The following is a 56,832-nucleotide window of genomic DNA, read 5'->3' on the forward strand; positions in this document are numbered from 1 at the left end:
GGACCCGCCGGTCCTCCGCCGTCGTGTCCGTGGCGCTGTGGCTCGCGCTCGCGCCGTTCGCGAGCTGGGCCGCGCTGCGGCTCACCGGCTGGGAGCCCGCGTTCCGGTGGTCCCAGCTCGTGTCCTTCACGCCGTACGCCGCCGCGGGGTCGGTCGTGCCGCCGCTCGTCGCGCTGGCGCTGCGCCGCCGTGCGGCGGCCGTCGCGGCGCTCGCGGTCGCCGCCGCGCTGGCCTCCGCCGTACTGCCCAGGGCGCTGCCGGACGGCGGGCCGCCGGTCACCGGCACGGAGCTGCGGGTGATGGCGGCCAACCTGTACTACAGCTCGACGCCGTCCGACGCGCTGATGGCCGAGGTGCGCCGGCGGCGGCCGGACGTGCTCGTGCTGTCCGAGCTCCAGTCCGGGACCGTGGCCGAGCTGGACCGGGCCGGGATCGCCGGGCTGCTGCCGTACCGGGCGGGGCTGGCCGGGGCGCGGTCGAAGGGGACCGCGATCTACTCGCGCCTGCCGATCGAGGAGGAGGGGCCGCCGCTGCCCGGCCCCGGCCCGCTCTCCGTGCCCGCCGTGGTGACGCTGCCCGGCGGGCAGCGGCTCGACGTGGTCGGGGTGCACACCTGCGCGCCGACCGGCGGCTGGCGGGCCCGGTGCTGGGCGGGGAGCGTGCGCGGGCTGCCCGCGGCGAACGGACGGCTGCGCGTGCTGGCCGGGGACTTCAACGCGACGCTCGACCACCGCGTGCTGCGCGACCTGGTCGCCACCGGCTACCGCGACGCGGCCGACGCGGCCGGACACGGGCTGGCCATGACGTGGCCCTACCGCGACCACCCCCGATGGTTCCCGAAGGCGGCGATCGACCACGTGCTCGCCGACTCCCGGATCGGGGTCCGCGGGTTCGCCACCGTGGACCTGCCGCGCAGCGACCACCGGGCCGTGGTCGCCGACCTGACGATCCCCCGGGAGGGCGCGTGACCCGCTGGCTGGTGACCGGCGCGACCGGGATGCTCGGCTCCGACCTGGTCGGCGTGCTCTCCCTGGCCGGGGAACGGGTCGTCGCGCTCGGCAGGCGCGACCTCGACCTGCTCGACCCCGCCGCCGTCGCCTCGGTCGTACGGGCCGTCCGGCCCGACGTGGTGGTCAACTGCGCCGCGTGGACGGCGGTGGACGACGCGGAGGTCAGGGAGGCCGAGGCCACGGCGGTCAACGGGCACGCCGTGGAGGTCCTCGCCGCGGTCTGCGGGCGGCGGCTGGTGCAGATCTCCACCGACTACGTCTTCGACGGCGCCGCGCCCGGACCGTACCCGGAGGACGCCCCGACCCGCCCGATCAACGCGTACGGCAGGAGCAAGCTCGCAGGGGAGCGGGCCGCGCTGAAGGGCGGTGGCCGGGTGGTCCGCACGGCCTGGCTCTACGGGGCGAACGGCCCGAACTTCGTCCAGACCATGGTCCGGCTGGCAGGCGAGCGGGACACCGTCTCCGTGGTGGCCGACCAGTTCGGCCAGCCGACCTGGTCGGGGGATCTGGCGGCGCAGATCGTCCGGATGGTGCGGGCGGGCGCGCCTCCGGGGGTCTATCACGGCACGAGCGGCGGCCGGACGAGCTGGCACGGGTTCGGGAGGGAGGTCTTCGCGCTGCTCGGCGCGGACCCGGAGCGGGTGCGGCCGATCCCGTCGGCGGAGCTCCCCCGGCCGGCCGCGCGCCCGGCGAACAGCGTGCTGGGGCACGCGGCGTGGGCCGGGTGCGGGCTGGCCCCGATCCGGGACTGGCGCGAGGCGCTGCACACGGCCTGGCCCTACCTGAGGGGTGTGGTGTCGTGTCACGTCTTCTGATGAGAGCCCGATATGCCGCGGATGTCGGCGATCAGGGGCCGGATGGAACGGTCGTGGTCGCATGACGGCGCCGCTGCCCGAGCGGGCCCGGAGGAGCACGGTCCTGGGGACGACGCTGGACGCGCTGAGCATGCGCGAGACGGTCGCCCGCTGCGTCGAGGCCGTCGAGGCCGGCGGGCGGCTGACCATCGGCGTGGTGAACGCGGCGAAAGTCGTCAACATGCGGTCGGACCCCGAGCTGCGCCGGTCGGTGCTCGACTGCGACCTGGTCCTCGCCGACGGCCAGGCGGTGGTGTGGGCCGCGTACGCCCTGGGCCACCGGCTCCCGGAGCGGGTGGCGGGCATCGACCTGTTCGCCGAACTGCTGGCCGAGGGGGAGCGGCGCGGGTACGGCGTCTACCTGCTCGGCGCGACGCCGCCGGTGCTCGGCCTGGTGGTGGCGGTGATCCGGCGCAGGTTCCCCGGCCTGCGGATCGCCGGGGTCCGCGACGGCTACTTCCCGGTGGAGGAGTCCGCCGAGGTCGCCGCGGAGATCGCGCGGTCCGGGGCCGACATGCTGTTCCTGGGGATCAGCTCACCCAAGAAGGAGATCTTCATCCGGGACTGGGGCGCGGCGACCGGGGCGAAGCTCGTCCACGGCGTCGGCGGCTCCTTCGACGTGCTGGCGGGGCGGACCCGCCGCGCCCCGCGCCTGTGGCAGCGGCTCGGGATCGAGTGGCTGTACCGGATGCTGCAGGAGCCGCTGCGGCTCGGTCCCCGGTACGTCAGGACCAACGCGAGGTTCGTCTACCTGGTCGTCGCCGAACTGCTGCGGCGCCGCCGGGCCTGACCCGAAGTTTCTGGAGGAGTCGACGTGACGCCGCACCGCAGAATCGCCCTGCTGGGCTCGCCGGGCCCGGTGGAGGACCTGCTGGAAGACATGCTGGAACTGGCGGTGCGCGGGCTGCCGCCCGCGTACGCCGACGGCGAGTTCGCCTTCACCCGCCGAGGACGGCGGGCGACGGACGGCTCATGGAGCGCCGCGCCCGAGGGCCGCAGCGTCCGCTACTCGGCGATCGTCGCGCTCGGCGTGGCGACACTTCCGGAGGAGCGGCAGCGCGCCGCGCTGGCCGGGGACACCGCGCTCGACCTGACCGGCCGCCTGGTCGCACGGCTGCCCGGGGTGACCGGCCTGGGCGACGCCGCGCTGATCTGCTGGGCGGCGGCGGAGACCGGCCACCCCGGCCTGGAGGCGGCGCTGCACCGTCTGGCCGAGCTGGACGACGGCTGCGCCGGGGAGCCCCAGATCTACACGGTCGAGGCCGCCTGGGCGCTCGCCGCGCTGGTCGCCGCGCGTGCCGTAGGGGGATCCGGCCCCGGCGCGGACGGGCGGCTGGAGCGCGCGCGGGCCCGGCTGCTGGCCGGGCTGTCCGCCGACCGGCTGTACCGGCACGTCCTCGGCAAGCGGTCCGGTCCCCTCGTCCCGTGGTACCGCGCGCACGTCGGCTGCTTCGCCGACCAGGTCTATCCGCTGCAGGCGCTGGCCCGGCTGCACGCGGCGACCGGGGACGGCGAGGCGCTGGCCGCCGCCGACCGGGTCGCGGCGGGGATCTGTGCCGCCCAGGGCGCGCAGGGGCAGTGGTGGTGGCACTACGACGCGAGGACCGGCGGCGTGGTCGAGGGCTATCCGGTGTACAGCGTCCACCAGCTCGCGATGGCGCCGATGGCCCTGCTGGACCTCGCCGACGCCGGAGGCGCCGCGCACCTCGACGAGATCGCCCTCGGCCTGGCCTGGATGGCCGGGCGGCCCGAGACGCCCGAGTCCCTGATCGACCCCCATCTCGCCCTCACCTGGCGCAAGGCCGCCAGGAACGACCCGAAGAAGCTGGTACGCGGGCTCCGGGCGACGAGCACCAGGGCCGTGCCGGGCGGCCGGCTCGCGGTCCTGGACCGGCTGTACCCGCCGGTCGTCGTCGACCGGGAGTGCCGGCCGTACGAGCTGGGGTGGCTCCTGTACGCCTGGCTGTTCGAGCCGCACGCGCGCGGGCGGTCCTGACCGCCCCGCACGTCACGGGCCGGTCCGGCTGCTCTCGTCCCGCAGCCAGGTGTCGAAGTCGCCGGCGCGCAGGGGGGCGCGGGCCCCGAACCTGGCCAGCACGGCGACCGCGACGAACAGCGCGACGGCGGGGAGCAGCCGGGGCTCGCGGGCCGCGACGGCGACCAGGTCGCGCGGGGCCGTCCGGGCCGAGGGCGCGCCCGCGCCCGCCACCCGTTCCAGCTCGCCGACGCCGGTCGCCGCGCGGATCCGGCGGCGGAGCAGGTCGGCGAACGTTCGGGGCGGATGGATGACGGCCCACACGCCCGAGAGGATCGCCCGCTCGGCGTCGCGGAAGGCGAGCGAGGCGGCGAGGTCGTCGGCCATGACGAGGGGCAGCGCGCGGATCCGGTCGTTGCCCTCCCGGTTCACCCCGATGGCCCCACGCGCGAACAGGCCGTTCCTGACCTGGGGCAAGCGGCTCCAGACCTCGTAGTAGGCGCGTACGGTCCACGGACGGCCGGCCAGTGCCAGCCGCCGCTCGGGGGCGGCGGCGAGCGGCGCGCCGGGGCCGGTGAGACGGGTGGCGAGGGCGCGGGCGGCCGCGGTGTCCAGGGTCACGTCGGCGTCCACGTAGAGCCGGGGGAAGCCGCGCGCCGCCGCGTCGCCCAGCCGGAGCGCCTCCCGTTTCGAGGCGACCGGTGTGGTGAGCACGCGGACATGCGGATCCCCGCCCGCGTGCCGCTCCGCGACGTCCGCCGTGTCGTCGGTGCATCCGTTCGCCACCACGACCACGTCGAACTCCCCGTGCCGGGCGTCGCGGAGCAGCGCGTCGAGCAGGCGGCCGATGACCCGCGCCTCGTTGTGCGCGGGGATCACGACGCTGATCACGCGAGTTCGGGGGAGTGCTCGGGGGCGTACCGGGGGAGCAGCCCGGCCCGCAGCGCCTCCGCCAGGGTCGGCGCCGCCGCGTCCTTCTCCGAGAGGACGGGCTCGACCCCGCCCGGCCAGGCTATGCCGACCTCGGGGTCGAGCGGGTGCACGCCGTGCTCCCGCCCCGGCGTGTACGGCTGGGAGCAGAGGTAGACGACGACCGCGCCCTCGGTGAGGGCGAGGAACGCGTGGCCGAGCCCCTCGGCGAGGTAGACCGCCCGCCGGGAGACGTCGTCGAGCACGACCCCCTCCCACCGTCCGAAGGTGGGCGACCCCACCCGGATATCGACGACGACGTCGTACACGCTCCCGGAGACGCAGGTGACGTATTTCGCCTGCCCGGGCGGGAAATCCGCGAAATGGATACCCCGCAGCGCGCCTTTTCTCGATACCGAGCAGTTCGCCTGCGCGAGGGGCATCGTGCGCCCGGTCGCCTTCCGTAACGGGTCGCCCTGGAACCATTCCAGGAAATCGCCGCGATGGTCATGATGGATCTGCGGCGTATGGAGCCATGCGCCGTCGATGCCGAGCCGGTCCATGACTGAAAGCATGGCATAGGAGTTGTAACGCTTGTAGGGATTCTCCCGAATATCAGACTGGTTGCTTTGATGCTTTGTGGGGAAATTCCGGAGCGCCATCCGCCGGTCCCACGTCGTTCGCGTACGTGAAACTGCCGCGAGAGATGCCAGTGAAGGGTCCGGGAGCCTTTTGATGACAACGTGCCGGTTGTGCGGCTCGTCCAACCTGGCGGGGGTCCTCGATCTTGGAGCCACGCCGCCCTGCGAGCGTTTCCTCACCGAGGAGATGCTCGGCGAGCCGGAGATCACCTATCCGTTGCACCTCCGGATCTGCGCCGACTGCCGCCTGGCCCAGATCCCGCCGCTGATCACTCCCGAGGAGACCTTCACCGAGTACGCCTACTTCTCGTCGTACTCGACCTCGTGGGTGCGGCACGCCCGCGCGTACGTGGACGACGCGGTGGAGCGGCTGCGGCCCTCGTTCGTGGTGGAGGTCGCCAGCAACGACGGCTACCTGCTGCGGCACGTCGTCGAGCGCGGGATCCGCTGCCTCGGCATCGAGCCGTCGGCCAACGTGGGCCGGGCCGCCAAGGAGGCGGGCGTGCCCACCCGCACCGCGTTCCTCGGTCCGGAGACCGGCGCCGCCGTACGGGCCGAGCACGGGCCGGCCGACCTGGTGGTGGCCAACAACGTCTACGCGCACGTCCCGGACGTCGTCGGGTTCACCGAGGGGCTGCGCGCACTGGTCGCCGACGACGGTTGGGTGTCGATCGAGGTCCAGCACCTGCTCACCCTGGTCGAGCTGAACCAGTACGACACGATCTACCACGAGCACTTCCAGTACTACACGGTCGCCTCGGCGCGGCGGGCTCTGGCCACCGGCGGGCTCGCCCTGGTGGATGTCGAGCTGCTGCCGACCCACGGCGGTTCGATCCGGCTGTGGGCCAGGCCGGAGGACGCGGCCGGGGAGCCGAGCGACCGGGTCGTCGAGGTGCTCGACCGGGAGAAAGCCGCCGGTCTGCACGATATGTCGGGATACGTGGAGTTCGCCGACCGGGTCGCGACGCTCCGGCGCGACCTGCTCCGGTTCCTCGTCGACGCCGCGGCCGAGGGGAGGACCGTCGTCGGCTACGGCGCGCCCGGCAAGGGGAACACCCTGCTCAACCACTGCGGGATCCGCCCGGACCTGCTCCGGTACACCGTGGACCGGAACCCGTACAAGCACGGCAGGTACACCCCGGGCGTGCGGATCCCGATCCTGCCGCCCGAGCGGATCGCGCTCGACCGGCCCGACTACGTCCTCGTCCTCCCGTGGAACCTGCGCGAGGAGATCACCGGCCAGCTCGCGTACGTACGCGAGTGGGGCGGCCGGCTGGTGTTCCCCATCCCGGCCCTGGAGGTCGTGTGAAGGTCGTCCTCTTCTGCGGGGGGAGGGGGACGCGGATGCGCAGCGCCCTGCCCGGCGGCGACCTGCCCAAGCCGATGCAGGTCGTCGGCCCCCGCCCCCTGCTCTGGCACGTCATGCGGTACTACGCGCACTTCGGGCACAAGGAGTTCATCCTCTGCCTCGGATACGGCGCGCAGCACATCAAGGACTTCTTCCTGAGCTACCGGGAGACGGATTCCAACGACTTCGTGCTGCGCGGCGGCCGGGTGGGCCTGCTCTCCACCGACATCTCCGACTGGACGATCTCGCTGGTGGACACCGGGCTCGACTCGCCGATCGGGGAGCGGCTGCGCCGGATCCGGCCCTACCTCGACGGCGACGACATCTTCCTGGCGAACTACGCCGACGTGCTCACCGACGCGCCGCTGCCGGAGATCGTCCAGCGGTTCGAGGCGGCGGACGCGGGCGCCTCGATGGTGGTCGTGCCGCCGTCCAACACGTTCCACTGCGTCGACGTCGGCGGCGACGGCAGGGTCGGCGGGATCACCCTGGTCAGCGAGATGCCGCTGTGGGTCAACGGCGGCTTCTTCGTTCTCCGGCAGGAGATCTTCGATCACATCCCGGAGAACGGCGACCTCGTCGCGGACGGCTGCGCCGAGCTGGCCAAACGCGGCCGGCTGCTCGCCTACCCGCACCGGGGGTACTGGCGGCCGAGCGACACCGTCAACCAGCGGCTCGAACTGGACCGGGCCTGGGCGCGCGGCGACCGCCCCTGGGCCCTGTGGGAGCACGCGTGATCGCGCTGCGGCCCGGGCCGCTCACCCGGATCGCCGCGCTCGCCGCGCACTGCGACGACATCGCGATCGGCGCGGGAGGGACCCTTCTCACGATCTGCGCCGCGCGTCCCGGCCTGCGGGTGGACGCGCTCGTGCTGTCCGGCGGGGGCACCGAACGCGAGGAGGAGGAGCGGGCCGCGCTGGCCGCCTTCTGCCCGGGGGCGGACCTGCGGCTCACCGTCGGGAAGCTCCCGGACGGCCGGCTGCCCGCCCACTGGGAGGAGGCCAAGGCGGCCGTGGAGGAGCTGCGGGCCTGCGGCGATCCCGACCTGCTGCTCGCCCCGAACCGGGCCGACGCCCACCAGGACCACCGGGGTCTGGCCGAGCTGGTGCCCACCGCGTTCCGGAACCACCTCGCGCTCGGCTACGAGATCGCCAAATGGGACGCCGACCTCGGCCGGCCCTCGATCTACCAGCCGCTCGCCGACGAGATGGCCGAAGAGAAGGTCGCGCTGCTGCTGCGGCACTACCCCTCCCAGCGGCACCGCCCGTGGTACGACCGCGAGGCGTTCCTCGGTCTCGCCCGGCTCCGCGGGATCGAGTGCCACGCCCGCTACGCCGAAGCCTTCCACGTGACCAAGCTGACACTCGACCTGGAGAACTGATGCGCGTACTGCTGACCGGGCACCAGGGCTATCTCGGCACGGCGATGGCGCCGGTCCTCGCCGCCGCCGGGCACGAGGTCACCGGCCTGGACTCCGGGCTGTTCGCCGACTGCGTGCTCGGGCCGCCGCCGGCCGATCCGGAGGCGTACACGGTGGACCTGCGCGACGTCGAGCCGCGCCATCTCGCCGGGTTCGACGCGGTGGTCCACCTGGCCGCGCTGTCCAACGACCCGCTGGGCTCGCTCGCGCCGGAGCTGACCTACGAGATCAACCACCACGCGTCGGTACGGCTGGCCCGGCTGGCCAGGGACGCGGGCGTGCACCGGTTCCTGTACGCCTCCACGTGCTCTGTCTACGGGGCCTCCGGCGGTGACGACCTGCTGGACGAGGACGCCCCGCTCCGGCCCGTGACGCCGTACGCGGAGTCGAAGGTCCGGGTGGAAGACGACCTCGTCGCGTTGGCGGACGGCGACTTCAGCCCGGTGTTCCTCAGGAACGCCACCGCGTTCGGCTTCTCGCCCCGCCCGCGCGCCGACATCGTGCTGAACAACCTGGTCGGCCACGCGTACCTGAGCGGAGAGGTGCGGGTGCTGTCCGACGGCACGCCGTGGCGGCCGCTGGTCCACGCCCTGGACATCGCCGAGGCCTTCCGCGCCGCGCTCACCGCGCCCAGGGACGCGGTGCACACCAGGGCGTTCAACGTCGGCACCGAGCGGAACAACCTGACGGTCGCGGAGATCGCCGCCGAGGTCGTCGAGGCGGTGCCCGGCGCCGAGCTGGTCATCACCGGCGAGACCGGCGCCGATCCGCGGTCCTACCGGGTGGACTTCTCCCGGGTGCGGGCCGCCCTGCCCGGCTACGAGGCGCGCCGGACGGTCAAGGACGGGGCGGTGGAGCTGATCGACGCCTACCGGGGGTTCGGCCTGACCCGGGAGGCGTTCGACCGCCGTTTCACCCGGCTCGCCAGGCTCTCCGAACGCCGGGCGGCGGGCACCGTCGACGCGTCGCTGCGCCCGTGACCGACGGCGCCCGGATGCACGCGCTGGTGCGCCGTCTCTATCCGCTGTGCCGCAGCATCACCGGCGACGGCGTCCGGCGCACGCTGGAGATCGTGTCTGAGTCGATCCCGCTGGAGATCAGCGAGGTGCCGACCGGGACCGAGGTGCTCGACTGGACGGTCCCCAAGGAGTGGAACATCCGCGACGCCTACATCAAGGACCCGGCGGGGAACCGGGTGGTGGACTTCGCCCGGCTCAACCTGCACGTCGTCGGCTACAGCGTGCCGGTGTCGGCCACCATGACGCTGGACGAGCTGCGCCCGCACCTCCACACCCTGCCCGCGCAGCCCGACCTGGTGCCGTACCGGACCGGTTACTACGCCGAGACGTGGGGCTTCTGCCTGAGCGAGAACACGCTGGCCGCGCTCGGGCCGGGGCCGTACGAGGTGCGGGTGGACTCCACGCTCGCGGACGGGCACCTGACGTACGGCGAGCACGTGATCCCGGGGAGCGGCGCGGACGAGGTGCTGATCTCGTGCCACGTCTGCCACCCGTCCCTGGCGAACGACAACCTGGCCGGGATCGCGGTGGCGGCCCGGCTGGCCCGCCGGCTGGCCGGTAAGGAACTGCGGTACACCTACCGCTTCGTCTTCGCGCCGGGCACGATCGGCGCGATCACCTGGCTGGCACGCAACCGGGACCGTGTCTCCCGGATCAGGCACGGCGTCGTCCTGGCCTGCGCCGGGGACCGGGGCGCGCTCACCTACAAGCGGAGCAGGCGCGGGGACGCCGAGATCGACCGCGTGTTCGCGCACGTCCTGCGCGGGCGCGAGCACACGATCCGGGACTTCACGCCCTACGGCTACGACGAGCGGCAGTACTGCTCGCCCGGCTTCGACCTGCCGGTGGGCTCGCTGACCCGGACGCCGTACGCCGGATATCCGGAGTACCACACCTCGGCCGACGATCCGGACTTCGTGTCGGCCGAGGCCATGGAGGACACCCTGGACGCGCTCGAACGGGCGGTCGAGGTGCTGGAGCGGAACCGCCGTTACCGGAACCTGAGCCCGTACGGCGAGCCCCAGCTCGGACGGCGCGGCCTGTACGGCTCCCTCGGCGGGCGGAGCGACGCGGAGAGCCGGCAGATGGCGATGTTGTGGGTACTGAACCTCTCCGACGGCGACCACGACCTCCTCGACATCGCCGAGCGGTCCGGACTTCCGTTCGCCGCGGTGGCGGACGCGGCGGACGCCCTGCGCGGCGCGGGACTGGTGAAGGAGTAAGCGGCGATGACGCGGCTCAAGGTGGGCGACGTTGTGGAGGTTCGCAGCGAGGAGGAGATCCTCGCGACTCTGGACGAGAAGGGCGAGCTGGACAGCCTGCCCTTCATGCCGGAGATGCGGCGGTTCTGCGGGCGCAGGCTCGTCGTGCACAAGGTGGCGCACAAGCTCTGCGACACGATCAGCGGCACAGGCATGCGGCGGATGGAGGACACGGTCCACCTCGCCGAGGCACGGTGCGACGGCGCGGCGCACGGCGGCTGCCAGACGGCGTGCTCGCTGTACTGGAAGGAGGCGTGGCTGCGGCGGGCCGAGCCGGGCGAGCCGGAGCCGCCGGTCCCCGACCGGCCGCGGCGCTCGCTGCCCCTGCTGGAGGTCAACACCAGGCGGGAGCCGGGACCCGGAGGCGAGGAGCGGTTCCGCTGCCAGGCGACCGAGCTGCTGCGCGCCGCCCCCGAGCGGCTGCCGTTCAAGAACCTGGAGCAGTACGTCACGGACGTGCGGACCGGCAACGCGGGCGTCCTCTCCACCGCGCGCACGCTCTTCTTCGGGCTGTTCAACCGCGTACAGGCGGCGTCCCGCCGGCTGCCCCGGCGGTTGCGGTTCAGAGGCGGGCTGAGCTGGGGTTTCGTCGGTCCCGGCCCGAACAGCGGCGCGACGCCGACCGCCGCCTCCGACCTCAAGCCGGGAGAGCTGGTCCGGGTCAGGAGCAAGGAGGAGATCGTCGCCACCCTGAACGGCGAACGGTTCAACCGCGGCCTGGGGTTCGAGGAGGAGATGGCGCGCTACTGCGGGAAGGTGGCCCGCGTCCAGGCGCGGGTCGAACGGTGCATCGACGAGAAGACCGGCCGGATGCTCGAAATGCGGAACCCGTGCATCGTGCTGGAGCGGGTCGTGTGCGCGGGCGTCTACAAGGCGAACTGCCCGCGTGAGTTCCTCCCGTTCTGGCGGGAGATCTGGCTGGAGCGGGTCGGCGAGCCGGAACGCGGCCGGGACGGCGGGCTGGAACGCGGCCGGGACGGCGGGCTGGAATGAGGCTCCGGGAGGGCGGCACATGCGGGAGCACGGGGGCGCGGAGCCGGTGACGGCCGAGCCGTCCGGCGAGTCGCCGGACGGGAGCGCCGGGCACGTCGCGGAGATCGGCCGCAAGGCCGGCCGCGGCCTGGGCTGGAGCCTGCTGGGGACGCTGGCGACGCGGGCCGGATCCTTCGTGATGGGCCTGGCGCTCGCCCGCCTGCTGTCCCCGGCCGACTTCGGCGTCTACGCGGTGGCGCTGGCCGCCACGCAGCTCGTCATGGTGGTCAAGGACATCGGCGTCATGGCGGCGGTCGTGCAGTGGCGGGGCAGGCTGGAGGAGGTCGCGCCCACCGCCACGACCCTCGCCATGATCTCCGCCGTCACCCTGTACGGCGTCTTCTGGGTGGGCGCGCCGTACTTCTCCCGGCTGGCCGGCAGCGAGGAGGCGGTCCCGGTTGTCCGGCTGCTCACCGCGGTCATCCTGATCGAGGCGGTGACCGCGGTCCGCACCGCGGCGCTGCTGCGCGGGTTCCAGGTCGCCAAGACGTCCAGGGCGGTCCTGGCCGGCTTCGCGGTCAACGCCCCGGTGGCGATCGCGCTGGCCGCACACGGCGCCGGACCCTCCAGCTTCGCCTGGGGCCAGGTCGCCGGAGCCGTGGTCACCGGCGTCTCCATGCTCGGGTACGCCCGCCTGCCCTGGCGGATGGCGTTCGACCGGCGGACGGCGGCGCGGCTGCTGCGGTTCGGCGTCCCCTCGGCCGCGGGCATGGCCCTGGAGGCCGCGCTGCTCAACGTCGGCTACGTCATCGTCGGCGCGAACATGGGGCCGACGTGGACCGGCCTGTACCTGATGGCCTTCAACGTGTCGAGCTGGGTGCCCGGCCTGGTCGGCACCGCCGTCCGGTCGGTGTCGATCTCCGGGTTCTCGCGGCTGGCCGAGCGCGACCCGGACGCGCTGTCCGTGGGCGTGCAGCGTTCGGTGCCGATCCTGGTCGCCGCCGTGCTGCCGCTCGCCGTGCTGATGGGGGTGCTCGCCCGTCCGCTGATCCGGTTCCTGTACGGCGACGCCTGGATACCGTCCGCGGAGGTGCTGCGCTTTCTCGCGGTGCTGATGGTGGCGCGGATGCTCACCTCCTTCGCCCTGGACATCCTCAACGGGCAGGGCGCCACCCGCTCGACCGTCTGGATGAACCTCGGGCACGCCGCCGCGCTGGTGCCCGCGGTGATCGTCGGTACCCGGCTCGACGGCATCCGCGGCGCGGCGGTCGGCCAGGCGGCGGCCGCGCTCGTCGTCGCGCTGCCGCTCGCGGCGCTCGCCGTGCGGCGGGCGGGCGTACGGCTCGCTCCGATGCTCGCGGCTCTCGCCCGGCCGCTGGGCGGCGCGGCGCTCGCCCTCGGCGTCACCCTGGCCGTCGCGGCCCTCGCCGGGGAGAGCCCCCTCCCGCAGCTCGTGCTCGGGGGCGGCGCGGGCGTGCTCGTCTACGCCCTGGCCGTCGTCCCGATGGAGCGGCTCAAGACCGTGAGCAGGACGGTCCTGCGCGTCGCCGATCGCCGAGGAGGCTCATGATGCCCGGCCCCGACACCCTGGTGTCCGTCGGTCTTCCCGTACGCAACGGGGCCGGCCAACTGGAGGCCGCCGTACGGTCCGTGCTGGCCCAGGACCACGAGCGGCTGGAGCTCGTCATCTCCGACAACGCGTCCACCGACGGCACCGAGGAGCTGTGCCGGGCGCTCGCCCGGGAGGACGACCGGATCGTCTACCACCGGCAGCCGCGCGACGTCGGTGTGATCGGCAACTTCACCACGGCCCTGCGGCTGGCCAGGGGCGAGTTCTTCCGCTGGATAGGGGACGACGACCGGCTGGAGCCGCGGTACGTCTCCGGCGCGCTCGGGCCGTTCGCGGCGGACGACCGGCTGATCCTGGTCACCACCGGGATGTCGTACACCGACGTGGACGGCTCGGTCCTCCGGCCGAGCTACCGGGGCACCGGCATGCTCTCGGACGACCCGGTCGACCGGCTGACCGAGCTGTGGGAGACGGTGACCACCCAGCACCACGGGCTCGACCCGCTGTACGGCATGATGCGCCGCGCCGCGGTCGCCCGCATCCGCAGGCCCGTGATGATCCGCGAGGACGAGGTGTACGCCACGATGCTGTGCCTGGCCGCGCCCTGGGGGCACGTGCCCGAGGTACTGGCGCACCGCAACCTGCGCGGCCGCCGCCTGTCGCACATCGCCCGCGCGCTCGGCGTCCCCGCCTGGACCGCGCACTTCGCGACGACGCTGCAGTTCCGCGCGATGAACCGGTGCCTGCGGGACGTGGACCTCACCCCCGAGCAGCTCCGGCGGGCCCGCGCCCTGCTGCTGCGGATCTACGGCCGCCGTCAGCGGCAGGTGCTCGCGCACCGGAGCAGGAAGCTCGTCAGGCTCGCGGCCGGCCTGATCCGCTGACGCGCGCCGGTCACCGCCCCGAGCGGGTACGGCGGCGCGTCGCGGCCGCCACGGCGGCCCGCATCCCCCGCACGCTCCGGTGCCGCTGGAACGGCAGCTCGAAGACGGACGCGAACAGCCAGGCCGCGAGCACGGAGAGCGGCGCGGCCACGGCCGACATGGCGAGGAACAGCGGCACGCCGGACGGCAGGCGCGGGGCGAGCAGCAGCTCGGCCAGGGCCACCACGATCGGCGCGTGGATCAGGTAGAGGCTGTAGGAGAACGAGCCGAGCCGTCGCAGCGGCCGCGTGTCGAGCAGGCGGACCAGCGGCGCCGGGCGTCCGCGCGCGACGGCGGCCAGCAGGAGGCCGACGGCGGGCCCGACCGCCAGATCGACCCAGAAATAGTGCTCGACCGTCCACGCGGCTCCGGCCAGGGCGATCAGCAGCAGCACGGGCACGGCCGCCGCCGGAGCCGCCCAGGGCAGCGCCCGCGTCCACGGCGCGGGCACACCGCCGACCGCCCCCGCCGGTTCCACCCGTTCCGCCGGTTTCGCCGCCCCCGCCGCGACCGCGCCGATCGCGAACAGCACGGCGAACTGCGGGGTGAGCCGCATGAACAGGTCCACGGCGGGCACGTGCGGCGCGGCCAGCCCGATCGCGGCGACGAGGCAGGTGACCGCGCCGAGCAGGACGGCTGCTCCGGCCCGCCGCCGTACCAGCAGCATCAGCGGGAACGCCAGGTAGAGCTGGGCCTCCACCGCGATGGACCAGAAGGCGCCGTTGGGACTCGGCGCGCCGAAGAGGTCCTGCACCAGCAGCCCGTAGACGACCACCGACTTGGCCGTCGGCGGGCCCTGCCCCGGCTGGGGGACCAGCGTCCACGCCACGACGAGGCTGAACGCCAGGGCGGCCCAGTACGGCGGCAGGATGCGCCAGGCCCGGCGCCGGGCGAACCGGCGCAGGCCGTCCAGCCGCCACCCCGCCCGGGCCGGCGAGACGGCCAGGGAGAAGCCGGACAGCACGATGAACACCACCACGGCCAGGTGCCCGTAGGCGAGCCAGCCGGACCAGGCCGGGGCGGCGGCGGACGGGAAGCCGGGGAAGGACAGCAGCCAGCAGTGGTGCAGGACCACGAACAGGGCGGCCAGGCCGCGGATGCCGTCCAGCCCGGCGATCCGCGCGGGCGGCGCGGCCGCGGCGCCCGGAGGCGTCGCGGGAACGGTGGTGCGTCCTTCGGCGGACTCCATGCGCAGCGCCCCCGTGGCCCTCTCCGGATGTGGACGGCCGGTACGGACCCGGCCGGAGGGTTTATCGCTCCGGCGCGGCCCGGCGCAACACCGCGGGCGCCGGTCCGGATTACGGTCGTTTCCGGCGCGATTTCGGTCCTCCGACCTGCTGTAACAGGCGGGAAGCCGGCGACGATAACCCCCGGGCGACGGCCGGGCGATGACACGGTTCGCGGCCATCGGAGGCGAGGGGCGATCGGGGGGCGGATGGAGTTCTGGAAGGCCGTCGCCGCACTCGCCAGGAACCGGTTCGTCGGGCCGCCCCTGCTGGCGCTGGCGCTGGTGGCCGGCGTGGTCGCCTTCCTCGCCGTCCCCGGCGGATACCGTACGGACACGTCGCTCGTGCTCGCCACGCCGACCAACGGCGGCGTGCTCTCCAGGGACCCCAACCGGCCCACCGGGCAGGCCAACCCGCTGCTGCAGTTCAGCGACGCGCTGCGGACCGCGGCGAGCATCGTCATCCAGTCGCTGAACACCGAGGAGTCCAGGGCCCGGGTCGGCGCGCCCAAGGACGGCCCGGTGGACCTCGTGATCGACGACGGGCGCAGCAACCCGCGCGTTCTGGACATCTCCGGGCCGTACGTCTACATCGCGGTGGAGGCGCCCTCGGAGAAGACGGCGTCCGAGGTGCTCACGGCCACGCGACAGCGGGTCGTCGACGAGGTGGTCGACTGGCAGAAGGAGCTCGGCGCGCCGCCCGCGACCTTCCTGACCGTCGCCACCATCGTGCCGCCCTCCATGCCGGAGCCGGTCACCCGCGCGAGGTGGCAGGCGGCGGCCGGCGCCGGACTGCTGGTCCTGGCCGGCGGGCTCTGCGTCGCGTACGGCCTGGCCCGCCGGAAGGCACGCCGCGTCCGGCAGGAGACCCCGGCCGAGGCCGCCACCCCTGAGACGGCCGAGGAGTTCGAGAGGGCCGAGAACGCCATTCCCGAGACCGCGGAGAAGGTCGCGACGACCTCGGGCGACGACGGGGACTGAGCGCATGGACTTCTGGGGCACGGTGGGCGTCCTGTTCCGGCGGTGGTACGTCGCCCTTCCCGCCTTCCTGCTGGTGCTCGCCGGGGCGGCCGGCGTGTACGCCCGGTTCCCGAAGACCTACACCTCCACCTCGGCGTTCGTGCTCATGATCCCGCCGTCGGGTGGGAGCCTTCCGACCGACCCCGAATTCCCCAACCCGTTGACGAACCCGCTGGTCAACTTCGACGCCGGACTCGGCCTGTCCGCCTCGCTGCTCATCCAGGCGCTCAGCACGGCCGAGGTGGCCGCGAAGGTCGGCGTGACCCCCGGAGGCCGGACCACCTACACGATCAGCAACGGCACGACCAACCAGGAGCTGATGATCAGTCTTCCGTACATCGTCGTCACCGCGGAGGCGCCCACTCCTGAGGAGGCCCACCGGGTCGTCGTCCGGATCAACGAGCTGGCCAAGGAGGAACTGGTCCGGCAGCAGCGGGCGCTCCAGGCGCCGCCCGCCACCTACCTCACCACGCTGCAGGCGGTGCCGCCGACCGCGCCGGTGGAGAAGACGGGCAGCAGACTGCGCGCCCTCGTCGTGGCGCTGGCGATGGGCTGCTTCCTCAGCCTGGCCGCCACCTTCGCGGTGGAGAACTGGGCGTTCCGCCGTCGCGCGCACCGGGACGAGGACGGGGAGCCGCCGAGCCGCGCCGACGCGCCGACCGCGCCGGCCGCCTCCGCAGGGCTCGAACCCGCCGCGCCCCTGAGGCAGGCACCCGCCGTGCCCCCGGCCCACGGCCCCGTCGCGTCTCTGGGACAGGCACCCGCCGTGCCCCCGGCCCACGGGCCCGTCGCGTCTCTGGGACAGGCACCCTCCGCGCCTCCGGCCCACGGGCCCGTCGCGTCGCCTGGGCACGGCTAGCCGTGGCGCGCACCCCCTCCCGGCCCGGCCCCTTGCCCGCCTCGCGGCCCGCCTTCCGATCTGCCGGACGCGCCGTGGCGGTCGGCGGCCCCGGAGCGCGTTCGGCCGACGGCGCCACGCTGCTCGCCCTGTTCGTGCTGGCCCAGTTCGTCATCCCGGCCCGGCTGGTGCTGCGCGGGCTGCCCATGTCGCTGACGGTCGCCGACATCGTGGCGCTGCTCCTCCTGCTCCTCTGGCTGCTCGCCCAGTTCACCACCACGCTCGGCGTCGCCAAGGGCCGCAACCCGGTCCGCACCGGGATCTTCACGTACGGCATGGTCATGCTGACCTGCTACGGCTTCGCCGTTCTCGCGTACCTGCCGTCGGACGAGCTGAACCTCGCGGACCACTCGCTGGTGTTGCTGGTCGGCGCGGTCGGCCTGATGCTGGCGACCTGCGACGGAGTGCGCGCCCCGGACCGGCTCGACCTCGTGCTGAAGACCGTCGTGGTCGCCGGCGCCATCGTCTCCGTCGTCGCGTCGCTGCAGTACCTGCTGAATATCGACCTGACCACCCACATGGTGATCCCGGGGCTGCGGCACACGTCGGTGACGGACACCACGGCCGTGATGTCCCGGGCGGACCTGCGGCGGGTGGCCGGAACCCTCGGGCACCCCATCGAGCTCGGGGTGGTCTGCGCGATGATCATCCCGTTCGGGGCGCACTTCGCCTTCCAGGCGCGCAGCCGGGGAGAGCCGGCGCTCCGCTGGTGGCTGTGCACCGTGCTGATCGCGGCCGGGCTGATGTTCTCGGTGTCCAGGTCGGCCGTGCTCGGCCTGGCGGCCATCGGGTGCGTGCTGTTCGTGGGCTGGCCGGTCCGGCGCTGGCTGGTCACCCTGGCGGCGCTCGTCGCCTTCCTCGGCGCCGTGAAGGTCGCCGCGCCGGGGCTGCTCGGCACGTTCTTCAGTCTGTTCGCCAACGCGGCCTCGGACGACAGCATCCTCTACCGGACGCACGACTATCCGTTCGCGATGCTGGAGGCGGCCAAGCACCCGATCTTCGGCAGAGGCGCCGGCACCTGGTACGCGTACAAGCACCAGGTGTTCGACAACCAGTACCTCCTGTCGCTGGTGGAGACGGGCGTGGTCGGCGCGGTGGCGTTCGTCGCGGTCATCCTGTGCGGGCTGGTCGTCGCGCTGCGGGCGCGCGCGCTCAGCGCGGACGAGAACGTCCGCAACCTCGCCCTCACGATCGCCGCGTGCCTGCTCGTGCCGCTCGTCGGGGCGGCCACCTTCGACCTGCTGTCCTACCCGGGGGTCACCGCCCTGATGTTCCTGCTGATCGGGGCGGCGGGCGCGATGCTGCGGATGGCGCGGGACGGCGTCACCGGCGGCGGAGGCGTCGGCGACGCCGGTGGCGGGGTCAGCCGGGCGTGACCGTTCCGCCGTCCTCCCAGGTGTTGCCCCGCCAGACGTTGCCCCTGCCGTGCGCGTCCCAGTACGCCACCGGACCGGCGGAGCCGCCGTTCCGCCACACCCTCCGGCTGAACACGTTGTCGACGATCTTCACGTTGGAGGAGGCGCCCTTGCCGCCCGCCCCCGCGTACAGGGTCCAGCCTCCTCCGGCGAGAAGGTTGTCCTGGACGGTGACGTTACGCACGACGCCGAAGTCCTGGAACAGCGAGACGGCGCCGGTCTGGTCGAGGGTGTTGACGATGGTGTTGTGCCGGATGATCAGTTCGGTGCCCTCGACGGCGGGCCCGTTACTCATGATCATGTCGGTGTGGTCGCCGGAATAGTACTTGGGATCGTGGAGGTAGGAGTCCTCGACCAGTCCCTGGTCCGTGGAGACGCCCTTCGAGATCGTGTGGATCTCCACCCGGCGCACAGTGATCATCACGCCCTGGTTGAGTATGCCGAACTGCGTGCGCCGCCTGCCGTTACCGAAGACCTCCGAGTCCTCGACGGTCAGTCCGGTGTGCCCCTTCCGCTGGAGGATGCCCCAGTAGTCGGAGACGCCGCGGACGCGGGTGTTCCGGATCGTCACGTTGTCGGCCTCGACGGTGATGGAGCCGGTGACCTCCAGCCCGTCGACGACCATGCCGTCCCTGGTCACCGTGAACGACGTGGACGGCCGCAGCCGTACGCCGGGGGGAACGCCGGTGTCGTCCGGGCCGGGCCAGGCGCGCGCCGGTGCGGGCGGAGTGGGCGTCCGCACGGTAGGGGTGGGCCGGTGTCCCGGCCGTCCGGACGCGTGGACGCCGGTCGGCGTGGCGGCGGACGGGTCGCCCGGCGGGTTCGCGCGGCAGCCGGACACCAGGGGAAGCAGGGCCGAGACGGCGGCGATCCATGCCGTCGCCCCGCCGCGTACGGGACGCGCCGGGACGCGGGAACGCGGGGAGGAGGGCGCGACCGTGGTGGCCCCTGTGGTGGGCTCTGTGGCGGGCTCTGTGGCGGGCTCTGCGGCGGGCTCCAGGAGGTACGGCTCCATCGCCCCATCGTGCGCGTGGGAGGGCGCTCCGGGGGCCGGTATCGGGAGATCCGTCACCGGTCGCGGCCGCGCCGGCTGACCAGGTCCACCAGGGCGGGCGGCGTCCACCGCTTCGCCGCCTGCCGCAGCGTGCTCTTCCACTCCTCGCCGGGCCGCTGCTTGAACACCGTGGTGTGGTCCTCGCCGGTCTCCTCGCCGGGCCGGCCGTTCGTGTAGTAGTAGAGCGCCATCGACCGCCGGGCCCGGTCCTCGGGGCAGGTGAGCGGGTCCGGATGCCCGTGGTTCGCGTCGTCGGTGGTCGCGAACACCACGAAGCGGTTGAAAACCGGCAGGATCTTGTGCTCGCAGCGGGTCATCTCCCGGTTCCAGAGCTGGAGGTGCCCGCCGTAGTCCTCCTCCCAGTCCTTGTTGAGGTAGAGCAGGCCGTTGAGCCGGCGGTCGAGGCCGAGCCTGCGGTGCCGGTTGAAGTCGGCGTGCACCTTCAGGAAGCCGCCCGGCCTGATCTGGTGCAGCCCGCCGCCCTCATAGTGCGGGTCGGAGACGAGCCGCCCGATCCCGGTCAGCCGTTCCAGGAAGTCGACGAAGACCTGGCCGTTGAACTCGGCGAGCAGGTGGCGGGTGGCCGGGCCCATCCGCTCGGTGTCGGCCAGCGCGAGCTTGATCTCGCGGGAGCTGTCGAACTGCTGCCAGCTCCGGTCCCGGGGCTCGGGGAACTCGTCCAGGACCGGCTCCAGGACGTCCGGCGGCAGGAAGTCGTCGATCACCACGTGCCGGAAGGGCGTCGCGGCCTGGAACCGCGGGCGCAGCCGATCGGCCATCGGGAGCAGATCATCCCGGCGAAAGGTGAACGTCTGGGTATCCGGCATCGCTCGTCCCTCGCTGTGTCTACTTTGCCTCGCTGCGCTCGGCGGCTCGGGGCGCCCGAAGTCGGCTCGTGCCCTCGTCACGTCCTCACTCCTTCGTCGCTCCGGGCGTTCCTCGGTTACTTCACCGCCGCGCCCCTCGCAGGCCCGCTCGCTCCTCAGTCCAGACACCGCCGCGCCCGTGTCTATTTGCGCTCGCTCCGCTCGCGCGGGCTCGGGGCGCCCTCAGTCGATGTCTTCCCTCGTCGCTCGGAGTCGCTCGTCCCTCGCTCCCCACTCGCTCCTCAGTCCAGACACCGCCGCGCCCCTCGCGGGTGGGCGGCGGGCCTGGGGTTCACTTTGAATATCGTCCGGGGAAATGCCGGACGTTACGGTTTGCCCGCATGGAGCGGCAGTTCGGTCTCGCTCTCCGCGCGGCCCACATATCGGCCGTAATCTGGATGCTCGAATCGGTGCAGGGCATAAATGTTGTCATTCCACGGAGCGGGTACGGCGCGCTTGTGGCGGAGCCCGTGAATCGGGGCCAGCGTCATCACCGGGTTCGCCTCGTTGAACTCGCGAACCGCCGCCAGCTCGCCGACGCGGTCGTTGTGCAGGATCTGGTCGTCGTCGCCCACCGTGTCGTCCAGGTAGCAGAAGACCCGCGGCAGGAAGAACCGGTGGTCGCCCCGGAACACCCTGAGCGACGCGGCCGCCGACGAGTAGAAGTCCACGTCGATCGAGACGAACCCGATGGGCGCCGGCCGCTCGCGCTCCGCGAACCCGTCGGCGGTGTCCTCGATGTCCCCCATCACCAGCTTCGCGTCGGGAAGCCGGGCCCGCAGCGCGTCGAGGTCCATCGAGAAGTCCCCCTCGCGCCAGATGTACGGCAGATCGCGGTAGTCGACGGGCGTGGGCAGGCCCGCGCCCCGGTCGCAGCCGTACACGTCGATCCGCACACCGGTGGCGGCGGTGGCCCCGCGCGCCAGGCGGCTCAGCTCGACCAGGCCGTTGCCGCCCGCCACGCCGAACTCGATGACGCTGATCCGGTCCACGCCGAGCCTGCGGGCCAGCTCCGCCGCCTGCTGCACGCCGTACGCGTAGTGGGGGCGGGGGTGGAGGTCGAGGGCGCAGCGCAGTTCCCAGGAGCCGAACGGCAGCCGCCGCATCATGGCGAGCGCCGCCAGGCCGGGGTGGACGAGCAGCCGCAGAACGCGGACCAGTAATCGTTCGAATCCGTTCCGCAAGGAGGACGTCATGGGTTCGCCTTTCGGGAGAGCGCCGTAGGATCCGGGACGGCCCTATTCGGCTTCTACGGCGGTGATGGATTTGACCAGACCGGCGAGACGTTCGAAATAGAGCCGGGAGTGCGGAAAGTGCCGTCGTATTTCGGGCACGCTGAGCAGTTCGATCTCCAGCGCGATGTCCGGCGCCGAGTTCCGGTCCGGGGTCGGCGCGTGGATGAGCGGCCATTCAGGCCGGATTTCGGCGCGTACGACGACGGGCCGGGAACGGGAAACCGGGAAAGAGCGGTGTGGCTTTACCGGGAAGTACCGGTAGGGCGTCTGGATCCGGCGCCGCTCGGCCGGCGCAGGACGACGTCGCCGGGTCACCGGCGGCTCGCGTACCACTCGACGGTGCGGCGCAGGCCCTCGTCGAGCGGGGTCGTCGCCCGCCAGCCGATGATCTCGGCGGCCTCGGCGACGTCCGCGATCCGCTCGACGTCCATCACCCGGTCCGGGCGGGCGCCGAAGCGCGGCGGTGTCTCGCGTCCCACGATGGCGAACAGCCGCTCCACCACGTCGCGGACCGCCACCCCGGTGCCCGAGCCGATGTCGAAGACCCGGCCGACCGCCCGCTCGGAGCGCGCCGCGAGCACGAACGCCTCGGCGACGTCGTCGACGTACACCCAGTCCATCCGGCGCCTGCCGGCCGTCAGCGCGGGCTCCTCGCCGGCCAGCAGGCCGACCGTGACGTACGGGACGACCTTGGTGGTGTCCGGCTGGCCAGGGCCGAAGACCATGGCGACCCGCAGCACGGTCACGGAGAGCCCCCAGAGCTGGTGGAACAGCCGGGCGTACCCGGTCGCGGCCCACTTCGCCACGGCGTACGGGGACGAGGTGAGCGTCTCGCCCAGCTCCGGCCGCGCCTCCTCGACCGAACCGGCCACGACCACCCGGACGCCCGGCACCCCGGTGGCCGCGGTGAGCACGTTGACCGCGCTGGGCACGGTGTTGTGCAGGGTCGGAAGGAGGGCCGCCATGTCCCGCGAGCCGGTGACCTCGCTGGCCAGATGGAATACGACGGCGGGCCGCACATCGTGGATCACCCGGCGGATCTCGTCCGGATCCCGCAGGTCGGCGGTGTGCCAGACGATCCCGCTGTCCCCGGCCTCGTCGTTCGCGGGCGGGCGGCGGCTGGTGGCGTGGACCTCGGCGCCGAGCGAGTCGAGGCGCAGCGCGAGCCGCGACCCCAGGAACCCGGTCGCGCCGGTCACCAGGACCCGCGTCCCCTCCCAGTCATGCCGCTCGGGCCCGGTCACCGGCTCTGTCCCCGGCGCGCTCGCTGCATGGTCAGTGGCCCGGTTCCTGGCATGGTCACCGGTCGGTCACCCCTCTCCTGTCGGTGGCGGGCTGTTCCGGGCTATCGGTGGCGGGCGCACAGCGCCGCCCAGGACCCGGCGGCCAGGTCCCGCTCGCTGATCGCGGCGACCGGCAGCGGCCAGGGCACCGCGAGGTCGGGGTCGTCGTACCGCACGGAGACGTCCTCGGACGGGTCGTGCTCCCGGTCGATGCGATAGCACACGTCCGCCTCGGACAGCGCCTGGTAGCCGTGCAGCAGCCCCGGAGGCACGTACAGATGGGCGAAGGTCTCGTCGTCGAGCCGGACCGAGAGCCGCTCGCCGAAGGTGGGGGAGTGCGGCCTGGCGTCCACCAGGATGTCCAGGATCGCCCCGCGGGCGCAGCGGACCAGCTTGGCCTCGCCCCGCCCCGACCGGCCGTGCAGTCCGCGGATCGTGCCCCGCCGCGACCGCGACTGGCTGTCCTGGACGAAGGACGCGGGGTCGATTCCGTGCCGGGCGGCGACGGCCGTGTCGAACGTCCGAGTGAAGAGACCACGGTCGTCGTGGTGAGGGGTGGGCACGAAAAGCAGCACCCCCTCGATCGCCAGCCGCTCGACCCGCATCCGCCGCCTCCCGGTCCGCTCCTCGGATAGTCGCGCGAAGATCGCCCGTTGTTACGCGGTCGCGCCGGTCCGCGTCGGGTCGCCCGCGTCACTCCGGCAGGGCGCGCAGCCGCCGCGAGGGCCGGACCAGGGCGACCACCGCGGCCCTGGAGGTACGGCGGCCCGCCGCCGCGCGCAGCGCCTCACCGGCCAGGACCGCCAGGTAGAAGGCGGCCGAGGCGAGCCGCCCCCGCCTCCGGCGGAACAGCCGGACCCGGTTCGTGGTGAGCAGCGCCGCCAGCATCGTGTTGGTCTTGGCCTCGCCGCCGACATGCTCGATCACGGCGTCCGGCTCGTACCACAGCGTCCAGGACCGGTCGGCGGCGCGCAGCGCGAAGTCGGTCTCCTCGCTGTAGAGCAGGAACGACTCCTCCCACGGCCCGATGTCCCGGACGGCGGGCACCGCGACGAGCATCGCCGCGCCGGTGGCCCACATGGCCGGGCCCGGCCGCTCGTACCGGCGCGGGTCGTAGATCACCTCACCGAGGAGGCCGGCCCGGCGCCCGCCCACCAGGGCCTCCGCCACCGCCCCCCGCACCGTCGGGGCGCGGCGCAGCGACGCGTGCGTGTGCCCCTCCGGGCTCACCAGCCGCGGTACGGCGATGCCCCGGCCGGGCGGGCGGAGCGCGGCGGCGAGGGCGGCGAGCGCGCCGTCCCGCAGCCTGCAGTCCGGGTTGAGCACCAGGACGGCGTCGAGCTCCTCCAGGTCCAGCGAGGCGATCCCGGCGTTGATCGCCGCCGCGTACCCGGCGTTGCGGCCGAGCTGTACGGGGACGGCTCCCGCGCGCACGGCCAGCGCGACGGAGTCGTCCTTCGAGGCGTTGTCGGCCACCACGACCCGGCTGAGCCGTATGCCCCGGGCGCCCGCCGTGAGCGAGGAGAGGCAGTCGGGCAGCACGCGGGCACTGTTGTACGTCACGATCACGATCGCGATGCGGGGGGTGTCGGGCATCCCGGTGCTCCCGGCGCTCGGCTTCGTTCCGTCACGCGCATCGTAGGAGCGTCGCCGTGCCCCTGCCTATCACGTGGCCGATAGCGGACAGAGAACGACAAACGGGCCCCCGTTTCCGGAGGCCCGTTCGAACGCGGTCGGCGTCAGTTGATGCGCCAGGTGTCGCCGCCCAGGAGCAGGTCGGCGAGCTGCCCCTTGCCCTTGTCGGCGACGGACTGTTCGAGCTGCTCGTTCATCAGCGTGTCGTACGCCGGACGGTCCACAGAGCGGAAGATCCCGATCGGCACATGCTGGAACGCCGGCTCGTCCAGCCGCGACAGCGCGAACGCCAGGGAGGGGTCGGGCCGGTGCGCGTCGTGGACGAGGATCTCGCTCTCGGCCACCTCGGACCGGTTGACGACCTCGACGCCGCCGTACGGCGCGAGCCGTACGGCCTTGGCGTTGTCGCCGGTGCCGAAGACGATCGGCTGCCCGTGCTCCAGCCTGATGGTGATCTCGTCGCGGGTCTCCGGCGCCTTCAGGGAGTCGAAGGCGCCGTCGTTGAAGATGTTGCAGTTCTGGTAGATCTCGACCAGTGACGTGCCGCGGTGCGCGGCGGCCTCACGCAGCACGCTCTGCAGGTGCTTGCGGTCGGAGTCGATGGTCCGGGCGACGAATCCGGCCTCGGCCCCGATCGCCAGCGAGATCGGGTTGAACGGCTTGTCCAGCGACCCCATCGGCGTCGACTTGGTGATCTTCCCGACCTCGGAGGTGGGGGAGTACTGCCCCTTGGTCAGGCCGTAGATCCTGTTGTTGAACAGCAGGATGTTCAGGTTGACGTTGCGGCGCAGCGCGTGGATCAGGTGGTTGCCGCCGATCGAGAGCGCGTCGCCGTCACCGGTGATCACCCACACCGACAGGTCGGGGCGGGACGCCGCCAGGCCGGTCGCGATCGCCGGAGCCCGTCCGTGGATCGAGTGGAACCCGTACGTGTTCATGTAGTACGGGAACCGGGACGAGCAGCCGATGCCGGAGACGAAGACGATGTTCTCCCGGCGCAGGCCCAGCTCGGGCAGGAAGCTCTGGACGGCCGCGAGGATGGCGTAGTCACCGCAGCCGGGGCACCAGCGGACCTCCTGGTCGGACTTGAAGTCCTTGAGGGTCTGCTTGCCGTCGGCCTTGGGCACCAGCGCCAGGCCCTTGCCGTTGAGGCTCTCAGTCACTGTTGATCACGTCCTGGATGACACCGGCCAGTTCCTCGGCCTTGAACGGAAGCCCGCGCACGCGGTTGTAGCTGATCACATCGATGAGGAAGCGCGCGCGCAGAAGCAGCGCGAGCTGGCCGAGGTTGATCTCCGGGAGCAGCACCTTGTCGTAGGCGCGCAGCACGTCGCCGGTGTTGGCCGGCAACGGGTTGAGGTGCCGCAGGTGGGCCTGCGCGACCTTGCCGCCCTCCCGGCGCACCCGCCGCACCGCCGCCGCGATCGGCCCGTACGTCGATCCCCAGCCGAGGACCAGGACCCGGGCGTCGCCGTCGGGGTCGTCCACCTCCAGCGGCGGGACGTCGATGCCGTCGATCTTGGCCTGGCGGAGCCGGACCATGTGGTCGTGGTTGTTCGGGTCGTAGGAGATGTTGCCGCTGCCGTCGGCCTTCTCGATGCCGCCGATGCGGTGCTCCAGCCCGGGGGTGCCGGGGACGGCCCACGGGCGGGCCAGCGTCTCCGGGTCACGCTTGAACGGCAGGTAGGTCGTGCCGTCCTCGCCGTTGGGCTCGGTGGTGAACTCGATCGAGATGTCCGGCAGCTCGGAGACCTCCGGCACCCGCCACGGCTCGGAGCCGTTGGCCAGGTAACCGTCGGACAGCAGCATGACCGGCGTGCGGTACTTCAGCGCGATCCGCGCCGCCTCGATGGCCGCGTCGAAGCAGTCCGACGGCGTCGAGGGGGCCACGACCGGGACCGGCGACTCGCCGTTGCGGCCGAACATCGCCATCAGCAGGTCGGTCTGCTCGGTCTTGGTCGGCATGCCGGTCGAGGGGCCGGCGCGCTGCACGTCCACCACGATCAGCGGCAGCTCGGTCGCCACGGCGAGGCCGACCGTCTCGGCCTTCAGCGCGACGCCGGGGCCGGACGTGGTCGTCACGCCGAGCGCGCCGCCGAACGCGGCGCCGAGGGCGGCGCCCACCCCGGCGATCTCGTCCTCGGCCTGGAACGTTCTGATCCCGAACCGCTTGTGCTTGGACAGCTCGTGCAGGATGTCGGAGGCCGGGGTGATCGGGTAGGAGCCGAGGAACAGCGGCAGCCCCGACTGCACCGACGCCGCGATCAGACCGTACGCGAGCGCCTGGTTGCCGGAGATGTTCCGGTAGACGCCGGGGGCCAGCGTGGCCGGCTTGATCTCGTAGGAGACGGAGAACGACTCGGTGGTCTCGCCGTAGTTCCATCCGGCCTGGAAGGCGGCGACGTTGGCCTTGGCGATGTCGGGCTTCTTGGCGAACTTCGCCTCAAGGAACTTGATCGTCGCCTCGGTCGGCCGGTGGTACAGCCAGGAGAGCAGGCCGAGCGCGAACATGTTCTTGGCGCGCTCGGCGTCCTTCTTGGAGATCTCGAAGCCTTCGAGCGCCTTGACGGTCAGCGACGTGAGCGGCAGCGAGTGGACCCGCCACTCCGCGAGCGAGTCGTCCTCCAGCGGGTTGGCGGCGTAGCCCACCTTCTGCAGGTTGCGCTTGGTGAACTCGTCGGTGTTCGCGATGATGTCCGCGCCGCGCGGCAGGTCGCCGAGGTTCGCCTTGAGCGCCGCCGGGTTCATCGCCACGAGCACGTTCGGGGCGTCGCCGGGGGTGAGGATGTCGTGGTCGGCGAAGTGGAGCTGGAAGCTCGACACGCCGGGCAGGGTCCCTGCGGGGGCGCGGATCTCCGCCGGGAAGTTGGGGAGCGTCGAGAGGTCGTTGCCGAACTTCGCCGTCTCCGCGGTGAATCGGTCACCGGTCAGCTGCATGCCGTCACCGGAGTCGCCGGCGAACCGGATGATCACGCGATCGAGTTGCTGAACCTGCTTGGTCACAGCTGCTCAGTCCTCCTCGCCGCGCCAGGGCGTCTTAGCTCGTGGCACGTTGTTCTCTCCATGCTAGATCCATCATCTCCAGCGACGGGCCGCCGGCTTCACCCGGCTGGCGAATCGCTTCCCTGTCGTGGTGCGTGTCTCGAAGCGGTCAGGGGTCGGTCGTCGCCCCACCTCCACCGAGGGAAGCGAGAGGACGCTCTCTGCGGGGAGCAAAGAAGTCACCGGGCGCACGCGTCGATTGTCGCGCGAACCGCTCATCCCCAAGGTGTGACCTGCGTCGCATCCGGCGGCGGGAGGGGCCCGCCCACGGGGGCGCCCGCCGATGCGCGTATCGCTCGGAAAATCCATGGCCGTCGGATCGACGGCGCTGTCACGAACGTGGGCGACGCTTCGTTCGACACAACCCCGCAGCGACCCGGCACAGATCCACGTGCAAGCGGGCGAAGAGGATGTTGCGGGTCACGAGGTCCAACTATATGTCCCCGTGCCTTTCACGGTACCTGCGGACTCGGCGACCCGCCGGAAGGCGCGGCCTGCGGGCTCGGCGACCCGCCGGTGGACACGGCGCCCGCCGGCACGAGCGGGGAGGAATAGGTACGGCCCGCCACCATCCGGGTGGTGCCGTACAGCTCGGGCACGGTCACGAAGACGAAGCCGCGTTTGCCGAGCTCGTCGAGCACCTGGGGGAGCGCGTCCGCGGTCACCCGGTCGATGTCGCGCATCACGATGACGGAGCCGCGCCGGGTGTCGGCGACGACGCGCTTGGCGACCTCCTTCGGGTCCGCGCCGGCCACGTCGCCCGGGTCCACGTCGCCGCGCACGATCGACAGGCCGAACTCGCGCGCGGCGTCGGCCACCCTGGCGTCCGCCGCGCCGTACGGCGCCATGAGCAGCGACGGGGTCTGGCCGCTCGCCACGCCGATCGCGTGCTGGGCGCGCCGGATCTGGTCGTACATCATGCTGCCGGACAGCAGGGTGAGGTCGCGGTGGGTCCACGTCTGGCTGGCGACGAGGTCGCCCTGCTCGCACATCCGGCGCAGCACGCCGGGCGTCGCCGCCGCGTTCGTGCCGACCATGAAGAACGTCGCCCGCGCGCCGTGCGCGGACAGCGTCTCCAGCAGCCGCTCGGTGTACGGCCCCGGCCCGCCCTGGAACGTCAGGGCCACACAGCGGGCCACGGCGCAGTTCACCGAGCCGTTCATGGAACTGACGGCGACGGGGTTGTCGTCCATGGTCTTGGACAGGGGGCGGGTGGCCGTGGCGGCGACCGCCGCGCGGGCCAGGCGTCCGAACGGCGTCAGCAGCTCGTCGGCCTCCTTGCGCGGGATCGCCACGGCGACGCGGCCGACCGATCCCGGGCTGGACTCCTGGCCGTCGAACTCCACGACGAGATCGCCCCTGGCGTTGAAGTTGAGGGAGTCGTAGAGCTGGGGGTCCACCACGACGCTCTGGGCGTGGACCGGCGAGTCGGCGGGCAGGTGCCTGCGCACGATCGCCGAGAGCTGCTTGATGTTGACCACCAGGCCGGTGGAGTCCACCACCTTCTGGCCTTTCCGGTCGTACCAGAGGGTGCGGTAGGAATCGACCCAGGTGCGGCCGGTGAACCGGCTCTCCCGCAGCCGGACGGCGACGGCGTCCCGGGTGGCGGCGGTGAGATCCCAGTCCACGTTGTACTCCGGGACGGGCTGCCCCTCCCGGATCTGCGTCTTCTCGGAGAACCGCCGCGCCTTGGCGGCCAGCTCGTCCTTGAGCCGCCGCGTGAGCGCGGGCGCGTCCGGGAGGGTGGGATAGCTGGCGTGGACGTGCGGCTTGGCCGTGCCGCTGGAGATCGTGGCGACGGAGAGCCCCGCGACCCTGGCCGGGTCGGCGAAGACGAGGACCGTCGGCTCCGACTCGACGTCGACGTTCCTGTCCTTCTGACCGTTGAACAGCGGGAGGCCGCAGCTCGCCAGGACGACGACCAGGAGCGTGACGACGCCGGCCAAACCAAGTGGGGGCATGCCTGGAGCGTATGAGCGGATATGTCGGCTTTACCGGCTCTTTGTGTGATCACCGCGCATCTTTTGGCTGCGAACGGTGACAAGAGGGTGACGCGGTTATGATCGTGGCAGAAGCTGTACGGGCTCGGAGGCGAGCATGAACGGATATTTCAGCTCCTATCTCACCGTCGCCGTCCTCCTCGCGATCGGCCTGGCCGTCGTGTCCGGAGCGCTGCTCCTCAACCGGCTGCTGCGCCCCCACCGGCCCACCCCCGAGAAGCTGCTGACGTACGAGTGCGGCGTCGATCCGGTCGGCGAGGGCTGGGCACAGTCCCAGATCCGCTACTACGTCTTCACGTACCTGTACGTGGTCTTCGCGGTGGACGCGGTCTTCCTCTTCCCGTGGGCGACGATCTTCGCCGCTCCGGGGTTCGGGGTCGCCACGCTGGTCGAGATGTTCGTCTTCCTGGCCTTCATCGCCCTCGGCATCCTGTACGCCTGGCGCAAGCGCGTGCTCACCTGGACGTGATCGCCGCGCTGTGGCACGCTCCTCGCTCCATGGCCCCCTCAGCGATCGTGCAGGAATGCCCGCAGTGTGCGGCGTCCATCACCGGCGACAGCCGGTTCGTCATGTGGTGTCCGGAGTGCGAGTGGAACCTGCGCCGCCCGGACCACGACACGCCGTCCACCCGCCCCGGCCCGCTGTCGCGGCTCAGGGACCGCCTCGACGCGCGGTTCGCCGCCGGCCTCCACCGGCAGGTGCTCGATTCCGGGGTGGGCACGCCGTTCCGCGACCGCGGCAGGATCGCGGCGTACGCGCTCGCCTCGGCCGTCCACCTGTTCGCCCTGTCCATGCTGGTGGGCGGGGTGTGGCTGCTGGCCGCGACGTGGCCGAGCCCCTTCGGCGCCGTGTTCGGGATCGCGGGCGTCGGCTTCGCCTACCTGGCCCGCCCGCGGTTCGGACGCCTCGACCGTGACGCGCCGGCCCTCACCCGGCAGGAGGCCCCGGCCCTGTACGACCTGCTGGACCGCGTCGCGCGCGAGGCCGGGGCGCCGCCCGTGGACGTCGTCCTCGTGGACGGCAAGGTCAACGCCTCGTTCGGGACCGTCGGACTGCGCGGCACACGCGTGCTGACGATCGGGCTGCCGCTGTGGCAGATCCTGGAGCCGCGGGAACGCATCGCGCTGCTGGCCCACGAGTTGGGCCACTCCAGCAACGGCGACGTCCGCCGGATGCGGTACGTCGACAGCGCGATCGCCACGCTGTACGAGATCCACGGGGCCGCCGCCCGCGTGCACGTCCACGGCGGCCTGCGCGCCCTCGCCATCTCGATCGTGGTCAACATCCTCACGGGGCTGGTCCGGCTGCTCGTCGTCGGACTGATCATGGTCCTGGAGTCGCTGACGTACCGGGAGTCGCAGCTCGCCGAGTACGCGGCCGACGACAGGGCGGCCCGGATCGCGTCCCCGGTCGCGGTCGCCGGGCTGATGGACAAGCTGATCACGAGGGGGCCCGCCGCCTGCAGGCATCTGGAGTCGGCGGCGCATCGCGGCGGGGACCTGTGGGAGGGGCTGCGGGAGTACATGGCCGCGTTCCCGGAGACGGAGGGGGAGCGGCTGCGCCGGCTGGCCCGGCTGGAGCGGGCGCGCGTGGACGCCACCCATCCGCCGACCCACCTGCGCGCGGCGTTCGCCCTCTCCCGGGCGTACGGCGAGGCCGCCATCGTCACCACGGACGACGAGATGGAGCGCGTCCAGGCCGAGCTGGACGCGGCGGCCGGCCGGATCGCCCGTGAGATCGCCGACCGGGCGCGGGCGGCGCTCTACGAGTGATCCTCGGGCCGCGGGACGCCCGGCGCGGGGCCGTACGAAGGGTCGCCGGGCCGGTGACGGCTGTACCGGTGGCGAAGACGGGGGGAGAATGGCCGGTATGGCGGTGAACCTTCCGATGCCGACGGTCGGCCCGGCCTCCCGGCTGGCCCCCAAGCCGATGAAGTTCGTGCTCAACTGGGGCCGGCGATACTCACTGTGGGTGTTCAACTTCGGGCTGGCCTGCTGCGCGATCGAGTTCATCGCGACGTCGATGAGCCGGCACGACTTCATCAGGTTCGGGGTCATCCCGTTCGCCAACGGCCCCCGCCAGGCAGACCTCATGATCGTCTCGGGCACCGTCACCGACAAGATGGCCCCCGCCGTCAAGCGGCTCTACGAGCAGATGCCCGACCCCAAGTACGTCATCTCGTTCGGCGCCTGCTCCAACTGCGGCGGGCCGTACTGGGACTCCTACTGCGTGACCAAGGGCGTGGACCAGATCATCCCGGTCGACGTCTACGTCCCCGGCTGCCCGCCCCGGCCCGAGGCGCTGCTCCACGGGATCATGAAGCTCCAGGAGAAGATCGCCGCCGAGTCGCTCGGCGACCGTTACAAGGGCGGTGAGGCGTGACCGACTCCACGCAGGCCGGCACCGGCATCCGGGCCGCCCTCGAAACCAGGTACGGCTCGCGCGTCCGGCTGTCCGACTCCTTCGGCGAGCCGGTCGCCGACGTGGCGCCGGAGGACTGGGTCGACCTGCTGGCCTTCGCCAGGGCCGAGGGGTTCGTGTTCTTCGACTGGCTGACCGGCGTGGACGAGCCCCCCGACGCCTTCGCCGTCGTCGCGCACGTCTTCGACCCGGCGGCGAAGACCCACCTGATCGCGCGCACCCGGGTGCCGAGGGAGGACCCGCGGCTGCCCACCGCCAGCGGCGTCTTCCGCGGCGCCGACTGGCACGAGCGGGAGACGTTCGAGATGTTCGGCGTCGTCTTCGACGGGCACCCCGACCTGCGGCCGCTCCTGCTCCCGGACGGCTTCGAGGGGCATCCGCTGCGCAAGGACTTCGTGCTGGCCGCCCGGGTCGCCAAGGCGTGGCCCGGGGCCAAGGAGCCCGGCGAGTCCGGCCACGGGTCGCCGAGCCGCCGCAAGATGCTCCCGCCGGGCGTCCCGTCCGGCTGGGGCGCCGCACCCGACCAGGAGGAACGGCGAGGTGAGTGAGGTGCTCGACGTCGCGGTCCGCCTGGTCGTGATCGTGGTCGTGTTCCTCGCGTTGCCACTGGTCGTCGGGCAGATGGAGCACAAGGCGATGGCGCACATGCAGTCGCGCCTCGGCCCCATGTACGCCGGGCGGTTCCACGGCTGGGCCCAGCTCATCGCCGACGGCGTCAAGTTCGTCCAGAAGGAGGACGTCATCCCGGCGGCGGCCGACCGGCGGGTCTTCGCCCTCGCCCCGGCCGTGGCGCTCGTGCCGTACCTGATCGTGCTGGTCGTGATCCCGGTGGGGCCGGGGCTGTTCGGGGTGGACCTCGACGCCGGGCTGTTCTTCGTCCTCGCCGTCATGGGCGTCGGCGTGCTCGGCGCGATCATGGCCGGCTGGGCGTCGGCCAACAAGTACAGCGCGCTGGGCGGCATGCGGGCGGCGGCCCAGCTCGTGTCGTACGAGCTGCCGCTGGTGCTGGCGGCGTCCAGCGTGGCGATGGCGGCCGGCACGCTGTCGCTGCACGGCATCGTCGAGCAGTGGCGCTGGTGGTGGCTGCCCTGGCAGGCGATCGGCGGTGTGGTGTTCTTCGTCGCCGGGCTGGCCGAACTGCGCCGGCCGCCGTTCGACATGCCGATCGCCGAGTCCGAGATCATCATGGGGCCGATGACGGAGTACACGGGCCTCCGGTTCGCCCTGTTCATGCTCGCCGAATACGCCGGCATCGTGGTGCTGTCGGCGCTGACCACCGTGCTGTTCCTGGGCGGCTGGCATGGGCCGTTGCTGCCCGGCCCGGTGTGGACGCTTCTGAAGGTGCTCGCGCTGGCGTTCGTGGTGATCTGGGTGCGGGTGAGCTACCCGCGCCTGCGTGAGGACCAGCTCCAGAAGCTCGCCTGGGTCGGCCTGGTGCCGCTCGCCCTGCTCCAGCTCGCACTGACCGGCGTGGTCAAGCTGACCCTCTGACACCGACAGCTGGATCGCGGCGACCGCGATAGCTTCCGGTGTCCCGCTCGTCACCCAGGATGCCGACTACGACGACATGCCCGGCGTCGAGGTGATCAGGGTCTGAGGGGCGTGGCCGAGAGCACGTTCGGGCGGCCACGCTCCCTCAGGGCAGGTAGACGGTGTACTCCGTGAGCGTGCTGGTCAGGTCGGCGGGGAGGTTCGCCGTGACGCACACCTCCAGGGCCGAGCTGAACGTGCCGACCGTCTGCCGGGCCTGGATGATCTGCTCGACCAGCTCCTTGGTCATCCCCGGAAGCGTGGCGATCACCGCGGCCGGTGCGTGGTTCACGTCCACCAGGCCGCCGTCGTCGTACCGTCGCGGCAGGTCGGGACGGCCGATCCGCAGCTCCATGGCGAGCCCGGGGTCCTGCTCGGCCAGCTCGCGCGCCTCCTGGCGCAGCTCGCGGCGGTGCTGCGCGAACTGGATCGCCTGGTCGTTCCCGTACGCCACCGGGTCGGGGCGGGGGAAGACACGGCGGCGGATGGTGAAGGCATGGACGGTGGCGCCGAGGGAGTTCAGCAGCACGCTCGCGATGAACAGCGCCTCGCCCAGCGCACCGCTGGGACCGCTGGCGACCATGGTGACCGTGCCGACCAGATAGAGCGCCAGAGCGGCCCAGGCTGTCTGCGTGCGCAGCTTGAGCGCGGCGTAGAGGAAGGAGACCGGGGTGAGAAGCCCCATCGTTCCCAGCGGGACCAGCGACCAGAGGACGCTGAGGAACGCCCGGTCGCCCGGCGGGCGCGGCATCGGGGCGGGCATGCCGGGCATCGGGCGGTACGGCGTCGGCCCGTGTGGCCCCCGGTTGTAGGCGGGGTGCTGGGGAGGCGCCGCGGGCATCGCAGGTGTGTGCCCCTGCGGCATCGGGACTCCCGGGCGCCGAACCGGGGCCGTGGGCGCCTGGTCCACCTCCCCGCCGGGCCGCTGCGCGTCCGGCACCAGCCCGGGCGGGGTGGCCTGGCCCGGGGACCCTGGCGCGTACGGCATCTGCCTCCTCGCGCCGTCCGGCGACGGCTGTGGAGACCCGGGCGCCTGCCCGTGCGGTGTGGGTCCGTACGGCACCTGCCCGTACGGCGACTGTGGAGGAAGACCGGGGTGTGGGGGCCGCATAGTGGCAGAATAGGTCCTTTTTTACCGCTCCACTTGTGGACAACCAGTGGAGGAGCCTGTGGAAACTGTGGAAAACACAGAGGGATGGATCGGCGCATTCACGTGTCGTCCATCCTGCGCGATGATGGGGAATTGTGGCACGCATACCAGGAGAAGGGCTGGCCAAGGGGCTGGCGGTCACGTTCAAGCACATGGTGCGCAAATCAGTGACCCAGCAGTACCCCGAGGTGCACCCTGATCTGCCTCCTCGCAGCCGGGGCGTCATCGCCCTGGTCGAGGAGAACTGCACCGTCTGCATGCTCTGCGCCCGCGAGTGTCCCGACTGGTGCATCTATATCGATTCCCACAAGGAGACGCTGCCGGCCCCGGAGGGCGGGCGTCCCCGCGCGCGGAACGTGCTCGACCGGTTCGCCATCGACTTCTCGCTCTGCATGTACTGCGGCATCTGTGTCGAGGTGTGCCCCTTCGACGCCCTGTTCTGGGCTCCGGAGTTCGAGTACGCGGAATACGACATCCGCGACCTGCTTCACGAAAAGGACCGGCTGGGCGAGTGGGTGGAGAGCGTGCCGCCTCCGCCCCCACACGAGGTCGGCGCGGAGCCGCCCAAGGAGGCCGCCGCCGCGTCCCGCCCGGCTCGCCGTACCGACGGGGAGGCTGCCGGACCTGGGCGTTCGCGCGCCGAGGGCGGTTCCGGACGTTCGGACGAGACGGCCCGCCCCGGTGCCGCCGCCGGGGTGAGCGGCTCCGGTCCCGCCGATGTCGCGGCCACCCCGGGCGCCGCCGAGGCAGGAGCCCCCGCGGAGACCTCGGCGGCCGGTACGCGCGAGCCCGACGCCGAGGGAAGGACGGGGGCAGGCAGGCCCGGGGCCGACAGAGGGACGCGGGCCCGACGGGAGGCGCCACGCGGCCCGGCCGCGATCCGCGCGATCCGCCCGCCGGGAGCGCTGCCGAAGCGGCCGTCCGCGCCCGGCCCTTCCGGGACACCCGAGTCTCCCGAGGCATCCCGCCCGCCCGGCGCCCCCGAGACACCCCGGCCTGAGCCGTCCCGGCCACCGGAGTCCCCAGGGGCCGCCGGGCCTGCTGAATCTCCGGGCCCCGACTCCGCAGGGGGCGGCTCCGCCGGTCGGGCGTCCACCGGGGAGCCCACGGGACACGGCGAACCGCCACGCGGTGGGCCGTCCGGTCCCGAATCCACGGATCGTGAGTCCGCGGGTTCCGGATCCGCAGGCGGGCCGGCGCCGTCCACAGGGGCGGAGTCGTCCGCCGGACGGGAGGCCCCGGCTCGCCGCGAGCCACCGCGTGCCCTGCGGAACGTCCGCTCGATCCGGCCGCCCGGCTCCCTTCCGAAGAAGGACGCGCCACCCGATCGGGGAGGCGACGACGCGTGACATCGCAGGTGCCGGACCTGTGGCCGCCGAGCGGGCAGGAAGTCGTCTTCCTGCTGCTCGGCGTCGTCGCTCTCGGGTCCGCCCTGCTGGTGGTGACGACCAGACAGATCGTCCACGCCGCGCTCTGGCTGGTGGTCTGCTTCGGCGCGCTCGCCGGCGGCTATCTGGTGCTGACCGCCGAGTTCGTCGCGTGGGTCCAGGTGCTCATCTACGTGGGCGCGATCGTCGTCCTGCTGCTGTTCGGCATCATGCTGACCCGCGCGCCCATCGGCCGCAGCGCCGACCTCGACTCGGGCAACCGTGTCGCGGCCGCCACGGTGGCGGTGGCGACGGCGGCCGTCCTGGTGACCGTGGTCGTCCAGGGGTTCGCCGCCGCGTACACGCCGCTGGAGCCAGGCGGAGGCGCGGCGGCCACGCTGGGGGCGAGCATCTTCCGCTCGTGGGTCCTTCCCTTCGAGGCGCTGTCCGTGCTCCTGCTGGCCGCCCTGATCGGCGCCATCGTCCTCTCCCGCACCGACATCCGCCCGGCGAGTCCCGCCACCGACGCCTCCGGTGCGCCTTCTCGCGCTGTGGGTCCGGCGAACCCGGGGCCATCCTCGCGCGCGGCCGGCTCGGCCGATCCGGGCGCGCCGTCCGACGCGGCGGGCTCCGGCGCCGGAGGTCCGGCCGCCCCCAAGACACCGCCGCACCCTCCGGATCCGGACCCGTCCTCCGCGGACGGTTCCGGCGCGACCTCGGGCGAGACCGGCTCCGGCCGGGTCTCCCAGGACGGCGGTTGACGTGCACGTCGTCTATCCCGTCATCGTCTCCGCACTGTTGTTCTCCATCGGCGTCTACGGCGTGCTCGCCCGGCGCAACGCGATCCTCGTGCTGATGTCGGTCGAGCTGATGCTCAACGCGGTCAACCTCAATCTCGTCGTCTTCGACGTGTGGTTACGCGACCGGCTGCACGGCGGTCAGGTGCTCACGCTGTTCGTCATCGTGATCGCGGCGGCCGAGGTGGGGCTGGGCCTGGCGATCGTGCTCTCGGTCTTCAGGAACCGCCGGACCATCGACGTCGATCGGCTCCGGGACCTGAGCGAGCGCGATCTCATGAGCCCCGCGACCGCCGGGCCGCCCGGATCGGGCCCTGCCGCCCCACCCGAAGCCGGACCCGCCGGGCCATCCGGTCCCGGCGCGGCGGGGCCGCGGCCGGCCCCCTCAGGCTCGGGTTCCGCTGGAGCGCTCGACCTCTCGGAGGCCGGATGATCGTCCTGGCCGCTCTCGCCGTCCTGCTGCCGTTCACGGGAGCCGCCGCCGGGTTGCTCGGCTCGCGGGTCCCGCGCCGCCGCACCTCCGCCCGTACGGCACGGCGGCGGGCGGCGTGGTTCGCGGTCGCGCCCGTCGCGCTCGCGGCGGTGGCGGCGGTGTGGCTGGCCGGGTGGCAGGCCACCGGCGGCGGCGAGGTGGCGGCGTGGCCGGTCCGGATCGAGACCGGCTCCGTGCCCATCTCCGTCGGGCTCCAGGTGGGCGGGCTCGCGGCCCTCGTCGGCGTCCTCGTCACCGTCGTGGCGCTCGCGGTCCAGGTCTACTCCGTCGGATACATGCGGGACGACCCGCGCTATCCGTCGTACAGCTCGTTCATCAGCCTGTTCACCAGCGCCATGCTGCTCGTGGTCTACGCGGGCGACCTGATCGTCCTGTACGTCGGCTGGGAGATCATGGGCCTGTGCTCCTACCTGCTGATCGGGCACTGGTGGGAGGACCGGGCCAACTCGCGGGCGGCGGTCAAGGCGTTCCTCGTGACCCGGCTCGGTGACGTCGGATTCCTGTTCGGGATCTTCACCCTCGGGCTGTCGGCGGGCAGCTTCCGCATCGACGACATCCTCGCCGCCGACCTGCCGAAGGGCACGCTCGTCGCCGCGACGATGCTGCTCCTCGCGGGGGTCGCGGGCAAGAGCGCCCAGGTGCCGCTGCACACGTGGCTGCCGGACGCCATGGCCGGCCCGACCCCGATCAGCGCGCTCATCCACGCGGCCACCATGGTCGCGGCGGGCATCTTCGTGGTCGCCCGGCTCTACCCGGCCTTCCTGGCGGCCCAGCCGACGCTGGACGTGCTCGGCGTGATCGCCGCCGTGGGCATGCTGGGCGCGGCGCTCGCCGCCCTGGCGCAGGACGACCTCAAGCGGGTGCTGGCGTACTCGACGATCAGCCAGCTCGCGCTCATGGCGGGGGCGCTGGCGGCCGGGTCGGAGCACGCCGCGATCTTCCACCTGGTGACGCACGGCGCGTTCAAGGCGCTGCTGTTCCTCTGCGCGGGCGTGGTCATCCACCACGTCGAGTCGAACCTGATGAGTCACATGGGCGGCCTCCGCTCCGCCCTGCCCGTGACGTTCTGGACGATGACGATCGGATTCGCCGCGCTCGCCGGACTGCCGCCGGCCAGCGGTTTCTTCAGCAAGGACGCCGTGATCGCGGCCATCGAGCGCGCCCACGGCCCCGCGCAGCCCTTCCTGTACGGCTGCGCGCTCGTCACCGTGGGCGTGACGGGCGCCTACGCGGCCCGCGCCTGGCTGCGCACGTTCTTCGGCTCGCCGCGTACGGCCGTGCTGCCGCACGCGGGTGATCATGGACACCGCCGGGTGCCCCGCTCCATGCTGTGGCCGGTCGTGCTGCTCGCCGTACCCGCCCTGGGGCTCGGCTTCGCCGGGGTCCGCGACCTCGACGCGGAGTCGGCCGCGACCAGCGTGGTGATCGCGCTGCTCGGCGCGGGCGTCGTCTACGCGCTGTGGCGCGGCGCTCCGGAGCTGGACCCGGCGCGGATGCTCGGCCCCTTCCGCGCGCCGTGCGAGCGCGCCTTCTACCTGGACGCCGTCTACGACCGGCTGGTCGCCCGGCCGGTCCTGCGGCTCGCGCGCGGCGTGGTGCGCGCCGACGACCGGGTGGTCGACGGCGCCGTACGCGGGTCCGGGCGCGCGGCGGTCGGCCTGTCCGGGCTGCTGCGCCTCGCGCAGAACGGCAACGCCCAGCTCTACGTCACCGGCCTGCTCGCCGGGGTGTTGCTGATCGCGGTGGCGGTGGTGGTGCTGGGATGACGGAGGTGCCCCGCGCATGAGCTGGCTCCCGATCGCGATGCTCGCCGTCCCCCTGGTCGGCGCGGCCGTGCTGCTCCTCCCCGGGTTCGCCGGGCGGACGCCCCGCCGGTACGGCCTGGCCGTCTCCGGAGTGACACTGGCCCTCGCGGTCGTGCTGGCCGCGACCTTCGACTACGGCCACGCGGCCCGGATGCAGTTCGAGACCGACCTGTCGTGGATCCCGGGGCTGGCCCTGCGGTTCCACCTGGGCGTGGACGGCGTCTCGCTGCCGCTGGTCGTGCTGACCGCGCTGCTGACGTTCCTGTGCTTCGTCCACCTGGCCGGTCGGCCGTCGCGCCGGCCCCGCGCGCTGGTGTTCACGCTGCTGGTCCTCGAAACGGGCGTGATCGGCACGTTCCTCGCGCTCGATCTGCTGCTGTTCTTCGTGTTCTTCGAGGTGGTCCTCGTCCCGATGTACTTCGTGATCGCCGTCTGGGGCGGGCCGGGACGGCGGGCGGCGGCTGTCAAGTTCATCCTGTACACGCTGCTCGGATCCGCCGTCATGCTGCTGGGGCTGCTGGTCGTCTGGGCCCAGGCGGGGACGCTGGACATGGTGGCCCTCGCCCAGGGCCACGGCATCGCGCGTTCGGCGCAGATCGTGGCGTTCCTGGCGATCGGCGTCGGCCTGGCGGTCAAGGCGCCGATGTGGCCGCTGCACACCTGGCTGCCCGACGCGCACACCGAGGCGCCGACCGTGGGCTCGGTGCTGCTCGCCGGGGTGCTGCTCAAGATGGGCACGTACGGCTTCGCCCGCATCGCGATCCCGATCCTGCCGGAGGGCGCCGCCGCGCTCGCCCCCTGGCTCGGCGCGTTCGCGGTGATCGGCATCGTCTACGGCTCCCTGGCGTGTCTCGCGCAGCGCGACCTCAAGCGGATGATCGCGTACTCGTCGGTCGGGCACATGGGGTTCGTGCTGCTCGGCTTCGCGACGCTGACCCCGGTCGGCGTCAACGCCGCCCTCTTCGGCAACGTCGCGCACGGCCTGATCACCGGGCTGCTCTTCTTCATCGCCGGTGCCGTCAAGGACCGGTACGGCACGGCCGACATGGCGCGGCTGGGCGGCGGGATGCTGAGCCGCCTGCCGTACATCGGGTCGTTGCTGACCTTCGCCTGCGTCGCGTCGCTGGGGCTGCCGGGCCTGGCCGGGTTCTGGGGGGAGATGCTCGCGCTGTTCGGGGCGTTCCGGCCCGCCGCCGAGCTGTCCCGGCCGCTGTTCCTGGTCTTCATGGTGATCGGCGGCGTCGGCACCGTCCTGACCGCCGCGTACTTCCTGCGGATGCTCTCCCGGGTGACGCACGGGAGCCCGGCGGTGCCGGAGGGGCCGCCGGTCACGTCGGCGGAGGAGGTGCGCGAGGTCCTGGGCGGCGAGGGGCCGGTGGAACCGGTCGCCACGGGAACGGTCGTGGCCGCCGTCGCGGCTCCGGGCGCTCCGGGTTTCGGCGGGCTCGGGGAGCCGCCTGAACGGCGCGACGTGACCGCGTACGAGCTGGCCGCCTGGGTGCCGCTGGTCGTGCTGATCCTGATCTTCGGCCTCTGGCCGAAGGCGCTGCTGGCCACCACAACGCCGGCCGTGCAGGCCATCCTCCGGGGGGTGGGCGCGTGATCCAGTCCATCGACTACGTTGCGATCGGCGCGCCGCTGGCGCTCGCGCTGACGGCCGGGCTGGTGCTGCTGCTCGACGCCTTCCTGCCCCGCCGTACGCCGGGGCCGCTCGGGCTGGTCACGCTGGCCGGGGTCGTGGTCGCGGGCGGCTTCGTCGCGGCGCAGGCCCTCGGCGGCGGGGAGCGGCGCACGTTCTGCACGGGCGGCGGCGGGTGCTCCTTCGTGGTGGACGGGTTCACGCTCGTGCTGTCCGGGCTGGTACTCGGCGCCGGGGTCGTGGTCGTGCTGCTGTCGATGACCGAACTGGCGGAGCGGCGCATCCCGCCCGGCGAGTGGTACTTCCTGCTGCTGTGCGCCCTGACCGGTGCGGTCCTGCTGCCCGCCGCGCGCGACCTGGCCACGCTCGTCGTGGCGCTCGAACTGGTCTCCCTGCCGGTGTTCGCGCTGACCGCGCTGAAGCGGTACGACGGCCGGGCCTCCGAGGCGGCGCTCAAGCTCTTCCTCGTGTCGGTGATCTCCACCGCCGTCATGCTGTTCGGCGTCTCGCTGCTGTACGGGCTGACCGGGACGCTCTATCTGGAGCCGCTCTCGACGGCCCTCTCCGGTGCTCCCGCTCCCGGGGCGGTGTCCGTCGCGGTCGTGCTGGTCCTGGCCGGGTTCGCGTTCAAGGTGGCGGCGGTGCCGTTCCACTTCTGGGCGGGCGACGTCTACCAGGGCGCGCCCGTGCCGGTCGCGGCGCTGCTCTCGGTCGTCTCCAAGGCCGCCGGGTTCGCCGGACTGATCCTCGTCCTGACCGTCGGGCTGCCCGGGCAGGCGGCGCTGTGGGCGCCCCTCATCGCGGTCGTGGCCGCGTTGACCATGACCGCCGGGAACGTCCTCGCCCTGCGCCAGCGCGCCGCGCTGCGGCTGCTCGCCTGGTCGTCGGTCGCCCAGTCCGGCTACATCCTCGCCCCGCTCGCGGTGATCGCCGGGAGCGCCCGCGACGCCTCCGTGGTGTACCTCGTCATCTACGCCGCGATGAACCTCGGTGCGTTCGCGGTGGTCATGGCGGTCTCCCGTACGGCGGCGCGGGGCGAGCTGGACGGCTACCGCGGGCTCGCCTTCCGGCGGCCCGGAGCGGCGGTCGCGCTCGCCTTCTTCCTCCTCTGCCTGGCCGGCCTGCCGCCGGGGCTCGCCGGGCTGTTCGCCAAGGTCGTGGTGTTCCGCCAGATCGTGGAGGGCGGGCTCGGGTGGCTCGCCGTCGTCATGGCGGTCAACACGGTGATCGGGCTCTACTACTACATCGCCTGGACGGCCCGGCTGTTCACGCCCGCCCCGGCCGGGCCCGGGCGGGTGTCCGCGCCGGTGTCGGCCGTGCTCGCGGTGGGGATCGCGGTCCTGGTCACTCTGGCCTTTTCGGTCGCTCCGCAACTGGTGCTCTCCGTCGCCGGATGATCGTTTCCCAAGGGGAACGTTCTGCCTGGCCACACACGTTGGGAAGGGTGAACGCACCAAATCGGGAGCTCGTGAGGAGGGGGCGTGCACCACAACGGCCTGCGTACCGCGATCCTTCTGGGGGCTCTCTCCGCGTTGATTCTGGTCGCGGGGGCCTGGCTCGGAGGCGGCTCCGGTGTGCGGCTGGCCCTCGTGATCGCGCTGCTGACCAACGGGATCGCCTATTTCTTCTCCGACCGGATCGCCCTCTCCGCGATGCGGGCGCGCCCCGTCAGCGAGGTGGAGCAGCCGGTCCTCTACCGCATCGTCCGCGAGCTGTCCTACGACGCGCGCCAGCCGATGCCCCGGATCTACGTCTCCCCGACCATGCAGCCCAACGCGTTCGCCACGGGACGGAACCCGCGCAACGCGGCCGTCTGCGTCACCCACGGCCTCCTCACGATGCTGGACGCGCGGGAGCTCAGGGGAGTGATCGGGCACGAGCTGTCCCACGTCTACAACCGGGACATCCTGATCTCGTCGGTCGCCGGAGCGCTGGCCACGATGATCACGTACTTCGGATACGTCGGGATGTTCTTCGGTTCGGACGACGACGATGGCCCGGGCTTCCTCGGCGCGCTGCTCATGATGATCCTGGGCCCGGTGGCCGCGTCCATGATTCAGATGGCGATCTCCCGCTCGCGCGAGTTCGCCGCCGACGAGTCGAGCGCCCGGCTCACCGGCGACCCGCTGGCGCTGGCCTCGGCGCTCCGCAAGATAGAGATGGGCACCCGGCGGCTGCCGCTGCCGGAGAACGGCCGGCTGGCCTCGGCGAGCCACATGATGATCGCGAACCCCTTCCGCGGCGCGGGCGTCGGCAAGCTGTTCTCGACCCACCCGTCGACCGCCGAGCGGGTCGCCCGGCTGGAGCGGATGGCCGGCTACCGTCGCTGACCTCCTCCTCGGAGGGACGCGTGAGCTGGAGTGCCCCTCCCAGCACTAGACCGGTCACGTCGAGGCGAGGGTGCGTGACCGGTCTGTCGTTCGTACGCGGGTCCGTGGGGCGTGGGGTCATTCGCCCGGCAGCCACCACACGTAAACCTTGGAGCCGAGCTTGATCGTGTCGATCGTGCTCGTGGCGCCCGATTCGGGGTCGAGAGAGCGACGCACGATGCCGGTCGTGTCGCCGTCCTTGTTCGAGCGCAGATCCCACAGTGTCAGCGCGCCGGAGGCGTCCCAGCTGATCTGGTGGGGTGACTCGGTCTTCGGCACTTTCACGTCCACGGCGGCGCCGACACTGTCGGCCTCCAGGTCGTAGACGCGCAGGCGCAGCTTGTTCGACGACGTGCTGATCATGACGGCGACGCTGTTGCCGTCGTCCGCCACGGCCTGCGGCATGTTGTTGGCGACGACCTGCGGCACGACGCGGCGGGCGGTCGTGGCGCCGTTCTCGTCGAGGACGACGAACTCGGTGGTGTTCTCGCCGGTGTAGCGGGTCGCCAGAATGCGGCGGCCGTCGGGGCTGAAGCCCTGGGGGGAGAGCTTCGGCGAGATCTTGCTGACCTTGCCCGACTTGAGGTCGACGAGCAGCGTGGGGAGCTTGTCGTGTGCGTCCGAGTAGTCGAGCAGGATGCGCCGGCCGTCCTGCGACAGCTTGGCATCGACGTCGCCCATGCCGACGCCCTTGGGCAGGCGGGCCGTCGTACCGGGCAGCGCCCGAACCCGGTTCGTCGCGAAGTCGCGGACCACCAGCTTGCTGTCCGACTTGCGGAAGTAGGCCGCGTACCGACCGTCGCCGCTGAGGGCGAACTCGGACACCAGTTCCTTGTCGACCTTGCCGGCGGCGGTGACAGGGTTGACCCGGGCGTCGGTGAGCGTGCGGATCGTGCCGTCGCGCATGACGATCGTCCATTGCCCGCAGGGAATGTTGTATTCCTCGCCCTTCTTCAGGCACGCCTTCACCCGGGCGTAGCGGACCTCCCCCTTCGCGGCGGAGGAGGCTCCCGTTCTCGTCTCCGCGGTTGCGGCGGCGCCCGTACGCGCCTGGGCGGCGGCGGGGGCGGTCAGGACGGAGACCGTCGCGGCGACCGCGGCGGCGAGGATCGCCGTTTTCCTTGTCATCGCTTGCTCCTTTCGTCACCTGATAGATGCGGATCGTGGGCGAAAGGTTGCGTTACGAATCGGCCACGATGTGTCGCACATCACTTCCTTTCCTACTGTTCAAGTAGGAAAAGCGGTGGAAGATCCGCATATGGATGGTGTTTACTGCTTCTAGCCATTTGGGGCGTTTGAGTAGACAGATCACGGTGCCGGGAAGGTGTGGCATGGCGGATATCGACGAGCGCGGCGCATTCAGCCGTCGCGGGCTGCTCAAGGCGGCCGTCACCGGTGTGACCATCCTGTCCGCGGCCACGCTGCTTGAGGCGTGCGGAGCGGCGCCGGCGCGCGAGTCCGGGACGTCCGGATCGGGCGGGAGCGCCGCCGCGGGCACGGACACCGGCAAGGAGATCGAACTGCTCCGGGTCGCGCTGCCCGGGTCGCTGTCGAACCTCTATCCCGGCCAGGAGTCCGGCATCCTGAACTACTACGTCGCCGGGATCTGCATGGAGGGCCTGGTCGGCGTCGACACCTCCGGCGCGATCGTCCCCGCGCTCGCCTCCAAGGTCGAGCGCGCGTCGCCGACGACGTACGTCTACACGATCCGCGACGACGCGAAGTTCCACGACGGCAGCCCCGTCACCGCCGACGACATCCTCCACTCCATCGAGATGGCCAGGGACGCGAAGGTGTCGCCGAGCACGGCGAGCTACTGGGCCAACCTCGACAAGGCCACCAAGTCGGGCGCGAACGAGATCACGCTGACCAGCAAGACCGCCGACGAGGCGTTCGGCTGGATCCCGTCCAACGTCGACGCGCTGTGGATCGCGCCCAAGGCCGTCTGGGAGAAGGCGAAGAACCAGATCGGCACCGCGCAGTCCCCGCTGGTCGGCTCCGGGCCGTACAAGGTGACGGAGTTCGCCCCGGACTCGCACGTCGAGCTCACCCGCGTGGACACCTGGCGCGGTCCCCGGCCCAAGGTCGCCAAGATCCGCTTCGAGTTCATCGCCGACGACAACACGCGGCTGCTGGCGTGGCAGGCGAACAAGGCCGACATGTCGCTCAACGTGCCGCTCGCCCAGGCACGGCAGTGGGAGGCCGCCCCCGGCACCCGCGTCGTGTACGCGGCCGACCGCTCGTACGCGGGGCTCACCTTCAACGTCACGGCCAAGCCGTTCGACGACGTCCACGTGCGCAAGGCCGTCGCCCACGCGATCAACCGCGACGCGATCGTGAAGAACATCCTGCACGGCCGCGGCCAGGTCGCGACCGCGCTGTCCACTCCGGAGCAGTTCGGCGGCCTGTGGACACCCGAGCAGGCGACGAAGGAGCTGGCCGCGATCCCGCAGTACGCCTACGACCTGGAGCAGGCGAAGAAGGAGCTCGCCCAGTCATCGGTGCCGAACGGCTTCACCGCGTCGCTGTCGTACCCCAACACCGGCCCGCACCTCGGCACCGCCGCGCTCGCCTTCGCCGCGGACCTGAAGAAGATCGGCATCACGCTCGAGGTCAAGGAGCTGCCCATCGAGCAGTGGCTCGCCGAGCTGAACACCTTCCCGCCGCTGAGCTACATGTGGTACTTCAACACGACCGGCGACCCGGCCGAGCTCGCGAGCTGGTTCCTCGGCGAGGGCAACCCGGCGAAGTACGCGAACGACGGCGTCGCGGCCACCATGGCGAAGTCGGGCGCCGAGTCGGACCCGGCCCGGCGCGCCGCCCTGCTGGTCGAGGCGCAGAGCGCCCAGGCGGCGGACGTGGCGTACCTGCCGCTGTGGTGGGGGCAGTCGGCGATCGCCCTGAGCAGCGCGGTCGGCGTGCGGGACTACACCTCCTACACGCTGCTGGCCAACTGGCCGGACCACCTCTACGCGGCCAAGTGATCGGCATGACTCCGCGTCGACGGACGGGCGGGTGGACGGGCCGGTGAGGAGACCGTGAAGCGGCTGGTGACCGGCCCGGTGCCGGCCTTCGTGCTGCGCAGGGCCGGGGCGACGGTGCTGCTGCTGCTCGCCCTCTCGCTGCTGGTGTTCGCGCTGCTGTACCTCGCCCCCGGCGACGTCGCCCGCAACCTGCTCGGCACCCGCAACGTCACCCCGGAGGCCCTGGCCGAGATCCGCGCCCGGCACCACCTGGACGAGCCGTTCCTGCAGCAGTACTGGAGGTGGCTCACCCACGCCGTCACCGGCGACTTCGGCACCTCCATCCGTACCGGGCGCCCGATCGGACCGCTGATGCTGGAGAAGACCGGGATCACCGCGGCCACCGCCGGGCTGGCGTTCCTGCTGTCGGTCCTCGTCGGGGTCCCGGCGGGCGTCCTCACCGCCGTCCGCCGCGGCCGCTGGCTCGACCGGGTCCTGGTCACCGCCTCCGTCGTCGGGGTCAGCGCGCCCGGGTTCGCGGTCGGCCTCCTGCTGCTGTACGTCTTCGCGCTCGGCCTGGGCTGGTTCCCGATCTACGGCACCGGCGAGGGATTCTTCGACGCCCTCTGGCACCTCGCGCTGCCCGCCGTGGCGCTGGCCCTGGGCCTCGGGGCCTTCGTCGTCAAGCTGACCCGCGCCGCCGTCATCCGCGAACTCGACCAGGACTACGTGACCTTCGCCCGGGGGCGCGGGCTGTCGGAGGCCGCCACGCTGCGCATCGTCCTGCGCAACGCCGCGATCCCGATCGTCACCAGCCTGGGCCTGATGGTCGCCTACCTGTTCGGCGGCACCGTGCTCATCGAGGTCACCTTCGCCCTGCCCGGTCTCGGGTCGCTCATGGAGGAGTCGGTGCTGTTCAAGGACATCCCCGTGGTGCAGGCGCTGACGCTCGCCGTCGCCCTCGTGGTCTCCGCGACCGCGTTCCTGGTGGACCTGTCGTACCTGATCATCGATCCGCGCGTACGCGCCCGGACGGTGCGGCGATGAGGGCGATCGAGCCGCGGGCCGGGGCGGTGGGACGATGAGCCGGAAGTCGAACGCCGGACGGAGGCGCGTCCCGGTCGTCGCGATCCTGTCCGCCGCCCTGCTGGCCTTCGTCGCGATCTGCGCCCTCGCGCAGGAGATCATCGCGCCGAACGCGCTGGAGCAGGACATCTATCTCGGAGTGGTCGGCGGCGGCGTCGAGGGCCACCTGTTCGGGACCGACCAGCTCGGGCGCGACATCCTCCAGCTCTCGCTGGCCGGCGCGCGGTCCGCCCTGGCCGGCCCGCTGGTGGTCGCGGTCGGGTCGATGCTCATCGGGTTCTTCCTCGGCACGTACGCCGGCTACCGGGGCGGCATCGTCGACATGCTGGCCGGTCGCTACGCCGACCTGCTGCTCGCGCTGCCCGCGGTGCTGCTGGCCATCGTCGTCGCCGGACTGGTCGGCCGGGGCTACTGGGTCACCGTCGCCGTGCTGATCGTGCTCTTCTCGCCGTCGGACGTGCGACTGGTGCGCGGCGCGGTCATCGAGCAGGCCCCGCGGCCGTACATCGAGTCGGCGCGGGTGCTCGGCATCCGACCGTCGCGGATCATGTTCCGGCACATCGCGCCCAACATCGTGCCGATCGTGGTGGCGAACCTGCTGCTGAACGTCGCGTTCGCGCTGGTCGCGCTGTCCTCGCTGTCGTACCTGGGCCTCGGCGTCCCGCCGGGAGCGCCCGACTGGGGGCGGCAGCTCGCGGACGGCAGGCAGCTCCTCGGGGACAACCCGCTCGCAGCCGTCGTCCCGGGTGTGCTGATCATCCTGACCGCCACGGCGGTGAACCTGCTCGGCGACTGGCTCTCCGATCTGCTGGACCGACGGGTGGTGGCCCGATGACGACATCGACGGCGGCGGAACGTGCTTCGTTGCTCGCCGTACGCGATCTGCGCGTGATGTCGGCCGCCGGCGCCGTCGTCGCCGGGCTCGATCTCACCGTGGCGCCGGGCGAGACGGTCGCGATCGTGGGGGAGTCCGGGTCCGGCAAGTCGATGACCGTCAAGGCACTGACCGGGCTGCTGCCCGAGGGAGTGCACGCCACCGGGAGGATGGACCTCCCCGCCCGCGACCCCGGGCATCCCGGGCGTTCCGATGGCCAGGACGGGCTTTCGAGCCGGAACAGCACGGGAAGGCGGCCGGGCCTGGAGATCGACCTGGCCGCTCCCGGAGGCGCGTGGCGCGACGTGCGCGGGGGGCGCATCGCGCTGCTGCTCCAGGACCCCTTCACCTCGCTGTCCCCGGTGCATCGCTGCGGCGAGCAGATCGGCTGGGCGATCTCGGGGTCGGGCCGGGACGAGCGCGTCGCGCGGCTGCTGGCCGAGGTAGGGCTGCCCGCCGAGGTCGCCGGCAAGTACCCGTTCCAGCTCTCCGGCGGGATGCGCCAGCGGGTGGCGATCGCCGCCGGGCTGGCCGCCGACCCCGAGCTGCTGATCGCCGACGAGCCGACCACGGCACTCGACGTCACCACGCAGCACGAGGTCCTGGAGCTGATCGCCCGCCTCCAGCGCGAACGCGACATGGGGCTGATCCTGATCACCCACGACCTGCGCCTCGCCCGCAGCCGGGCCGACCGCGTCATGGTGATGTACGCGGGGCGGCTGATCGAGGAGGGATCGACCGCGCGCGTGCTCGACGCGCCCGCGCACCCGTACACCGCCCGGCTCGCGGCCTGCGATCCGCCGCTCACCCATCGGCTCACGGTGCTGCCGACGATCCCGGGCTCGGTTCCCCGGCCGTGGTCGGTCGGCGCGGAGTGCGCCTTCGCGGAGCGGTGCGCGTTCGCGATCGACGCCTGCCGTACGGCAGAGCCGTCGTTGGCCGAGGTGGCCGACGGTCACCGGGCCGCCTGCGTGCGCCCCGAAACGGCTGTCCTGCCCGTGCCCGCCGCGTCCGCCGATGCGCTCGCCCTGCGACCGGAGGCAACCGACGAGGCAGGCACTCCTGAGAAGGCCGCCGTGCCCGCGGCCGCTCCATCGGTGGAGCCGGACAGGGGGGCGGCGTCACCGTTGTTGCTCACCGTGGAGGGGCTGGCCAAGCGCTTCCCCGGCTCTGCCGTACCGGCGCTGGACGGGGTCGATCTGGAGATCGCGCCCGGAGAGGCGGTCGCGGTGGTCGGGGAGTCGGGGTCGGGCAAGACCACCCTCGCCCGGTGCGTCGTCGGCCTGGAACGGGCGGACGCCGGTCGCATCACCTTCCTCGGCAGCGCCACCGGTGCCAGGCGGGTGCAGATCGTCTTCCAGGACCCCTACTCCGCGCTCAACCCCGGGCTCACCGTCGGCACCTCGCTGGCCGAGGCGTTGCGGGCCGCGGGCCGGCCGAAGTCCGAGGTGGGGGAGCTGCTGGAGCTTGTGGGGCTTCCGGCGGCGTACGCCCGGCGCAGGCCGCGGGCGCTGTCGGGCGGCGAACGCCAGCGGGTCGCCATCGCCCGCGCCCTCGCGCCCCGCGCCGACCTGCTCGTCTGCGACGAGTCGGTCTCCGCGCTCGACGTGTCGGTCCAGGCGCAGGTCCTGAACCTGCTCGCCGACCTGCGGCGCAGGCTCGGGCTGACCCTGCTGTTCATCACCCACGACCTGGCCGTGGCCCGGCAGATCGCCGATCGCGTCTACGTGATGCACCACGGGCGCGTGGTGGAGACCGGCCCTGTCGACTCCGTGCTGGGCGCTCCGGCACACGAATACACCCAACGGCTGCTGGCCTCGATCCCGGCGGCGGACCAAGCGGACTGAAGAGGTTGCGCGTACATGTCTGAACGTGTTGTCCATCCGACCCACGCCGGTGCCCGGCTGGACGAGCCCGGGCGGATCGCCGCGGGACACGGCGACGGTCTGGTTGTGGCTGCGCGGGCTGTCGACGGGCTCGACATCGCCGTTCTGCCCGTGCACGGGGACGTGGGTCAGGTCGCCGAGGGGCTCCTCGACCACGTGCCCGAGGAGACGCTGCGCCATTGGCGGCTCGCCGGAGGCATCCAGGTACGCACCCTGGTCACGGCGCGGGTGGACGGCGTGCTGGTCGGGGCGGCCTTCGAGGTGCACCGGCCGCTGACCGCCTATCGGAAGATCGTCGATGTGTGGGCCCCGGACGAGCGGGTCGCCGACCTCCTGGTCGAGACGATCGAGGAGCGGGCCTGGCGGGAGGGCGCGGTCGCCGTCAAGCGGTGGTTCGCCGCCAAAGACTCCGAGCATGACGAACTCGGTGGCGCCCTGGAAGATCTCGACGGCTCCACCGGCCGTCCAGCCGGGGACCCCGCGGACCCCGGTAACCCTGCTGCCGCCGGGAAATCCGCCTGGCGACGGTCCCTGGAACGCGGCTACCGAGAGGCACCGGTTCCGGTATGGGCCGCGCCGGTCACCGCCGACCCTGCGGACACCGGGTACGGACAGGTGCGATGGCGGGGGGCGGCTCCCGATCGGGCTTTGCCGTACATGCGGCAGACCACGGACTTCACCTGCGGGCCGGTGGCGCTGCAGCTCGCGCTGTGCGGGCTGGGGCTGCAGGATCAGCCGGACCGGGGCGAGGAGATGCGCATGTGGCGCCAGGCCACGACCGTGGCCGGCTGCGACCCGCTCGGGCTGGCCCTCGCGGCGGCGGACCGGGGCGCGGTGCCCGAGGTGCTGCTCTCCACCGAACAGCCGACCCTGCTCGAACTGTGCACCACGGACGAGGAACGCGACCTGCGGCGGTTCATCCAGTCGGGCTTCCGCGCGGACCTGGCGGAGCGCGGGATCACGGTCGAGACGACGGTGTTCGATCTCGACCGGTTGCGCGCCGTGCTGGCCGACGGGGCCATCGCCCTGGTGCTGATCGAGCAGCTCGGCATGCACGCCGAGCCCTCGCCGCACTGGATCACCGTACACAGCGTGGACGGCGACATCTTCTACGCCAACGACCCGTGGACGGACGCGGACCTGGGTGAGACCTACCTCGACGCCCTGGACCTGCCGTTGCCCTCCGCGACGCTGGACCGGCTGGCCTGGTACGGCACGCCGAGCTATCGCAGCATGGTGGTGCTGCGCGCGGCCTGAGGCCGTGCCCGGTCAGAGCCGTTACGGCCTGGCCGGGCCCGGCAGCGCGCCGGATGCCCACGGCCCGACCCAACGGCGTTCCACACGACCGTCGGTGGCTCGGGCCCGGGCTCTTTCGCACGGAGGTCAGGACGCCGACTTCGGCGCCTCGCACTGGTACCCCTCAGGGCGGTCCGGATCGAGGGCGATCTGGCGCAGGACGGTCGCCTCCATCGAGATGCGGAACGTCTCCTTCCTGGCGCAGTCGTAGAACGTGTAGGAGCCCTCGCGCTCGCCCAGCAGCAGCAGTTCCTCGCCCCCGCGCAACGGCTTGCCCGACGCGCGGTCGACGGCGACGGCCCACTGGTCCTGGAACCCCACCATGGACAGCAGGATGCTGGAGCGCCCGGTGGTGGCCAGTTCGGTGGCGTCGCTCTCCATCTGGCCCATGAGCGCGAATCCGAGACCGATCCCCGTGAACCCGGCGACCACGATCTTCATGCCGGACCGGCCCACCGGCCGCGAGCGCAGCAGCCGGAACGGCACCAGGAAGGCCAGAACGCCGATGATCGTCGCCACGAGCACGACGGACACGACCGTCGCGCCCTCGTCCAGGTCCAGGTAGCCCAGGAACCCCCAGTAGCTCAGACCGCACCACAGCGCGCCCAGCGACGCGATCAGCCAGGGCCGTCGCCGTACGGCATGGAACAGCCAGGCGGACCAGCCGAGGGTGGCCTTGTTCACCAGCCAGCCGACCGCCACCAGGGTCCCGACGACCAGGGTGCCGCCGATCACCAGGAGGATCAGCGTGCCCACCAGCCGCCCGAACATGGTCGCCTGGTCGATGCCCGCCTGCTCCGGGCTGACGTTGAACACCCCGTAGACCTGCTGGATGCCCAGATAGAGCAGCGCGTACAGGGCAATGCCGATCGGCAGGATGACCGAGCCGCTGCGTTCGAGCAGGTCGACGACGCCGGTGCCGTCGGTCTCAGGGGTGGTCTCCGAGGTCGCCGACGCGGCTCTCAACCTGGTCAGCAGGCCGGGGCGTACGGCTTCCGGCGGCACCTGCCGCGCGGTCATGGGCAGGGGAGCTTCGGGGGGTGTGGAGGTCATGCGATCACCTGGCGCCTGGGTTGGGCGTGAGCGGCCGTACGGGCAGGCGGGACCCGTTCGGCCGTACAGAGGGAGGGGTTGACTCGTCTGCGCCCGAGGAGGCCCTGGCCGCTCGGCTTGCGGGATCGGCGGCGGGGCTTCGGCGCTGGGCGTGGCTCATTGGATCGGCGTCACTTACAGGGGCGGGAGATCGCTTACGCGGGTTCGACGGGCGCCGCGGCGGATCAGTCGGCGGGCATGGAGACCAGGGTCAGCAGGCGGGCGGCCCGCGCCCCGGTCTGGTAGCTGTGCTCGGCCTCCGACGAGAACCGGACCGCGTCCCCGGCGCGCAGCCGGACCGTCCAGGTCTCGATCTCCAGTGTCACCGCGCCGGAGAGCACGTAGGCGAACTCCTCCGACCCCCGGCCGTGCGGCGCGCTTTCATGGGCGTGCTCGGGCGGCAGCAGGGACTCGTAGATCTCGAAGCGACGCCGATCCATCGAACTCAGCAGCGTGCGCGCCGCCGCGTCGGCCGCCGTCCGCCGCATCACCTGCGGCTCGTACAGCGGGGTCCTGGTGATGTCGGCGAACGAGAGATCCAGGGCCTCGGCGATGCCGGAGAGGACCTCCACCGTGGGGTTGGCCAGGCCGCGTTCGATCTGCGACAGCAGAGCCTTGCTGAACCCGCATCGGTCGGCCAGATCGCGGATGCTGAGCCCTCGCGTGCGGCGGGCGTGCCGGACGTTTCCGGCGATCGCCGCCCGGACCTGCTCCGACAGGCTGGTCACCGCCACACCGCCGCCATTCGTGCTCCGGCCGTTTCGGGTACGGCTGCTTTCACCGCCGTGGGTCGTGGCGCGGGGGCAGACGCGGGCACCACGGCTCGGCGCGGTGGCCACGATCGTGCGCGACCGTGCTCGGGCCGCCGTGGCGAGGTGCCGGGCCTCCCGCCGCCCTGGCCCGGCCTCGCGGCCTGTTTCGGGGCCACGGGCCTTGCCGCGCCTGGCGCGGCCGTTTCGGGGACGGCAGCCCGCGGTGTGGCTGCCTTCGACGCTGCGAGCCTTGGCCGGAAGGCCGCTGTTGTCGATACGACCGGTGGTGGCGTGACCGCCCGTGACAGGGGTCGTCGCGTCGGCTTGCGTACGGTCTCCGCCCAAGGGGTGGGCAGGTCAGACGCGTGTCCCGCCCGGCGAGCCGTGAGCGCGGTCGCCGGTGGCCGTGGCTCTCGCCGTTCTCGTGGTCTCACGTGCCCTCGATGTGCCCTGCGGTGGAGTCCTCCAGCGAGATTATGCCAATCTTGGTGATTTGGCGGGACACAGCGAGGCTGAGGGCTTGGTCCCGGATTGAGCCCTGGCGGTATCGACAGCCGCAGAGGCAACGGGGACCGGAGCGTGGGGACGCCGGGGGCCGGACCGGCGACCCGGACGGGGCACCGCGATACGGGAGCGGTGACCCGTCCGGATCACCGCTCGGTCAACGGTAGTTCGTGAACTGCAGGGCGATGTCGAGGTCCTTGCCCTTGAGCAGGGAGATGACCTCCTGAAGGTCGTCCTTCTTCTTGGAGCTGACCCGGAGCTCGTCGCCCTGGATCTGCGCCTTGATGCCCTTCGGGCCCTCGTCCCGGATGAGCTTGGAGATCTTCTTGGCGTTCTCCTGGTCGATGCCCTCCTTGAGGCCGACCATCAGGCGGTACTCCTTGCCGGACAGCCTCGGCTCACCCGCGTCCAGGACCTTGAGGGAAAGGCCGCGCTTGACGATCTTGTCCTTGAACACGTCGAGAACGGCGTTCGCGCGCTCCTCGCTGTTCGCCTTGATCTCGACATCGTTCTGGCCGGACCAGGAGATGCTCGCTCCGGTTCCCTTGAAGTCGAACCGGTGCCCGACCTCCTTGACCGTCTGGTTCAGTGCGTTGTCCACCTCCTGGCGGTCGATCTTGCTGACCACGTCGAATGACGAATCTGCCAAAGCACAAACCTCTCTCACTGTTGGTCCGGCTCATCGTCGGGAGGCGCCCACACAGGTGTCACCACGATGCGCGCGGCTTTCCACGGGACCGACCCGTGACAGCTTCACGTATGGATCAGCCTATCGAGCATCATCCGATGCTGGGATGCAGGCAGGATTCGCCCCCTCCGCCGTCAATCGCGCTTGGTGGGCAGGGACGGCTCCTCGTCGGTCCAGCCCATCTGCCGGTAGGCCGTGAAGTTCTCGACCTTCGCGGTACGTCCGTCGGCGAGTTCGATCGTGCTCGTCGACGACTGCGAGAGCGGCAGACCCGTCTCGGGGTCGATCACCTGCACGATCTGGTAGACCCCCTCTCCTTCCCTGCCGTTCACCCGGTAGCCCAGAGCCTCACCTGTGCGGCCGAGCGGATCCTTCACCCTGCCCAGAGCTGTCATCTGGGGGAGGGTGGCCAGGAGGCGGTAGGCGGCGGCACGGACGGCAGGGGAGACCGGCAGACTGAAGACGATCTCCATGCAGTTCCCCTGCAGAGCCAGCTCCAGATCCTTTGGGTCGTTCTCGTAGCCGTGGCTCTTGGCCTGGGAGGTGATGCGCCGTTCGAGATAGGCGCGCAGCTCTCGCTCGTCGCTCGGTATACGGCGGAGCTCATCCCAGGTGACGAGCTCCGCCGTCAACGACCCGGCTGAGCCCTTCCACTTGCCGCGCAGCCGCTGGGCCACCTTCTCTTCCGCGGCGGCTCGTACCACCTCCGAGGAGTTGACCCCGACAAGTCCGGTCATGTCGAGCGGATACTTCCACTGGGTGGGCGAGCCGGCCTTACGCCAGGCGGCCTCGTCCTCGCCGGTCAACGGTTTCGCGCCGAGGTTCTGGGTGATCCACCAGCTCTGCCCGCCCTGCCGCCGCGCCAGCCACTGCTCCTTCGAGAACCGTCGTCTGATGATGTAGCCACGATCAGGCGAGGTCGCGTCCATGCCGGTGATCGTGACGGTACGCCAGTACGCGCCCGACGAGGGCGCCTTCATGGCGGCGGTCGCGGCGGCGAGCAGGATCTGGCGCGCCGACGGCTGGATCTCCGGCGAGGCCGTGGTCTGCGACGGGTTCGGGATCTGCCCGTCCGGCGTCACCACCAAGGTGACCACCAGGGTCGCGGCGGCGGCCAGGCCCACCGCGGACGCCAGCCACGGTACCGGCACGCGGAGTCGCTTCGCGCGCGGCCTGCCACTCTGCCCCGGCGGCTCGGACATGATCGAGGCCAGCAGCGTCCGGGCCCCCGCTCCGGACGCCTGCCCGGCCGGGTCGCCGTCCAGGTCGTCGTCGTGCACTCTGGCGAGATCGGTCAGGTTCACAGTGCGGTCCTCTCCACGAGCGGAAGGTCGATCCCGGCATCGGCCAGGGCACGGGCGAACCGCTTGCGCGCGCGGTGCAGGCGGACGCGTACGGCGTTGCGCGTGATCCCGAGCGTGCGCGCCACCTGCTCGGTGTCGAGCTTCTCCCAGGCGACCAGTGAGAGCAGCTCCCTGTCGTCGTCGCTCAGCGTCCTGAAGGCCTGGCCGAGCTGCGTGTACTCGCCCGGCGGTGAGCCGGCCAGTGCCGGGGAGGCGGCGAGTTGCTCCCGCAGCGCGGCGGTGCGCTGCTCATGTCGCCGTTCGCCGCGCCGGTGGTTGGCGAGGGTCCTGCGTGCCACGCCGTACAGCCAGAGCCGTGCCTCGTCCCCCGACGGGATCTCGTCGATGCGCCGCCACGCGGTGGCGAAGGTCTCGGCCACCACGTCGGCAGCGTCGTCGGGATCCTCACAGCGGCGCAGGACGTACCCGAGTATCGGGCGGTAGGCATGTTCGTATATCTGCACGAACCGGCCATGGGGATCGGATCCCATCCGGCCTCCTTCGTTGGATCATCGGTCACCACCTGCATGTCCGAAATATCGGCAGCATTACCGACCTGACCGGTGGACCGATAGGAAGCGCTGTCGCGCTCGGGATGCCGGAGCGCGGTCGAGAAGGCCGGGCGCGCCGCCTGGCCCTGGTCGGCCGCCACCGCGGAGATCCGCCCCTGGAACGACGCAGTGCCCCGAGCCGTGGAAGCTCGGAGCACTGGGAGACGAGCGATTCATATGGGGCGTGTCAGGCGCCGATCCTCAAGCCGCTGTCGGCTCCGCTCGTATCTTGGCGACCTTTGCGGTCCGTAGATTCAGAGGGTCTTGCGCATGACGACGCGGGGGGCGATCTCCAGGCCGAGCGCCCGCTCGTGCTCCACCAGGGCCCGCAGCTCGGGCCCCCAGCTCTCCGGCGGCAGCACCTCGAAACCGCGCCGGGCGTACCACGGGGCGTTCCACGGCACATCACGGAACGTCGTGAGAGTGATCGCGTCGCTCGTGGCCGCGGCCGCGTCGCAGACGGCCTCGATCAGCCGCGTCCCGACGCCCTGACCCTGGTGGTCCGGATGTACGGCGAGCTGGTCGAGATGCGTCAGGCCGTCCACCTGGCCGAGGAGGGCGAACCCCACCGGCGGCCGGCCCGCGACGATCACACGTCCAGGGTCGTCGCACTCCTCGATCATCGTCGTGCCGGGCGGGAAGACGATGC

General features: G+C 72.2%; 52 protein-coding genes and 1 pseudogene (1 of these 53 running past the window's edge). 32 read left to right on the plus strand and 21 right to left on the minus strand.

The window, feature by feature from the left end:
• From AWQ68_RS45055 to AWQ68_RS19520, 4 genes are all read left to right on the plus strand, one after another.
• Window positions 1-968 (plus strand): endonuclease/exonuclease/phosphatase family protein (locus tag AWQ68_RS45055; protein WP_084464174.1); only part of this gene is annotated, 968 nt, incomplete at its 5' end.
• The gene (gene rfbD, locus AWQ68_RS19510) at window positions 965-1,825 is read left to right on the plus strand and encodes a dTDP-4-dehydrorhamnose reductase (RefSeq protein WP_245655993.1); all 861 of its coding nucleotides are present in this window, start codon (window positions 965-967) and stop codon (window positions 1,823-1,825) included. The genes AWQ68_RS45055 and rfbD, both read left to right, overlap by 4 nt.
• A 61-nt stretch (window positions 1,826-1,886) precedes the next feature.
• A complete protein-coding gene (locus tag AWQ68_RS19515) occupies window positions 1,887-2,654 on the plus strand; it encodes a WecB/TagA/CpsF family glycosyltransferase (RefSeq protein WP_066942293.1) in 768 nt (255 codons plus the stop codon).
• 24 nt (window positions 2,655-2,678) lie between these two features.
• Window positions 2,679-3,860 carry a hypothetical protein gene (locus AWQ68_RS19520; RefSeq protein WP_066942294.1) on the plus strand — a complete coding sequence of 394 codons (1,182 nt, stop codon included), beginning with the start codon at window positions 2,679-2,681 and terminating at the stop codon, window positions 3,858-3,860.
• Window positions 3,861-3,872: 12 nt separating this feature from the next.
• Here AWQ68_RS19520 and AWQ68_RS19525 read toward each other — a convergent pair whose 3' ends face one another.
• Window positions 3,873-4,730, minus strand: a complete 858-nt coding sequence (locus AWQ68_RS19525; protein WP_066942295.1) for a glycosyltransferase family 2 protein — start codon at window positions 4,728-4,730, stop codon at window positions 3,873-3,875.
• Window positions 4,727-5,311 carry a dTDP-4-dehydrorhamnose 3,5-epimerase family protein gene (locus tag AWQ68_RS19530; protein ID WP_066942377.1) on the minus strand — a complete coding sequence of 195 codons (585 nt, stop codon included), beginning with the start codon at window positions 5,309-5,311 and terminating at the stop codon, window positions 4,727-4,729. Before AWQ68_RS19530 ends, AWQ68_RS19525 begins: the two co-directional genes overlap by 4 nt.
• A 172-nt stretch (window positions 5,312-5,483) precedes the next feature.
• Between AWQ68_RS19530 and AWQ68_RS19535 the strand changes: the two genes are divergently transcribed.
• Genes AWQ68_RS19535 through AWQ68_RS19570 form a run of 8 tightly spaced genes read left to right on the plus strand, consistent with a single transcriptional unit; the run spans window position 5,484 to window position 13,864 of the window.
• On the plus strand, window positions 5,484-6,698 hold the full coding sequence (locus AWQ68_RS19535) for a class I SAM-dependent methyltransferase (RefSeq protein WP_066942296.1): 1,215 nt from the start codon (window positions 5,484-5,486) through the stop codon (window positions 6,696-6,698).
• A complete protein-coding gene (locus tag AWQ68_RS19540; protein WP_066942297.1) occupies window positions 6,695-7,474 on the plus strand; it encodes a glycosyltransferase family protein in 780 nt (259 codons plus the stop codon). The genes AWQ68_RS19535 and AWQ68_RS19540 overlap by 4 nt, the downstream gene beginning before the upstream one ends.
• Entirely contained in the window at window positions 7,471-8,118 is a 648-nt protein-coding gene (locus AWQ68_RS19545) for a PIG-L deacetylase family protein (RefSeq protein ID WP_066942298.1), read from the plus strand. The genes AWQ68_RS19540 and AWQ68_RS19545 overlap by 4 nt, the downstream gene beginning before the upstream one ends.
• Window positions 8,118-9,137: an NAD-dependent epimerase/dehydratase family protein gene (locus AWQ68_RS19550; protein WP_066942299.1), complete on the plus strand. Its 1,020-nt coding sequence runs from the start codon at window positions 8,118-8,120 to the stop codon at window positions 9,135-9,137. The genes AWQ68_RS19545 and AWQ68_RS19550 overlap by 1 nt, the downstream gene beginning before the upstream one ends.
• A complete protein-coding gene (locus AWQ68_RS19555; RefSeq protein ID WP_245655994.1) occupies window positions 9,134-10,399 on the plus strand; it encodes a DUF4910 domain-containing protein in 1,266 nt (421 codons plus the stop codon). The genes AWQ68_RS19550 and AWQ68_RS19555 overlap by 4 nt, the downstream gene beginning before the upstream one ends.
• A 6-nt stretch (window positions 10,400-10,405) precedes the next feature.
• Complete coding sequence (locus tag AWQ68_RS19560) at window positions 10,406-11,431, plus strand: hypothetical protein (RefSeq protein WP_084464176.1); 1,026 nt, start codon at window positions 10,406-10,408, stop codon at window positions 11,429-11,431.
• 19 nt (window positions 11,432-11,450) lie between these two features.
• The gene (locus AWQ68_RS19565) at window positions 11,451-12,980 is read left to right on the plus strand and encodes an oligosaccharide flippase family protein (RefSeq protein ID WP_066942300.1); all 1,530 of its coding nucleotides are present in this window, start codon (window positions 11,451-11,453) and stop codon (window positions 12,978-12,980) included.
• Entirely contained in the window at window positions 12,980-13,864 is an 885-nt protein-coding gene (locus AWQ68_RS19570) for a glycosyltransferase family 2 protein (RefSeq protein WP_066942301.1), read from the plus strand. The genes AWQ68_RS19565 and AWQ68_RS19570 overlap by 1 nt, the downstream gene beginning before the upstream one ends.
• Window positions 13,865-13,874: 10 nt before the next feature.
• Here the strand turns inward: AWQ68_RS19570 and AWQ68_RS19575 are convergent, their stop codons facing one another.
• Window positions 13,875-15,092: an acyltransferase family protein gene (locus tag AWQ68_RS19575; protein ID WP_066942302.1), complete on the minus strand. Its 1,218-nt coding sequence runs from the start codon at window positions 15,090-15,092 to the stop codon at window positions 13,875-13,877.
• Between the two features lie 246 nt (window positions 15,093-15,338).
• On the opposite strand from AWQ68_RS19575, the gene AWQ68_RS19580 reads away from it, so the two are divergent.
• From AWQ68_RS19580 to AWQ68_RS19590, 3 genes are all read left to right on the plus strand, one after another.
• Window positions 15,339-16,109, plus strand: coding sequence for a hypothetical protein (locus AWQ68_RS19580; protein WP_066942303.1), 771 nt, complete (start codon window positions 15,339-15,341; stop codon window positions 16,107-16,109).
• A gap of 4 nt (window positions 16,110-16,113) precedes the next feature.
• Window positions 16,114-17,007 carry a YveK family protein gene (locus AWQ68_RS19585; RefSeq protein WP_066942304.1) on the plus strand — a complete coding sequence of 298 codons (894 nt, stop codon included), beginning with the start codon at window positions 16,114-16,116 and terminating at the stop codon, window positions 17,005-17,007.
• Window positions 17,008-17,081: 74 nt separating this feature from the next.
• Window positions 17,082-18,422, plus strand: coding sequence for an O-antigen ligase family protein (locus tag AWQ68_RS19590; protein WP_084464177.1), 1,341 nt, complete (start codon window positions 17,082-17,084; stop codon window positions 18,420-18,422).
• Here the strand turns inward: AWQ68_RS19590 and AWQ68_RS46365 are convergent.
• The 10 genes from AWQ68_RS46365 to AWQ68_RS19640 form a co-directional block, all read right to left on the minus strand.
• Window positions 18,409-19,476 carry a right-handed parallel beta-helix repeat-containing protein gene (locus tag AWQ68_RS46365; RefSeq protein WP_066942306.1) on the minus strand — a complete coding sequence of 356 codons (1,068 nt, stop codon included), beginning with the start codon at window positions 19,474-19,476 and terminating at the stop codon, window positions 18,409-18,411. The genes AWQ68_RS19590 and AWQ68_RS46365 overlap by 14 nt on opposite strands.
• A 53-nt stretch (window positions 19,477-19,529) precedes the next feature.
• A complete protein-coding gene (locus AWQ68_RS19600; RefSeq protein WP_066942307.1) occupies window positions 19,530-20,342 on the minus strand; it encodes a 2OG-Fe(II) oxygenase in 813 nt (270 codons plus the stop codon).
• A 365-nt stretch (window positions 20,343-20,707) separates the two neighbouring features.
• The gene (locus AWQ68_RS19605; RefSeq protein WP_084464178.1) at window positions 20,708-21,577 is read right to left on the minus strand and encodes a hypothetical protein; all 870 of its coding nucleotides are present in this window, start codon (window positions 21,575-21,577) and stop codon (window positions 20,708-20,710) included.
• A gap of 42 nt (window positions 21,578-21,619) precedes the next feature.
• Window positions 21,620-21,931 carry a hypothetical protein gene (locus AWQ68_RS19610; protein WP_157545479.1) on the minus strand — a complete coding sequence of 104 codons (312 nt, stop codon included), beginning with the start codon at window positions 21,929-21,931 and terminating at the stop codon, window positions 21,620-21,622.
• Window positions 21,928-22,860, minus strand: coding sequence for an NAD-dependent epimerase/dehydratase family protein (locus AWQ68_RS19615; RefSeq protein WP_066942309.1), 933 nt, complete (start codon window positions 22,858-22,860; stop codon window positions 21,928-21,930). Before AWQ68_RS19615 ends, AWQ68_RS19610 begins: the two co-directional genes overlap by 4 nt.
• 101 nt (window positions 22,861-22,961) lie before the next feature.
• Window positions 22,962-23,504 carry a dTDP-4-dehydrorhamnose 3,5-epimerase family protein gene (locus tag AWQ68_RS19620; RefSeq protein ID WP_066942310.1) on the minus strand — a complete coding sequence of 181 codons (543 nt, stop codon included), beginning with the start codon at window positions 23,502-23,504 and terminating at the stop codon, window positions 22,962-22,964.
• A gap of 88 nt (window positions 23,505-23,592) precedes the next feature.
• Window positions 23,593-24,495 carry a glycosyltransferase family 2 protein gene (locus AWQ68_RS19625; RefSeq protein WP_066942311.1) on the minus strand — a complete coding sequence of 301 codons (903 nt, stop codon included), beginning with the start codon at window positions 24,493-24,495 and terminating at the stop codon, window positions 23,593-23,595.
• Window positions 24,496-24,638: 143 nt separating this feature from the next.
• On the minus strand, window positions 24,639-25,697 hold the full coding sequence (locus tag AWQ68_RS19630) for a 2-oxoacid:ferredoxin oxidoreductase subunit beta (RefSeq protein ID WP_066942312.1): 1,059 nt from the start codon (window positions 25,695-25,697) through the stop codon (window positions 24,639-24,641).
• The gene (locus AWQ68_RS19635; RefSeq protein WP_066942313.1) at window positions 25,690-27,537 is read right to left on the minus strand and encodes a 2-oxoacid:acceptor oxidoreductase subunit alpha; all 1,848 of its coding nucleotides are present in this window, start codon (window positions 27,535-27,537) and stop codon (window positions 25,690-25,692) included. The genes AWQ68_RS19630 and AWQ68_RS19635 overlap by 8 nt, the downstream gene beginning before the upstream one ends.
• Before the next feature lie 491 nt (window positions 27,538-28,028).
• Window positions 28,029-29,537 carry a polysaccharide deacetylase family protein gene (locus AWQ68_RS19640; RefSeq protein ID WP_084464179.1) on the minus strand — a complete coding sequence of 503 codons (1,509 nt, stop codon included), beginning with the start codon at window positions 29,535-29,537 and terminating at the stop codon, window positions 28,029-28,031.
• A 136-nt stretch (window positions 29,538-29,673) separates the two neighbouring features.
• Here AWQ68_RS19640 and AWQ68_RS19645 point away from each other — a divergent pair, with 136 nt between their 5' ends.
• From AWQ68_RS19645 to nuoH, 5 genes are all read left to right on the plus strand, one after another.
• The gene (locus AWQ68_RS19645; protein WP_066942315.1) at window positions 29,674-30,045 is read left to right on the plus strand and encodes an NADH-quinone oxidoreductase subunit A; all 372 of its coding nucleotides are present in this window, start codon (window positions 29,674-29,676) and stop codon (window positions 30,043-30,045) included.
• 29 nt (window positions 30,046-30,074) lie between these two features.
• Window positions 30,075-31,349: a M48 family metallopeptidase gene (locus AWQ68_RS19650; RefSeq protein ID WP_157545481.1), complete on the plus strand. Its 1,275-nt coding sequence runs from the start codon at window positions 30,075-30,077 to the stop codon at window positions 31,347-31,349.
• A gap of 97 nt (window positions 31,350-31,446) precedes the next feature.
• Window positions 31,447-31,959: an NADH-quinone oxidoreductase subunit B gene (locus AWQ68_RS19655; RefSeq protein ID WP_066942317.1), complete on the plus strand. Its 513-nt coding sequence runs from the start codon at window positions 31,447-31,449 to the stop codon at window positions 31,957-31,959.
• Window positions 31,956-32,546 (plus strand): NADH-quinone oxidoreductase subunit C, encoded by a 591-nt coding sequence (locus tag AWQ68_RS19660; protein WP_245655995.1) that lies wholly within the window; start codon window positions 31,956-31,958, stop codon window positions 32,544-32,546. Before AWQ68_RS19655 ends, AWQ68_RS19660 begins: the two co-directional genes overlap by 4 nt.
• Entirely contained in the window at window positions 32,539-33,489 is a 951-nt protein-coding gene (nuoH, locus tag AWQ68_RS19665; RefSeq protein ID WP_066942318.1) for an NADH-quinone oxidoreductase subunit NuoH, read from the plus strand. Before AWQ68_RS19660 ends, nuoH begins: the two co-directional genes overlap by 8 nt.
• A 145-nt stretch (window positions 33,490-33,634) precedes the next feature.
• On the opposite strand, the gene AWQ68_RS19670 is transcribed toward nuoH, so the two are convergent.
• On the minus strand, window positions 33,635-34,516 hold the full coding sequence (locus tag AWQ68_RS19670; RefSeq protein ID WP_245655996.1) for a helix-hairpin-helix domain-containing protein: 882 nt from the start codon (window positions 34,514-34,516) through the stop codon (window positions 33,635-33,637).
• A gap of 257 nt (window positions 34,517-34,773) precedes the next feature.
• Between AWQ68_RS19670 and AWQ68_RS41020 the strand changes: the two genes are divergently transcribed.
• From AWQ68_RS41020 to htpX, 7 genes and pseudogenes are all read left to right on the plus strand, one after another.
• Entirely contained in the window at window positions 34,774-36,027 is a 1,254-nt protein-coding gene (locus AWQ68_RS41020; RefSeq protein WP_245655997.1) for a 4Fe-4S binding protein, read from the plus strand.
• Window positions 36,024-36,806: an NADH-quinone oxidoreductase subunit J family protein gene (locus AWQ68_RS19680; RefSeq protein WP_084464181.1), complete on the plus strand. Its 783-nt coding sequence runs from the start codon at window positions 36,024-36,026 to the stop codon at window positions 36,804-36,806. Before AWQ68_RS41020 ends, AWQ68_RS19680 begins: the two co-directional genes overlap by 4 nt.
• 1 nt (window position 36,807) lies before the next feature.
• Window positions 36,808-37,089: pseudogene (gene nuoK / locus AWQ68_RS45975) on the plus strand (NADH-quinone oxidoreductase subunit NuoK); the annotation flags it as partial.
• Between the two features lie 182 nt (window positions 37,090-37,271).
• Entirely contained in the window at window positions 37,272-39,101 is a 1,830-nt protein-coding gene (locus tag AWQ68_RS19690) for an NADH-quinone oxidoreductase subunit 5 family protein (protein ID WP_066942320.1), read from the plus strand.
• A gap of 16 nt (window positions 39,102-39,117) precedes the next feature.
• Window positions 39,118-40,743 carry a complex I subunit 4 family protein gene (locus AWQ68_RS19695; protein WP_066942321.1) on the plus strand — a complete coding sequence of 542 codons (1,626 nt, stop codon included), beginning with the start codon at window positions 39,118-39,120 and terminating at the stop codon, window positions 40,741-40,743.
• On the plus strand, window positions 40,740-42,176 hold the full coding sequence (locus AWQ68_RS19700; RefSeq protein WP_066942322.1) for an NADH-quinone oxidoreductase subunit N: 1,437 nt from the start codon (window positions 40,740-40,742) through the stop codon (window positions 42,174-42,176). The genes AWQ68_RS19695 and AWQ68_RS19700 overlap by 4 nt, the downstream gene beginning before the upstream one ends.
• A gap of 84 nt (window positions 42,177-42,260) precedes the next feature.
• Window positions 42,261-43,109: a zinc metalloprotease HtpX gene (gene htpX / locus AWQ68_RS19705; protein ID WP_066942323.1), complete on the plus strand. Its 849-nt coding sequence runs from the start codon at window positions 42,261-42,263 to the stop codon at window positions 43,107-43,109.
• A gap of 117 nt (window positions 43,110-43,226) precedes the next feature.
• Here htpX and AWQ68_RS19710 read toward each other — a convergent pair whose 3' ends face one another.
• Window positions 43,227-44,276, minus strand: coding sequence for a hypothetical protein (locus AWQ68_RS19710; protein WP_066942324.1), 1,050 nt, complete (start codon window positions 44,274-44,276; stop codon window positions 43,227-43,229).
• Window positions 44,277-44,479: 203 nt separating this feature from the next.
• Here AWQ68_RS19710 and AWQ68_RS19715 point away from each other — a divergent pair, with 203 nt between their 5' ends.
• Genes AWQ68_RS19715 through AWQ68_RS19735 form a run of 5 tightly spaced genes read left to right on the plus strand, consistent with a single transcriptional unit; the run spans window position 44,480 to window position 51,214 of the window.
• Entirely contained in the window at window positions 44,480-46,132 is a 1,653-nt protein-coding gene (locus AWQ68_RS19715) for an ABC transporter substrate-binding protein (protein WP_066942325.1), read from the plus strand.
• 54 nt (window positions 46,133-46,186) lie between these two features.
• On the plus strand, window positions 46,187-47,158 hold the full coding sequence (locus AWQ68_RS19720; protein ID WP_084464183.1) for an ABC transporter permease: 972 nt from the start codon (window positions 46,187-46,189) through the stop codon (window positions 47,156-47,158).
• 34 nt (window positions 47,159-47,192) lie between these two features.
• A complete protein-coding gene (locus AWQ68_RS19725) occupies window positions 47,193-48,032 on the plus strand; it encodes an ABC transporter permease (protein WP_066942326.1) in 840 nt (279 codons plus the stop codon).
• The gene (locus AWQ68_RS19730; protein WP_066942327.1) at window positions 48,029-49,918 is read left to right on the plus strand and encodes a dipeptide ABC transporter ATP-binding protein; all 1,890 of its coding nucleotides are present in this window, start codon (window positions 48,029-48,031) and stop codon (window positions 49,916-49,918) included. The genes AWQ68_RS19725 and AWQ68_RS19730 overlap by 4 nt, the downstream gene beginning before the upstream one ends.
• A 15-nt stretch (window positions 49,919-49,933) precedes the next feature.
• A complete protein-coding gene (locus AWQ68_RS19735; RefSeq protein WP_084464184.1) occupies window positions 49,934-51,214 on the plus strand; it encodes a peptidase C39 family protein in 1,281 nt (426 codons plus the stop codon).
• 126 nt (window positions 51,215-51,340) lie between these two features.
• Here the strand turns inward: AWQ68_RS19735 and AWQ68_RS19740 are convergent, their stop codons facing one another.
• From AWQ68_RS19740 to AWQ68_RS19765, 6 genes are all read right to left on the minus strand, one after another.
• A complete protein-coding gene (locus AWQ68_RS19740; RefSeq protein WP_157545483.1) occupies window positions 51,341-52,306 on the minus strand; it encodes a hypothetical protein in 966 nt (321 codons plus the stop codon).
• A gap of 224 nt (window positions 52,307-52,530) precedes the next feature.
• Window positions 52,531-53,073, minus strand: coding sequence for a helix-turn-helix domain-containing protein (locus AWQ68_RS43590; protein WP_169808950.1), 543 nt, complete (start codon window positions 53,071-53,073; stop codon window positions 52,531-52,533).
• A gap of 685 nt (window positions 53,074-53,758) precedes the next feature.
• Window positions 53,759-54,250, minus strand: a complete 492-nt coding sequence (locus tag AWQ68_RS19750) for a YajQ family cyclic di-GMP-binding protein (protein WP_066942330.1) — start codon at window positions 54,248-54,250, stop codon at window positions 53,759-53,761.
• Between the two features lie 173 nt (window positions 54,251-54,423).
• Complete coding sequence (locus AWQ68_RS19755; protein WP_066942331.1) at window positions 54,424-55,593, minus strand: CU044_5270 family protein; 1,170 nt, start codon at window positions 55,591-55,593, stop codon at window positions 54,424-54,426.
• Window positions 55,590-56,123: an RNA polymerase sigma factor gene (locus tag AWQ68_RS19760; protein ID WP_066942332.1), complete on the minus strand. Its 534-nt coding sequence runs from the start codon at window positions 56,121-56,123 to the stop codon at window positions 55,590-55,592. Before AWQ68_RS19760 ends, AWQ68_RS19755 begins: the two co-directional genes overlap by 4 nt.
• A 314-nt stretch (window positions 56,124-56,437) precedes the next feature.
• Window positions 56,438-56,832, minus strand: partial view of a GNAT family N-acetyltransferase gene (locus tag AWQ68_RS19765; protein WP_066942333.1) — the 3' portion only. Its footprint extends 82 nt past the window's final position; 395 of the gene's 477 nt are visible here — the last part of the coding sequence; the start codon falls outside the window, past its right edge; its stop codon occupies window positions 56,438-56,440.

The sequence above is a fragment of the Microtetraspora fusca genome (genome assembly GCF_001570365.1).
GTDB lineage: Bacteria > Actinomycetota > Actinomycetes > Streptosporangiales > Streptosporangiaceae > Microtetraspora > Microtetraspora fusca.

Coding starts and splice junctions, on each gene's coding strand:
- AWQ68_RS19695 (WP_066942321.1), top strand. CDS start 39,118: ATGAGCTGGCTCCCGATCGCGATGCTCGCCGTCCCCCTGGTCGGCGCG.
- AWQ68_RS19575 (WP_066942302.1), bottom strand. CDS start 15,092: ATGGAGTCCGCCGAAGGACGCACCACCGTTCCCGCGACGCCTCCGGGC.
- AWQ68_RS19650 (WP_157545481.1), top strand. CDS start 30,075: ATGGCCCCCTCAGCGATCGTGCAGGAATGCCCGCAGTGTGCGGCGTCC.
- AWQ68_RS19550 (WP_066942299.1), top strand. CDS start 8,118: ATGCGCGTACTGCTGACCGGGCACCAGGGCTATCTCGGCACGGCGATG.
- AWQ68_RS19640 (WP_084464179.1), bottom strand. CDS start 29,537: ATGCCCCCACTTGGTTTGGCCGGCGTCGTCACGCTCCTGGTCGTCGTC.
- AWQ68_RS19670 (WP_245655996.1), bottom strand. CDS start 34,516: ATGCCGTACGCGCCAGGGTCCCCGGGCCAGGCCACCCCGCCCGGGCTG.
- AWQ68_RS19605 (WP_084464178.1), bottom strand. CDS start 21,577: ATGACGTCCTCCTTGCGGAACGGATTCGAACGATTACTGGTCCGCGTT.
- AWQ68_RS19585 (WP_066942304.1), top strand. CDS start 16,114: ATGGACTTCTGGGGCACGGTGGGCGTCCTGTTCCGGCGGTGGTACGTC.
- AWQ68_RS19515 (WP_066942293.1), top strand. CDS start 1,887: ATGACGGCGCCGCTGCCCGAGCGGGCCCGGAGGAGCACGGTCCTGGGG.
- AWQ68_RS46365 (WP_066942306.1), bottom strand. CDS start 19,476: ATGGAGCCGTACCTCCTGGAGCCCGCCGCAGAGCCCGCCACAGAGCCC.
- AWQ68_RS19645 (WP_066942315.1), top strand. CDS start 29,674: ATGAACGGATATTTCAGCTCCTATCTCACCGTCGCCGTCCTCCTCGCG.
- AWQ68_RS19625 (WP_066942311.1), bottom strand. CDS start 24,495: ATGCCCGACACCCCCCGCATCGCGATCGTGATCGTGACGTACAACAGT.
- AWQ68_RS19620 (WP_066942310.1), bottom strand. CDS start 23,504: ATGCGGGTCGAGCGGCTGGCGATCGAGGGGGTGCTGCTTTTCGTGCCC.
- AWQ68_RS19725 (WP_066942326.1), top strand. CDS start 47,193: ATGAGCCGGAAGTCGAACGCCGGACGGAGGCGCGTCCCGGTCGTCGCG.
- AWQ68_RS19535 (WP_066942296.1), top strand. CDS start 5,484: ATGACAACGTGCCGGTTGTGCGGCTCGTCCAACCTGGCGGGGGTCCTC.
- AWQ68_RS19740 (WP_157545483.1), bottom strand. CDS start 52,306: ATGACCTCCACACCCCCCGAAGCTCCCCTGCCCATGACCGCGCGGCAG.
- AWQ68_RS19760 (WP_066942332.1), bottom strand. CDS start 56,123: ATGGGATCCGATCCCCATGGCCGGTTCGTGCAGATATACGAACATGCC.
- AWQ68_RS19530 (WP_066942377.1), bottom strand. CDS start 5,311: ATGGACCGGCTCGGCATCGACGGCGCATGGCTCCATACGCCGCAGATC.
- AWQ68_RS19565 (WP_066942300.1), top strand. CDS start 11,451: ATGCGGGAGCACGGGGGCGCGGAGCCGGTGACGGCCGAGCCGTCCGGC.
- AWQ68_RS19730 (WP_066942327.1), top strand. CDS start 48,029: ATGACGACATCGACGGCGGCGGAACGTGCTTCGTTGCTCGCCGTACGC.
- AWQ68_RS19570 (WP_066942301.1), top strand. CDS start 12,980: ATGCCCGGCCCCGACACCCTGGTGTCCGTCGGTCTTCCCGTACGCAAC.
- AWQ68_RS19710 (WP_066942324.1), bottom strand. CDS start 44,276: ATGACAAGGAAAACGGCGATCCTCGCCGCCGCGGTCGCCGCGACGGTC.
- AWQ68_RS19655 (WP_066942317.1), top strand. CDS start 31,447: ATGGCGGTGAACCTTCCGATGCCGACGGTCGGCCCGGCCTCCCGGCTG.
- AWQ68_RS19735 (WP_084464184.1), top strand. CDS start 49,934: ATGTCTGAACGTGTTGTCCATCCGACCCACGCCGGTGCCCGGCTGGAC.
- AWQ68_RS19600 (WP_066942307.1), bottom strand. CDS start 20,342: ATGCCGGATACCCAGACGTTCACCTTTCGCCGGGATGATCTGCTCCCG.
- AWQ68_RS19580 (WP_066942303.1), top strand. CDS start 15,339: ATGGAGTTCTGGAAGGCCGTCGCCGCACTCGCCAGGAACCGGTTCGTC.
- AWQ68_RS19715 (WP_066942325.1), top strand. CDS start 44,480: ATGGCGGATATCGACGAGCGCGGCGCATTCAGCCGTCGCGGGCTGCTC.
- AWQ68_RS19560 (WP_084464176.1), top strand. CDS start 10,406: ATGACGCGGCTCAAGGTGGGCGACGTTGTGGAGGTTCGCAGCGAGGAG.
- AWQ68_RS19690 (WP_066942320.1), top strand. CDS start 37,272: ATGATCGTCCTGGCCGCTCTCGCCGTCCTGCTGCCGTTCACGGGAGCC.